This window comes from Maricaulis sp. (genome assembly GCF_030149515.1).
GTDB lineage: Bacteria > Pseudomonadota > Alphaproteobacteria > Caulobacterales > Maricaulaceae > Maricaulis.
The window spans coordinates 1-53,992 of record NZ_JASBRI010000028.1; the positions used below are offsets into that span (position 1 = coordinate 1).

Genomic DNA, 53,992 nt, shown 5'->3' on the forward strand with positions numbered 1-53,992 from the left:
AGCCCGTCCGTACCTGCCCGGTCTTGACCGCCCGGCGCGAGCCGGGACCAAATCTCCGTGTGCGGGACGCCGGACGGCGTCACACACAGCTACCAGCGACGACGCCCTAGGCGTCCCGCACCCCTCCCATACCGCCAGCGCGAAAGCGCGTGGCGCCGTCCGGGCTGCCCGCTCCGGAAAACCGGGGAGGTCAAAACGGGGTTCCGGCCGCCGGGCATTCACAGCTTGGGGCAATTCGGCTAGGTCTTGCGGCCATGCATCTGACACATCTCATCGTTGACGATTTTTTCTCCGAGCCGCACCGGGTGCGCGAGGCGGCGCTGTCGCTGGACTATCCGCCGCGGGCGGAGGGCGCGGCCTATCCGGGCCGCAATGCCCGCCATCCGCTGGTGCTGGAGGGGATCGAGCGCCTGATCGGCGATCTCGTGCACGAGCGTCTGGTTCCCGCCCGGAATTCCTCCCACAGCATTCCCCGGCTGGCGCTGGACGGGGCGGACCGCAAGGCCAGCGTCCATATCGACCGCAATCACTGGTCGGTGATGATCTATCTGACCCTGGACGAGCATTGCCGGGGCGGCACCCATTTCTTCCGGCACAGGAAGACGGGGCTGGACCGTGCCCCGCTGTTTCCCGGCGAGGCCGAGGCGGCCGGCTATCCCAATGCCGATGCGGCGGTCACCGACATCCTCGAGACCGGTGCGAACGACCGTTCGCAATGGGAAGAGACCATGATGATCCCGATGAAGTTCAACCGCATGGTGCTGTTCCGCGGCTATATCTGGCACGATGCCGGCGTGTCCTTCGGCACCGGGCCGGCAAACGGGCGGCTCATCCTGCCGCTCTTCTTCGAGAATGCCGCCGTTCGCTAGCCGGCCGGCGGCGCGGGTGCGACAAGAGAAAATGAGCCCGCCCCGGGCAAGTCGGGGCGGGCTCTTCCTGATCGCCGGCCTTGGGGGGAGGTTATTCGATCAGGAAGGCATGACCGCAGCTCGCGCCGCGGAGAAACAGGTCGGCTTCCGCCAGGTGCAGGCCCAGATCCCCGGCCAGGTTGTCGACTTCCCGGAGGATCGAACCGGTCAGCGGGCCCAGCGGCAGGGAGGTCCCCGCAAGTCCCGCATTGACACCGGCGCCGGACCGCAGCGTTTCCGGTTGGCCGCTGGCGATGTGCCGTTCGGTCATGGTGACCCGCCGGCGGTCGCCGGTGCCCAGATCGACCGAAAGGGCCTGCCCCAACGCTCCGCCGGTCTCCACCACCAGCCGCGCGGGACTGGTCGTGACGTCGAAATCGGCGCTGACACGTCCGCCGGGACCGCAGCTGACCCGTGTCAGTTCGGCTTCGGCCATGGCCGCTTCCAGCCGGATATTGATACGCGAAAGGCCGACGCCCAGCTGGGTGAGAAGGTCGAGCTGCCGCGTTTCCGCCCGGGCGCCGGGCCGGCTTGCGGCTTCGACGGGGGGCGATTGCGGGCGCTCGCCGATGGCCAGGCTGACCGCGGCGAAGTGTGCGTCCAGGTCGATGGCGACCTGGTGCTCGGAATTGGCGGCATAGGCCGTCGCTTCGATGATGTCGAGCGCGGAAACGTGCGCACCCAGCATGCCGTCCATAAGCGGTGCCGGGGCAATGGCCGAGGCTTCCAGAATGTCGCCGACGCGCACCGGCTTGCCGCGGCGCAGGGCCCGTTCGGCGATGCGGCCAAGAATGCCGGGTGCATCCCTGCCCGCCGCTGCGTGAACGGCCCGCAGGATGGATCGGGGCGGCACGTTTGCATCGAGAATCTCCTCATATGTGCCGGTGTGGATTCCGGTTTCTCCAGCCACCGCGTTAAGAAAGGCCAGGCTGTCGATGCGAATATCGGCAAGCGACCGGTAGTCCATGGCCGTAATGCGGCCGTCATGGCCGATGAGAGCGCCGAGTATCTCGCCGCTCGCGCCGCCTTCCAGGCGCGCCAGACGTGAACCGACCGCGAAGCTGGCGGTGTCGCGCCGGGCGGCCGCGGCCTCGGCCAGCAGGCCGGCGATGCGGAGTTGGCCCCAGTCGTCGGTGATCTGGGCATGCAGGTCGACGCGGACGGCATTGAAGGGCCGCGCGCCTGCCTCGAAACGCTGGTAGGGCGGCAGACCGGGATCCGGTATGTAGTGCCCGGGTGTCAGAATGGGCGCATAATGTTCTCGAACCAGGCCCTGATCCTCGATGATCTGCAGGGCGTAGGCGCTGGAATAATCCTGGTCGCGTACCGAGACGAGGGCAATCAGGTCGGCCAGGGCCTGCATGCGGCGGTCCTCCAGATACTGCAGGCCGTGGGTCAGGATGGCGGAGACCAGAACGGCAATGATGCCGATACTCATGGCGTATAGCGGCAGCACCGAGCCGCGCTCGTTTCGCAGGAAATCGCGCATCTCACCCCCCGCCATTGCGGATGATCTGGCGGTAGGTGTAGGGGCTTTCCGGCAGCGGAAGCAGACCCGCGAAGATGTAGGCCGGATGACCCTCTACCGAGTAGGTGATCACGACTTCGGTGAAGTATCCGTCGTCATTGATGTCCAACCGGGCCGCCGACGGGTCCAGGAGCGGGTAGGCCTCTATCTTGGCATTGAAGTGATCCCGCGCGAGGCGGGTCCGTTCGGCGTTGCCCAGCCCCGCGATCGTCGCCCTGCCGGTTTCCGCGGAGGCGGAGATCGTCCCGGCCGTCAATCGAAGCGTGTATGTGCGCAAAAGTCGCTGGAAGGCCTGATGAAATTCTGGCGCGATTTTCTCCGCCGGGCGGACTTCAATCCAGCGCTTCGGCCAGCGCGCCGGGCGTGCCGGCGATGTCGCGGACCCGGACAGGGCGGTTCAGAACATCGCCGAGTGCGGGCGGGAGTTCGACGCGGTGATCGAGCGCCGGTTCGACGATATCGGCGAACTTGCCGGGATGCGCGGTCGCCGCAGCGATCCAGCGACGTCCGGTCCGCATCCCGGTATCCAGTCGCGCATGGGCCTCCAGGGCCGTCGCGGTATGCGGGCAGGCCATATAGCCTGTGCGGTCGAACGTCCGGCGCAGGCGGGCGCGGATCGTCGCGTCGTCGACGCATTCGACTGCCGCGATTTCGGCATCGGGAAAGGCTGCCAGGCGTTCGAAATTGCTCGGCGCGCCGACATCCATCGCATTGGCGATCGTGGCAATCGAGGCGCGCGGCTCGTAGCGATGCGAGACGAACCAGCTGGAAAGCGTCGTATTGGCGTTGGTCGCCAGCACGATCGGACCGATGGGCAGGCCGCAGGCCCGGGCCAGAACGGCCGCAAAGGCATTGCCCAGATTGCCGGTGGGCACGACAAGGCCGGGTTTCTCGCCGGTTTCGGCATAGGCGTCGAGCGCAGCGCGGGACCAGTAGACCATTTGCGGCAGGAGCCGGCCGATGCTGATCGAATTGGCCGATGTCAGCGTGTGCCGGGCACTCAGTTGCCGATCGGAAAAGGCCGCCTTGACCATGGCCTGGCATGCATCGAAATCGCCGTCGACACGAAGGGCCTCGACCGGGGGGGCCCAGCAGCACAGCTGGTGTTCCTGGAAGGCGGAAATGCGGCCTTTGGGAAAGAGGATCACCGCGCGGGTGCCGGGAACCCCTTCGGCGGCACACCCGGCCGCGCCGCCCGTATCGCCCGAGGTGGCCACCAGAACCGTGACGGGATTGCCGGCGCTCTGGCCCAGGGCCGAAAAAGAGCGGAACAGGAAGCGGGCGCCGAAATCCTTGAAGGCGCCCGTGGGGCCATGAAACAGTTCGAGTATCTCAAGTCCCGGATCGCCGGGATCGGGACGTATCCGCGGGGCCGGGAAATTGAAGGCGTCGCGGCAAATCGGACCGATCTGGCCGGCCAGGGGCGAGCCGGCGAAGAAGGGCGCCAGAAGTCGTTCACCCAGATCGGCCAGTCCGCCTGTTCCATCGAAAGCGTCCGGGGCGAAGGCGGGCAGCGTGCCCGGCAGGTAGAGCCCGCCATCCGGCGCGGCGCCGGCGCGCAATGCGGTATCGGCCGTCACGCCGGGCGCCTGGCTGCGGGTCGAGATGTACAGCATGGGGTCGCTCATTCCAGGGGCTCCAGGCGCAGGCCGGCAGAGTCCAGGGGCGCATCGTAGACGGTGGCCGGACAGCCGGCCGCCTTGAAGGCGCCCGACATGGCCGATTCCACTGCCGGCAGGTCGCGTTCGCGGGCCCAGGCGAAAACCGAGGGGCCGGAGCCGGAAAAGGAACAGCCCAGGGCACCGGCGTTCAGCGCGGCAGTTTTGACCGCAGCCAGTTCGGGCAGAAGCGTGGCGCGCTGGGGTTCGATGAAGACGTCGTTCAGACCGCTGGCCACGAGGTCGACATCATTGGTCGCACAGCCGGCGACGAAGGCGGCCATGTTGCGGGAATGTTCGACTGCTATGTCCTTGGCGATCACCGGCGCGAGCAATTGGCGCGCGGACTGTGTCTCGATGGTGCGCCGGGGATGGAAAAGCAGGCAGGCGATGTCTGCGGGCAGGGGGAGTCGGCGGATCAGTGGCGGGTCGAGCCGGGCCGCCAGCACAAGACCGCCCATCAGGGCCGCCATTACATTGTCCCACGGCGGCGGGTCGGCGGAGACCCTTTCACCTTCCATGGCCAGAGGCAGCAGATCGGACAGCGAAAACGGGCTTTCCAGCACGGCATTGGCGGCACCGGCCGCGGCGACGGCCGACGCAGCTGACCCGCCCATGCCGGCGCTCATGGGGACGCCCTTGTGTACATCCACGCGCAGTCCGAACCGGGCGCCGGCGGCCTCGAGCACGGCCGACGCCGCGGCGAGGGCGCAATTCTGCCCGACGGTGCCGGGCAAGGTCTCGACCAGGCCGGACACGGTGCCCAGGCGCACACCCCGGGTCTCTTCAACCGTGACGCTGACCGTATCGCGCACGGCATCGAAGGCGAGGCCGAGCACGTCGAAGCCGACGCCCACATTCCCGATGCTGGCGGGTGCGCTGGCGCGGGCCGCCGTTCTTTTTGACTTCATGCCACCGATCCCGTCGATATTCGGCGGATATGGCTAAGCGGATTCTCCGGAACGGGCGATGTTTCAGCGTTTCCCGCCAGATAGGCGCGCTGAATGTCCATGATATCGGCGAAGACGGCCTCTGCGGTGGGCCAGCGGCCCGCGCCCTTGCCGTGCACGGCAATCGTCCGGTGCGGCAGACGCACAAGGAAGCCATTGCCCTCGTTCACCAGTCCCGCCAGGGGGTGAGCCGGGTCCAGCGCCTCGATATCGACACGTGCCTCGACCTGCCCCTCCGGGGACACGGTGCAGCGCGCGACCTGTTTGAAGACGAGGCCCTCCTCGTTGACGGCACGAATCCGATGGTGGTCGAGATCGTTCAGGCTCTCGCACGGGATCCTGTCGGGAGCCAGGGTCACGCCGAAGGCATGGCGGACGATGATGGCCAGCTTGTCGGCCGCATCCAGCCCGTCCACATCGGTGCTCGGGTCGGCCTCCGCGAATCCTAGGCGCTGGGCTTCGGCGATCGCGTCGGCCAGGCGCGCGCCGGCCCGCAATTGACCGAAGATGAAATTGCAGGTGCCGTTCATGACGCCTTCGACGGACAGGACGGTGTCATTGGCGGCCAGCAGGTCGATCAGTTCGAGTATCGGTACTCCGCCCCCGACCGCTGCCGAGTAGCGCAATTGCCGGCCCTGCTGGCGGGCGAGCTCCTGAAGGCGGTCGATATCCAGTGCCACCACGGCCTTGTTGGCAGAGACGAGGTGGCTTCCATCCCTGAGGACGCTTTGGCTCAGCGAGCGGGCAAATCCGGTACCGCCCATGGTTTCCACAACGATGTCGGGCGTGTTTGCCAGCGCATCGGCCGGGTCGTCGGTGAAGCTGAGCACGGTGTCGCCAACCGCCCTGGCGTGCTTGTCCGGGTCGCGGACCAGCACGGGGGCGAGTTCGAACCGGCCCGGATGCGCCAGAAGGTGCGAGCATACTCCGGCTCCCACGGCGCCATGCCCAAGGACGGCCACGCGCAGCCTGCCGGTATTGGGAACGGGCCCCGCGCGGCGTTTCACCGCGCCGATGCGCGTGGCGAATGGGCGGCCCAGGGCGGCCACTTCGATCACCACGCGATTGTCCCGGGCGCGGAAGATAGCCTTCTCCTGGACCAGGCCGCGGCTGACCTTGGCGGCCTCGTCATAGTCGAGCTGGTCAAGCCGTACGGCTTCGGGATTTCTGGCCGGGTCGTCGGTATACACACCGTCGACATCCTTGATCAGGCGTACCCGGTCGGCGCCGAGCCAATGGGCGAATTCCACTGCGGTTAGATCCGTGCCGCCCCGCCCGAGCGTGACGGGACCCTCGACCCCTTCACCGAAGAAACCCGGTGCCACGATCACATCGGCGGACTCGAAATGCGACAGGACACGGTCCGCATCGAGGCCGGTGAGATTGGCATCCAGGGGCTCGCCATCGGCCTTGAGACCCATTTCGTGGGGATCGAGAACGGCGGAGGGGATTCCGGAACGCTGCAGCGCCAGACCCATGAGCGCCGCCGACTTGATTTCCCCGCATCGCACCAGCCGCGCCATCAACCGGTCCGAGCAATTCTGGCCGACCGTATGACCGACACCGAACAGGGCGTCCGTCTCGCCCTGCAGTGCGGACACGACGGCAACGACTTTCTCGCCGCCGCGAGTATGGCGATAGATCTCGTGCGCGGCGCGGGCATAGTCGTCGGGCTTTTGCAGGACAGAACTGCCGAATTTGAGAACGCACAGCTTGAGCGGTTTTCGGGCTTCTAGGTCGAGGGGCATGGGTCCGGTGTCCTTTGGGTCTTTGCTGCGTGGTGAGGAAGTCTTGGTTTCGGGCATGAAAAAACCCGCTCGCCGGGCCGGGGAGCGGGTTCGGTGTGTTGCGGTCGTTTCGATCCGCTAGCGCACGCCGGCCGCCCCCCAGGTCCAGGAGGTGGTCGTAATCATGGTGGTGGTGGTACCGAGGCCGCCGTCAGTCGTGCAGCCAAGACCGGACAGACCGGTCGCGGTCTGGGTCTGAAGGCCTGCAATCATTGTCGCGTCGAGCGGCATGACGGATCCATCCATGAGGCAGCGGCGTGCTGCGTTTGCGAAGTCGTACAAAGAAAGGCGCATCTTCACGCCAACGTCAAACAGTTTTTTGCTCGCGAAGCCATTTCCGGTCCGCGGTGTGCACGATTTTGTCTCAAGGATTTCCCGGCAATTGTACCGGACGAAAGCGATCCTTGCGATTTGCCGTGTTGTGACGGACGATCTTCACCAGGATGGCGCAAAAGCGGGACAGGGGAGATTCTACATGCTCCGCAATATTCTGGCAGTGATCGCAGGCATCGTGGCCGGCGGCATCGGCGTCGGCGTATTCGAATGGCTGGGACATATGGCCTTCCCGCTGCAGCCGGCGCTGATGGCGCAGCTTTCCGACCCGGAAACCTTCCGGGAGGCCGCCGCGCAGGTGCCTGACATCAATCGCCTGGCGGTCGTGGCCGCATGGGCCCTGGGTGCCCTTGTTGCCGGTGCCGTGACCGCCTTCGTCGCGCGCCGGCGCCATACCGGCCTCGCCCTGATCGCCGGCGGCGGGCTCCTGTTCGCGGGATTGAGCAATCTGATCATGATCCCCAGCCCATTGTGGATGTGGGCGCTGGGGCTGGCCGTATTCATGCCCATGGCCTGGCTGGGCGCGCGCCTGGTTCCGCACCGCTAGACAGGAAAAAGCCCCGGCCGTTTCGGCCGGGGCCCGATCTTTGCCGCACGGGAGTGTGACTATTCCGCTGCGGTTTCCAGTGTCTTTTCACGCCGGGCGGCCTTGGGGGCGGCAGCGCGCACATACGTCGCCACGTGATCCTCGAACGTCTTGAAATTATCGAGGAACATGCCGACCAGCTTGGCGGCCTGCGCGTCGTAGGCGGCCTTGTCGGCCCAGGTCGAGCGCGGGTCGAGAATACCGTCGTCCACGCCGGGCATCGAAACAGGCACCATGAAGCCGAAATTCTCGTCCTCACGGAAACGGGCCGACTTCAGCGAGCCGTCCAGCGCCGCATTGAGCAGGGCGCGCGTGGCCTTGATCGGCATGCGCTGGCCGGTGCCGTAGGCGCCGCCGGTCCAGCCGGTGTTGACCAGCCAGCAATCGACATCGTGCTCGGCGATCAGTTCGCGCAGCAGCGCGCCGTATTCGGCCGGATGGCGCGGCATGAAGGGCGCGCCGAAACAGGCCGAGAACGTGGCCGAGGGTTCGGTCACACCCTTCTCCGTCCCCGCCACTTTCGCGGTATAGCCGGACAGGAAGTGATACATCGCCTGGGCCGGCGTCAGCTTGGCGATCGGCGGCATGATGCCGAAGGCGTCGCAGGTCAGCATGACCAGATTTTTCGGGTGTCCGCAGCGGCCGGTTTCCGAGGCGTTCGGGATGGCGTGCATCGGGTAGGCGCCGCGACTGTTCTCGGCCAGCGAGGCATCGTCGAGATCGAGCTGGCGGGTCTGCGGGTCCATGACCACGTTTTCCAGCACCGTGCCCCACATTTTCGTGGTGGCGTAGATTTCCGGCTCGGCCTCGGCCGACAGGCGAATCATCTTGGCGTAGCAGCCGCCCTCGAAATTGAAGAGCCCGTTTTCCGACCAGCCGTGTTCGTCGTCGCCGATCAGTGTACGCGAGGCGTCGGCCGACAGCGTCGTCTTGCCCGTGCCGGACAGGCCGAAGAAGATTGCTGCATCGTCTTTCTCGCCGACATTCACCGAACAGTGCATCGGCATGATCTTCTTGGCCGGCAGGAGGTAGTTTAGAATGGTGAAAACCGACTTCTTGGTCTCGCCCGCATAGGATGTGCCGCCGATGAGGACCAGCTTGCGCGAGAAGTCGACCGCGATCACGGTTTCCGACCGGCAGCCGTGGCGCGCCGGATCGGCCTTGAAACTGGGCAGGTTCACGATCGTGAATTCCGCTTCGAAACCCTCATATTCTTCGGCCGAGGGGATGCGCAGCAGATGCCGGATGAACAGGGAATGCCAGGCCAGCTCGTTGATCACGCGCACAGGCAGGCGATGATCGAGATCGGCACCGCCGAAGAGCTGCTGTACAAAGACTTCCTTGCCGGCCATGTGGGCCTGGAAATCCTGCCAGAGAGCGTCGAAGCTTTCCGGTGTGATGGACGCGTTGTTGTCCCACCAGACCTGGCTTTCGGTGTCCGCATCGCGAACCGTGAACTTGTCCTTGGCTGAACGGCCCGTATGGGCACCGGTCTTCACGACGAGCGGACCGCCCTGGGCAATCTCGCCTTCGCCCCGCCGAACGGCTTCCTCGTAAAGACGGGCTTCATTCCAGTTGAGATTCACGCGACCGGCACGAATACCCAAACTCGCCAACCCGCCGTCGCGAGTATCGCTATTGGACATGATTTTCGCTTCCCCCAGTGTGCTCCGGCACAAGGCCATGTTGAGCGACTCACCTGATTTTGCGCTGCGGGCATTGCGTCCGCCGCTTTTATCGCCCGGCCCCAGCAAGTGTCTTGCCAGCCGGGCCGAAAGCTTTTCGTATGTCGGCGGTAGCAGATCGGGTAGGGGCAGAAAAGCCCTTACGGCACGGCCGAAACCGAAAGTGAAGTTGGGGGAAGTTCATGTTATCGCGAACATATTTCGCCGGAATCGCAATTTTTGCTTTTCTTTGCAGCGACATCGCGCACGCCCGGGAAAACGGGCCGCCCCCCGGCCGGAATGCGCACTTCATGCAGCTCGCCCTCGACTGTGTTCAGCGCGAGTATCCGAACAAGATCGCGCACGTGCTTCAAACCGACTCGGATGCCCGGACCCCGCGTCAACTCTATCCGGCCTTCTACGGCTGCTATGACTGGCATTCATCCGTGCACGGCCACTGGTTGCTGGTGCGTCTCCTGCGCACCATGCCCGAAAGCGAGATGACGGCCGCCGCAACCGCGGCGCTCGACACCAATCTGACAGCGGACAATATCGCCGGCGAAATCGCCTATTTCGCCGGCGAGGGACGGGCGTCTTTCGAACGGCCCTACGGCCTGGCCTGGCTGCTGCAGCTCGGGCTGGAATTGCGCGAGTGGGACGATCCCCGTGCCGATCGCTGGGGCGCGGCCCTGGCGCCGCTGGAGACGGTCGTGGCGGATCGATACAAGGCCTGGCTGCCCAATCTGCTCTATCCGATCCGTATCGGCACACACAACCAGTCGGCCTTCGGCTTCGCCCTTGCGCTCGACTGGGCCCGAACGACCGGCGATGAAGAGCTGGAACGCCTGATCGTCGACAAGACGCTGGAATTCCACCATGGCGACCGCGAATGCCCGATCGGATACGAGCCTTCCGGCGAGGACTTTCTGTCACCCTGCCTGATGGAGGCAGACCTGATGCGCCGTGTGCTGGGACCGGAAGACTTTCCGGCCTGGCTGGGCGGGTTCCTCCCCGGCATTCCCACCGACGGGTCGGCGGACTGGCTGGAGCCCGGCCGCGTGGTCGATCCGGCAGACGGCAAGCTGGTTCATCTCGACGGGGTGAATCTCTCGCGGGCCTGGAATCTCGATGCGATCGCCCACGCCCTGCCCGAGGGCGACCCCCGTATTCCCGCCCTCGAGGCAAGCGCCCGTCTGCATGGCGAGGCGGGAATCGCATCGGTCACCGGTGACGACTATGCCGGCGGTCACTGGCTGGCCAGTTTTGCGACCTATTACACAACGAGCCGCGCCCTGGAGGCGCCTTCGGGAGATTAGGCCGTCAACTGGTGGGACAGTCCGTGGTCGGTTTCACAGGTTTTCCGGACTCGGTCGTGCCGGGCAGGGGGATGTGCTCGCTTTCGCCCGGCGGCAGAATGAAACGGCCCGCGGCCGGAAAGCCCGAATCGGCGGCACCCGTCCAGTCGCGCTTGGCGGTGTCGATCAGCGCCTTGTCCGAGGCCACGAAATTCCATTCGATCTCGCGCTCGCCCAGGGGGGCGCCGCCGGCGATCATGACCCGGCTGGGCAGCTGGGCGGCCAGTTCCGGCACGGTGTCCTCTTTCACAACCGCCATATCGCCCGGTTCCAGCGCCTGCCCGTCGACGGTGATGCCACCTTCCACGAGATAGACGGCGACTTCCTCATGGTCGAGATTGAGCGTGACCGAGGCGCCCGCGCGCAATTCGCCGTGCAGGTAGACGATGGGCGAAAACACCTCGACCGGCGAGGTATGCCCCCAGGCGTCGCCCAGGATAACCCGGAAATCGCCGCCGCCGCGCTCGAAACGGGGCAGGGTGTCGGCCGGGTGATGGTAGAAGGCCGGCGCCATGTCCTCGCGTTCGGCGGGCAGGGCGACCCAGGTCTGGATGCCGTAGATGCGGTGTCCGGCTGCGCGTTCCGGGTCCGGCGTGCGTTCGGAGTGCACCACGCCGTGCCCGGCCGTCATCCAGTTGACGTCGCCGGGGCGGATGGTCTGGTCGACACCCAGGCTGTCCTTGTGATGCAGGGCCCCGTCGAAGAGATAGGTCACCGTGGCCAGCCCTATATGGGGGTGGGGGCGTACATCGATACCCTTGCCCGGTGCGAACTCGGCCGGACCCATCTGGTCGAAGAAGATGAAGGGACCCACCATGCGCCGCTTGGCGTAGGGCAGGACGCGCCGCACCTCGAACCCGCCGAGGTCCCGCGTCCGACCGGAAAAGACCGCCTCGATCTTGCTGTCCATGGCATCGCTCCCATCTATTGGCTTCATGCTGCGGATTACACCGGCGTCACTTGTGCCCGGCTTCCAGCACCGCATAGTGATGCTTTGAAATGTGTGGGGAGGTTCCAATGAAAGCAATCGTCGCGCTGGGAATGACCGTTTTTCTGTCTGCGGAAGCAATCGGCCAGGAGCGGTACGAGATACCGGACGAAGCGGCCGATACGGCGCGCCAGCTGGTGGACACCGCACTGGACAGCGATCTGGCCTACGAGATCGTGGAATCCCTGACGACCGAGGTCGGTCCCCGTCTGGCCGGTTCGGAGGCTGAGGCCCGGGCCCGTGTCTGGGGCCGCGAACTGGGCGAGGCACTCGGCTTCGACCGGGTTGTGGTGGAAGATTTCACCATGCCGTTCTGGGATCGCGGCGAGATGACGATCACCATGACGGCACCTTACGAGCAGGCGCTCTACGGCACCGCGCTGGGCGGATCGGGCACAGGCGAGTTCGAGTCGGAGATCGTCTATTTCCGCACCGTCGAAGACCTGATGGAAGCGGCGGACGGTTCCCTGGAAGGCCGGATCGCCTTCATCGACGGCGAGATCATGGTGGCCAGCCAGACCGGTGCGGGCTATGGCCCCGCCAATCAGCGCCGCCGGATCGGCTGGCAGCATGCCGAACGGGCCGGCGCCGAAGCGCTGGTCGTCCGCTCGGTCGGTTCCGACAGCCACCGCTTCCCGCACACCGGCATGATGAGTTCGCTGGACGGCGAATGGGCCGATATCCCCGTCATTGCCGTCTCCAATCCCGACGCCGACCATCTGCGCCGGCTCCACAATGGTGGCGAGACGATCGCCATGCGCATCAATTCGACCGCCGGCTGGCACGGCGACGTGACCAGCGGCAATGTCGTGCTGGACCTGGTGGGCCGGGAAAACCCCGAGGAGATCGTCCTGATCGGCGGCCATCTGGACAGCTGGGATCTGGGAACCGGCGCTGTCGATGACGGAGCCGGTGTTGCGATCACCGTCGCTGCGGCACAGCTGATCGCCCAGCTCCCCGAACGTCCGCGCCGTACGATCCGCGTGGTGATGTTCGGAGCCGAGGAAGTCGGCCTGCTCGGCGCGCGCGCCTATGCGCAGCAGCATGCCGCCGAGATTGCCGACCATGTTCTGGCCACCGAGTCCGATTTCGGGGCCCGCTCGATCTGGCAACTCGTGTCGAATGTATCCGAGGCGGGCACGCCGGCGATTGACGAGATCGGCCGCATTATCGCTCCGCTGGGGATTATCCGTGGCGGATCCGATGTGCCTGGCGGAGGTCCGGACATTATTCCCCTGGCCATGCAGGGGGTGCCGACCGTTCGCCTGAACCAGAACGGGTCGGACTATTTCGACCTGCACCACACGCCGGACGACACGCTCGACAAGATCGATCCGGACGAGCTGGCCCAGAATGTGGCGGCCTATGCCGCGCTGGTCTACCTCGCTGCCGAGCTCGATGTGGATTTCCGGGAGTCCACGGGCGATACGGCCAGCCAATAGGTGCCAGCGGTTCCGGATTTCTGAAACTCGAGGCGGGTCACCTTTGGTGGCCCGCCTCTTCTGATTGTGCGGAATTTGCCCGGTTTTCGGCGGGAGCCGGATACAGTCCGTCCCGGTCTGGCCGGATTCAATGACGACGAACTAACCGTTCTCGCGCCTGCGTGAGGGGGCTCCACGTCCTTGGTCGGGTGATTGAGCCGCCGCGATAGCCACTCCAGAACACCGCCATCCACAGCGCATGTCTCCCGGGCGGGCAGCGCGCTGTCCGGGACCTCCTGACCGAAGACCGGTGCGAAGCGCTCGCGCAGGCGATCCCGGCCCGGCCGGGCCGGCGCCGGACGCTAGCTGCCCACGATGCCGTATTCCCCGCCGCGCTCCAGCGCGCGCGCATAGGCGGGCCGGGCGTGGATGCGATCGAGCCAGGCGCGGATATTGGGGAATTCCCGTCCGATTCCGGCCCGGGCTGCCGCCGCTTCCAACGGAAAGCTCATCTGGATGTCCGCAGCCGTGAAGGCGTCGCCGGCAAACCAGTCGCGCTGGCCCAGTTCACGCTCGATATAACCGTAGACATTGGCGATCTCCGGATCGGTGAAGCCGTCGCGCAGGCGTTTGGCGATCGACCGGGCAACAGGTTTGACGAAGAAGGGCATCTTGGCCTGCTCGATCCGGCCGACCACCAGGCGAACCAGGAGCGGCGGCATCGCGGAGCCTTCTGCAAAATGCAGCCAGTAGACATAACGGCGGTGAGCCTCGCTGCCCGGCTCAGGCTTCATCGACGGATCGTGCGTGTCGACAAGATACTCCACGATGGCGCCGGATTCCGCGACAGTGACATCACCCTCGGTAATCACCGGCGATTTGCCAAGCGGATGTACGGCCTTCAGCGAGGCGGGGGCCCGCATGGTTGCCGGATCGCGCATGTATTTCTCGATCTCGTATTCCAGACCGATTTCCTCGAGCAGCCAGAGGACGCGCTGGGAACGGGAATTATTGAGGTGGTGCAGAGTGATCATGAAGGTTTTCCGGCTGGAGCGTGAATTTTGCCGGAAAGATAGAGCAGATCGCCGTCAGGGCAATGCGTGCCTATTCCATCATGGCATCGACATCATCACCTGCGGGGGCGGCCCATCCCCGCAATTCCAGCCCCAGGCCGAGACCCGCGTGATGCAGGCGATGTTGGAGTTCCTCGGCGAGGGCGCGGTCGCCGCCGGCAAGGTCGACAACCGTGAACAGGCTCAACCGGGCGACGTGGCCGACATGCGTGTGGCCGTGATCGGCCAGGGCAAAGGCCAGCTCCTCCAGATGGGGCTGGCGGACGCAGAAGGTGAGAATGTCCTTGTCGGCGATCCGCCAGGCCTCGCGGTTCGGGCCGAAGACCTTGTCGGCATCCTGATAAAGGGCCGGTGCCGGCATTGCGCTCCCCATCTATTGCGTTCCGAAGAAAGTCGAACACAATATATTGTGTAAGGCGTCGCTCTGGCCGCAAATGTATATCGTATGCGCCAATGCCTGAAATTGTGGAAAACCGGATTCGGTCTCCGGATCAGATATCCATCCAGTAGGCGCGGACGCCCAGCCGGTCGAAAACTGCGTTCCAGTAGTCCTGCAACACACCGCGCTGATCGCTTTCCCAGCTTTGACGGGGTATCAGCCGGATCTCCAGTTCGACGCCGCGCAGGCTGTCGCCATAGGTTTCCCGGATCGCGGCGGCGACCGATTGAACCGGTGGTACACGGTCCTCGAATGAGCCACGGCCGCGGCCATAGACGGTGAAGACGTCCGAATTCTGGAGCATGTCGGAGACCAGCACGATGCGGCGGCCGGGAACCGTCCGGTCGAAAGTCGGGTCGAGGCCGAGCCGGGCCAGCGCTTCGATGATCGGGCTGGAAGGTGCATCCTTGGGCGTCACCAGATCTGCCAGGGCCCTGTCGAGCGGTTCGGCGAAGAGGGCTTCGTAGCGGGCCTGGACGCGCTCGGGATTGCGATAAAGCGGATTGACCTGTTCGCCTGCGCCCGGATTGCACAGCGAGAAGCGGTTGGTGTTGCGCAGTTCACCGCTTTCATTGAGCTCATAGAGCGAAAACCGTTCGCCCACGGCCAGCGCATCGCGCTCGTCCAGGATCAGATCGGCGATGGCCTCTGCCTGGGTTGTGGCATAGAGATCGGTCTTGTCGATGACCACCACCCGGTGCGGCGGGGTTGCGTCGGCAAGACACAAGGTCTGGCTGTCATACTCGGCCGGTTTGAGAACAAAGGCCGCATAGCTGATGGCGCCCAGCACGGCAGCGATGATCAATAGATTGAAAAGCCCGATGGCGTCGCGTCCGGACATGCCCCCTCCGTCGCTGGCGTCCCCCGCCGATGCCCCTTGCGGACACCGGACGGGGCGACCTTAGCGCTGGCTGCCCGGACCGGCCAGATCCTGACAGATCTCATCGAGCAGATTCTTGGCCTCGACCAATTCTTCAAGCTCCGGCTGGGAGAGTTTCTTGGCGTCTTTCCAGCCGGCTTCCAGAGCCTTTTCGAGCTCGCGGGAGGCATCCTCCAGGCGGCGGGTCACTCCGCCATAGCCCGGGATGGCGTCGTCGAAGGTCCGGCCCTTGTAGGCTGCAATGACCGCGAAGGTCGAGCCGAGTACGAAGAGCAGCAGGGCCTCCAGCGTCTGGATGCCGAAAGGATTGGTGCGCGCCTCGCTGACCGGAGTCAGCACGGTTCCGGTTGTCTCGGCGCCGCCGAGAGCCAGCGTGGCGGCATTCAGCTCCAGCAGGTCGCGGAAGTGCGACGCCGTCAGGTTGAGCATCAGCAGGGCTGCGACCGCCAGCCCGACGCCGGCAGCAGCAATGCCCGAGATGATCGGCTTGTTGCGGTTCGACATGTGGCGCAGACCGATGAAGCCAACCAGGAAGAAGGCCGCAATGACATTGGTGAAGGAGACCGTGATCGCCTGCAGCCAGCCGCCCAGCAGACCCAGATCGGATCCTTTGGAAAAGAAGTAGGCGTTGGCCAGGCCTTCGAAGAGCACCAGGGTCGCCAGGACGGAGAAATGCAGGATGTGGGATCTGGGATAGATGGCCGCGCGGTCGATCGGCTTGACCGCCGGCTTGTCGGTGCCCGCCACATCTTCGACCGCACCACCCCAGGTGCGGCGGAATTTCAACAGGTCGGCCTGGCGCGCCTTCGCGATGGCACGGGCTCGCGACAACGCGATCATGGCACCGGGCGCGCGCGTGTCGCGGAATTCGGCGATGTCCGGGCGCAGTTCAACGACGTCGTCGGCGAATTCGCGCCGGTCCAGAACAGTTTGATCCAAGGGCATGGCCTCTCCCCCCGCATTGACTTGCCCGCAAGGGCACTGACAACAGGGTTAACGGGGAATTGTGAACCGAAATGGGGCGGAATGGGGCAATTTGTGGGTGAAACCCGATGTTGGGGTTCGCCTCTCTATTGAACTTCCCGCGCGACCGCCGCAGTTTCTTCCCCGCAAGACACGAGGAGGGGAGAGGGATGACAAGACACATCAAGTCGCGCCGGGATCTGCTCAAGGGCGGCGCGGTTGTTGCCGTGGCGGCCGGAACCGGCGGAACAGCACTTGCGCAACCGGACGAAACGGCGGCGAGGACGGCGGAGACCGGCACGCAACCGGTCACAACCGAAACGCTGCGCTGCGCCGAGGCGTTGTTCGACGTCCGCTATACCGATGCCGAGCGTGAACAGGCCGTCGCTGAAATCGACGACTGGATTGCCCGGATGACGCGCCAGCGGATGCTGGACAAGCCGAACACGCTGGCCCCGGCCAGCGTGTTCGATCCGCGCCTGCCTGGCGTGACCTATCGCGAACAGGGCGGCGGGGTCACCGTGTCCGGCCAGAGTGCCGGCCCGTTGCCGGGCGATGATAGCGTCATCGCATTCGCGCCTGTCTGGAGGCAGTCCGTCTGGATCGCCACCGGTGCCATCACGTCGCGGCGACTGACCGATATCTATCTCGATCGTATCGCTCGCCATGCCAGTCGTCTGGAGTGCTTCGTCACGGTCACGCCCGAAATCGCCCGGGCGGAGGCCGATGCCTGCGACCGCGATCTGGCCGCCGGCCGCTATCGCGGGCCGCTGCACGGCATTCCCTACGGCATGAAGGATATCATCGACGTGGCCGGTGTCGCCGCGACCTGGGGGGCTACGCCCTATCGCGACCGTGTGGCCGAGACCGATGCACGCGTCACCGAAATGCTGCGCGAGGCAGGTGCGGTCCTGCTGGGCAAGACCACGAATGGCGCCATCGCCTATGGCGACCGCTGGTTCGACGGGATTACACGAAATCCCTGGAATCCGGAGGAAGGCTCCTCGGGATCCAGTGCCGGATCGGCCTCGGCCACGGCCGCGGGCCTGGTCGGTTTCGGGATCGGGACCGAGACGCTGGGGTCGATCGTGTCGCCGTCGAACCGTTGCGGCACGACCGGATTGCGGCCGACCTTCGGCCGCGTGCCGCGGACCGGGGCGATGGCGTTGTGCTGGACACTCGACAAGATCGGTCCGATCACCCGGGCGGTCGAGGATACGGCCTTCGTGCTGGATGCGATCAATGGCCACGACCCCGCCGATCCCAGCTCGCTCGATATGGGGTTTGAAGCCAATGCCGGTGCCGATGTGCGCGGCATGCGCGTGGGCTATGACCCTGCCTGGTTCAACAATGGTACGGATGCCGACCGGGCCGCGCTGGATGCAGCGCGGGCGGCTGGTGTGGAACTGGTCGAGATATCGTTGCCGGATCGCCCCTACGACGCCCTGTTTGCAGCCGTGGAGGCCGAGTCGGCTGCGGCTTTCGAACACCTCACCCTCACCGATGCTGATGACACACTGGTCTGGCAGGACAACGCGGCCTGGCCGAATACCTGGCGCCGCGCCCGCTTCATTTCAGCGGTGGACCTGATCAATATCGACCGGTTCCGCCGGCAGGTGATGCAGGAAATGGCCGGCCTGTTTGACGGGCTCGATGCGATCATCGGGCCGAATTTCGCGGGAGCCATGCTGGTGATTACCAATTTCACCGGACATCCGCAGCTGGCGTTCCGCTCCGGTTTCTCCGAACAGCCGTCGCGAACCATCTTCGGGCAGGCCCGCGAGAATGGCGAGGCGCCCCGCTTCCGGGTCCCGCAGACGACCAGCTTGTGGGCGCCGCTCTTTGAGGAGGGCAAGCTCGTTGCTCTCGGACGGGAGATCGAACGCCGCCTGGGCATCGCCGACGAACGGCCGTCCGGTTTCGCATAGGGGCAGAGCGATGAAGTTCTATGACTACACGCCGGCGCCCAGTCCGCGCCGGGCCCGCATCTTCATGGCGGAAAAAGGCCTTGAGGTGGAAACCATACAGGTCGACCTGGCGGCAAAGGCGCAGTTCGATCCGGAGTTCCGGGCCGTCAATCCGCGCTGCACGGTACCGGCTTTGGTGCTCGATGATGGCACCGTGCTTTGCGACAATGCCTCGATCGCCCGCTATATCGAGGAGGAATTCCCGGATCCGCCGCTTTTGGGGACCACTCCCCTGGAAAAGGCCCTGGTGGCCGAATGGTGGGCCCGGGTCGAGGGCGAAGGGTTGATGGGCGTCGCGGAAGCCCTGCGCAACCGCTCGGAATTCTTCAAGGACTCGGCCATCACCGGTCCGGACCGCTATGCTCAGATCCCTGAACTGGCCGAACGCGGACGGGCTCGGGCGGAAGCCTTCATGGTGGTTCTGGACGAGCAGCTGGCGGACACGCCCTACCTGGCCGGTGACCGGTTCAGCGCGGCAGACATCGCCGCCTTCGTGTTTGTCGACTTTGCGGCCTGGATAAAGCTGAAGCCGGCGGACAATCAGTCGTCGCTGGCGCGGTGGCGCGAAGCGGTCGGCGCAAGGCCCAGCAGCCAAGCCTAGGCGCAAAACGAAAATGCCCGGGGGACTACTGGGTCCGCCGGGCATTTGCGTACGGGAGTGTCACTGAATCAGTAAGGTGATCGCTGCGGCGCGCGCTGGAAGTCGCGTACGAGTTCCTGGCTTTGAGCTTCGACCTGTGCCCACTCGTCTTCGGTGCGGCATTCGCGCTGCTGCGGCAGGCGCGAGCCGGTTCGCCGGACGCGACAGATCAGGACTTCCCCGTCCGGACTCATCTGGCGCACCTCGGCCGCATTGCGGGCGGTCGCTTCGGATGGTTCTCCGGTGGTGGCACAGCCTGTCGCCAGAAGTCCGGAAGCGAGAGCTAATATATAGAGTTTCATGCCTGTCTCCCCAATTTCATTCAGCCGGAGCGGGCAGGCCTGATCCGGACTGACTGATGCGTTGTGGGCGACTAGTATGCACGCGGGGCGGCATAATCGAAAGACAATTCAGGCAAGGGTGCCGGCGAGGGTGGCCCGGTGAAAAAAATGCGCACCGTTTCCGGCGCGCATTTCTCAAGGCTTGTCCAGGGTGACCCGGAGCGTTCGGCTGTGCCTAGTTCTCGCCTTCGAACGGGCTTTGCTGCGGCGAACGTTGCATGTCGCGCGCGTACTCCTGGCTCTGCTCGCGAACGCGGGCCCACTCCTCGGCGGTGCGGCAAACACGGCGAGACGGAAGCCGGGTGCCGAGCGGCGTTTCGCGTTGGCAGATAACATCCTCATCGCCAGCGGCGGCGGTTTCGACGGCGTTTGCCGACGTATCGGTCGTCGTGGTCGCGCAGGCTGTAAGAAAAACACCGGCCGCCAATGCTGCGTACAACTTCATTACGGAACTCCCCAGAAAATCTCTTCGCAGAACGTATCAATGCTGTTGCGACGCACAAGACGAAATTGCGCTCCAGCAGTGGTTGCAATGTGGCGGTAACCTCTCGGTAACATATCAGCGACCGGTTTCGGATGCGTGCGAGCCGGTCGTGACGTGTTGGCCGGGATCGTGCGTTTCGAACCAGCGCAGGATTTCCGCTACTTTGCCCAGGAGCCGGCTGGGGCGGGAATTGGAAATACCGTGAAAGGCATCGGGAATGACGATCAGCCGCGTCGGGACCTGCCGCAGATGCAGGGCCGAATAGTATTGTTCGGTTTCGGCTCGTGGCGTGCGCAGATCTGCGCCGCCGACCATCATGAGCGTCGGCGTGGTGACGTTACCGACCAGGGAGAGCGGCGAGCGCCGCCAGTATTCGTCCGGGTCCTCCCACGGTGAACTGGCAAACCAGTACCGGTAGAAGAATTGCGGCAGATCGGAATAAAGCACGAAGCTGGTCCAGTTTATCACCGGTTTGACAACGGCCGCCGCGGCGAAACGGTCTGTGTTGCCGATGATCCATGCTGTCAGCACGCCGCCACCCGACCCGCCGGTCACGAATAGCCGATTGTCGTCGATGAAATCGCGCCCGAGCATATAGTCGATAGCGCCCATAAGGTCGTCGTAGTCATGCCCCGGATAGTCGTGATGGATGAGATTGGCGAATTCATAGCCATAGCTCGTTGATCCGCGCGGATTTGTATAGACGACCACATAGCCCGCCGCCGCCATCAGCTGCAATTCGGCCGAAAAGGCCGGTCCGTAGGCCGAAAAGGGACCGCCGTGGATTTCGAGGATCAACGGCCACTCCCGGTTGGCGTCGAAGTCCGGCGGATAAAGCACCCAGCCCTGGATTTCGCGGCCGTCATGCGGTGAGGCCCAGCGAATCTCCTCCGCTTCCGACAGGGCGATGTCCGCCAGGACATCCTCATTCAAGGCGGTGAGCGGTGAAAACGTGGCGCCGGCGCGGCCGAGGGCGATATCGGCCGGCCGGGTCGACGATCCGATGGTAGCGGCAATGTCGCCGCTGGCCGCCAGTGAATAGCTGCCGCCCGTGTAGGGCCGGCCAAACGTTGCACCGATCAGCCCATCGGCGACGATCTCGATTTCGCCCTCCAGCGAGACCCGGGCGAGGCGGGTCCGGCCATGATCGTCATACTGCACATAGATCCAGTTCCCGTCGGCGCTCCATTGCGGATCGGAGACCGATCGGTCGAGCGTGGCGGTCAGGGAGCGCGCGCCATTCCCGTCGGCATCGGCCAGATAGAGTTCGACATTGTGATAGCCCATGCGCCGGTCGTCATAACCCAGATAGGCAAGATGGCGGCCGTCGGGCGAAGGCCGGGGAGCGGTGTCGGGCCCCTCGCGATCCGTGATGGTGGTAAAGGCGCTGTCGTCCAGCGCAATCCGGTGCAGTTCGGTGTCGGGAGGGAGGTGTTCGGCATCCAGCCGGCGGTCCGCCGAAACCAGCAGGCTCTGCCCGTCGGCCGACCAGGCAAAGTCGCCGGAAACGCCGGGTGCACCGCGGGTCAGTTGGCGCGGCTCACCGCCATCGGCGGCGATGACAAAGAGCTGCTGATGCCCCGTCGGGATCGTGCCGGCACCGTCGAAGCGGAAATTCAACCGGTCCTCGACTTGCGCGCCCGTGGCCCATTCCATGCCCGCGCCGCGTTCCGGCAGGTCCGCAGGATCGACACCGGGTGCCGGGACGAAGGCAGCCCAGGCAAGCTGTGTGCTGTCGGGCGACCAGGCAAGGCCGGATTGCCCGGTCTCCAGCGTCGCGAGCTTTTGGTGTGAACCGCTATCGACGTCGAACACGTAGAGTGTGGTCGTGTCGTCGACGCTTCGCACATAGGCCAGGCTGCGCCCGTCCGGAGACCAGCGCGGTGCGCTGGTCTGTCCCTCGTCTCCGACAAGCGCGCGATGGCCAGAACCATCTGCACCAATCACCCACACAGCCGACAGGGTCTGATCCGTGGCGATGTCGTTGCTGCGGCGAACATAGGCTACGACCGAACCGTCCGGAGCGATCTGCGGATCGGTTGCGGCTTCCAGATCGAACACGTCCGCTGGCTGCAGGGGTGTTGCGGCCTGGCCAAGAACGGCGCCTGTCAGAAATCCCGACGCAAGCGCCGCCACAACCGTCTTGAACATGTTCGTCCTCCATCCCTTTGGCGGCCATCTAAGACGGGCGGGACGGCAACGGCAATCTCTGCGCTGTTCGTGGTAATGTGACAGACATGCAACAGCCCCGGCGAAAACGCTCTCAGGAGGCCGCACAACTGCCTAATGGTAGCGTCACCGCCGATTTTCGGCTTCACCCACGGTAAGATATCCCTCAATGTCCCGACGGAATCCGTCTCGGGCATCGCAGTTGGATTCGTCACAATAAGGCGGCAACGCCCGCCAAAAACGGGAGGAAGTTAAAGCATGTCAGCGTCTCATCGCACAATTTTGCTCGCCGCTGCGTCGGCCGTAGCGCTCACCACCGGACAGGCGGTTGCGCAGCAGACCGAAAGCCGCACCGTAGACGTCATCACCGTGACCGCGCAAAAGCGCGAGCAGGGTATACAGGACGTGCCGGTTGCCGTGACGTCCTACAATGAGGAGTTGCTCCAGAATGCGGGCGTTCGCGATCTGAAGGATCTCGCGGTCATCGCTCCGGGTATCAACGTCACTTCAACCTCGAACGAATTCGTGACCACCGCGCGTATCCGCGGCATTGGAACGGTGGGGGACAATCCCGGTCTGGAGTCTTCGGTCGGCATTGTGATCAACGGCGTGCCGCGCGCCCGTAATGGTGTCGGCTTCAACGACCTGGGCGAACTCGAGCGTATTGAGGTGCTGCGTGGCCCGCAGGGCACTCTGTTCGGCGCCAATACGTCTGCCGGTATCATCAACATTGTCACCAAACGCCCCGAATTCGAGTTCGGTGCGCATGCCGAGGCTGAAATCTCCTCGGGTGAGGCTGACGGTTGGGGGATCTCGGGCGGTATTACCGGGCCCATTGCGGAAGGCGTTGCAGCCCGGGTCTATGGCGCGCGGCGTCAGCGCGATGGCTGGCTCGATGTCGACACGTTCGGTGGTCCGCGCACTGCGACCGAGGACGGAAACCAGGACTTCTACACGCTGTCGGGTCAGGTCCTGTTCGAGTTCAACGAGAACGTGAACCTGCTTGTCGGTGCTGACTATACCGAGCGTGACGAGGATTGCTGTGGCGCGCCGAGCATCGTTTCCGGCCCGTCCGCTCCGATCATCAATGCGCTGGTTCCCGGTGCGCGTCCGATGCCCGGCTCCGAGGATCCGTTCAGCCGTCAGATCCAGGCCAACCGTTCCACGCTCCAGGAAATCGAGGACCACGGTATCCAGGCCGAATTGAACTGGGCTTTCGACGGATTCGACGTCACGGCGATCGTGTCCGACCGGTCCTATTCGCTGGTCTCTGGCCAGGATACGGATTTCACGGGTGCGGATATTGTCTTCCGCGACCCGTCGATGAATTCCTTCGATTTCGACAACACGACATTCGAAGCCCGGATTTCCGGTTCGACCGAGAATTTCGACTGGATGTTCGGCACCTATTACGCCCAGGAAGATCTGATGCGGCGTGACGCCATCCAGTATGGCGCGCATTTCGAGACCTATCTGTCGCTGCTGGGTTCGAGCGGTGCGTCGCCGACCCTGGTGACCGACCTGGCCAACGGTCTCGGCCTGACCTTCATCCCGGGGTTCACGCCGATGGCGCCGGGGGCGGGGATTCCGCTCAACAGCGGCAATCCGAACGGCGACACCTACACGCAGGACGGGGAAAGCCTGTCCTTCTTCACGCACAACACATGGCGTCTGGGCGAGAATACCGACTTGACCTTCGGTCTGCGTCACACCTCGACCGAAAAGACGGCGACGTTCGATTTCGCGGACTCCAACACCCCGGCATGTGACGTCTGGGAAGCCGTGTTCGGCGATGCGCTTGACTGGTCGACGCCGACCAATCAGGCGATCCTCGCCGGCTTCTCTGCCGGTTCCGGGGTTCCCGTGCCCGGCCTGATCCAGTTCGGTACCTTCACCTGCCTGCCGTCGGCACGCGATGTCTACAGCCGGATCGACAACACCCAGTCGTTGGAAGAAAACGAAACCTCGGGCCTGTTGTCGCTGTCGCACCGGTTCAACGATGACCTTCTGGTCTACGGAACCTATTCGCGCGGCTACAAGGCTGGCGGGTACAATCTCGACCGCTTCATCAGTTCGGGTTCGGCCGATGTGAACTTCACGGCTGTTCTGGCCGATCCGTCTTCCTATCCGGCACGGTTCGATCCGGAACTGGTGGACAGCTATGAACTGGGGATCAAGACCGAGTGGGCCAACGACACCGTCCTGGCCAACTTCTACATCTTCCAGTCGATCTTCGAGACCTATCAGTTGAACACGTTCAACGGGATTTCCTTCTTCGTCACCTCGATCGACGGTGCGTCGACCCAGGGCGCGGAAGCCGAGATCCTGTGGCTGCCCGACGCGATCCCGGGGCTGACCCTGCAGGGTGGCGTCACCTATGCCGACGCCACCTATGACGAGTTCGCGCCGACCGGTGTGGCCGATGTGGACCGCCTGTCAGGCCAGAACTTCTCGCTGGCACCGGAATGGTATGCATCGACTTCCGTCAGCTATCGCGGCGATCTCAACGAGAACCTCGACTGGCTGTGGCATATCGATGCGCGCTGGATGTCCGAGCAGAACACCGGTTCCGATCTTGATCCGGAGAAGGTTCAGGACGCTTATGCCATCTTCAATGGCCGCGTTGGCCTGCAGGCGGACGACGAGTCCTGGGGCGTAGAGCTCTGGGGCCGGAACCTGTTTGACGAGGACTATATCCAGGTCGGTTTCGACGGTCCCTTCCAGCCGGGTTCGTTCAATGCCTTCCTCGGCCAGCCGCGCACCTACGGCGTTACTCTCCGCGTGCGCCGCTAGATCTGGACCGCAAGGTCGACGGGAAGGGCCAGGGCACATGCTCTGGCCCTTTCGCGTACACGGTTATGCGGGCTGGGGTTTGCGCTCTGGAGATACCCCTTTTTTAATGCTACTTCCCGGATTCGGGATTCTGCCCTGAATCCGCCGATTTGTGCTGATTGAACCCTGTACGGGACGGTATTTCACGCGATGACGAAATTCACGATGACATCCCGGGTTCGCAATTTTCTGCTGATCTCGGCGGCGGCCGTGGTTGCTGTAGCGGCTCTGCTGTTTTCAGTCGGTCCCTTCTCCGTCGGCGCCCTTGAGGCGCGTTTGCAGGCCGGGGCGGCGGAGGCACTGACATTGCGCGGTCACGATTGGGCGACCGTGCGTCTCGACGGCCAGCGCGCCATCGTCTCCGGCGCTGCCCCCAGTGACACGGCGCGGGCCGATGCCTTGTCCACCGTTGCGGCGTCGACCTGGTCGGGAGGACGGATTGCCGGCGGTGTGACACGGGTTGTTGACCAAACCATCGACGCCCGGCTCGAACGAGGCTTCGTCTTCCGCGCCGACGTTGCCCTGAACGGTCGTGTACTGATCCGCGGCGACGCGACCGACGCCGCCGCGCGCGATGCGATTACCCGCTATGCAGATGCAAATTTCTCCAACGGTGCCGATACAGACCTCACCCTGGTGCCGGGCGGATCGCCGTCCCCGGACTGGGAGGAGGCGGCCAAGCGTCTGCTTGGCCAGCTGGCGCGTCTGGATCGCGGTGCCATCGTGCTGCAGTCGGATACCGGTGCGCTGATCGGCGAGGCTGCCAATCCGCAGATCGCCCAGTCTGTTGCCGCGGCGCTTTCCAACATGCCGCTGCCTTACCGGGCGGCCTGGATCGTGACGCCGGCCGGCGCGCCGGCCGTCAGCCGGGTCCCGGATGTCGATGCCTGCGCGGCCATCGTGCGCGCAGCCCAAGGGGCCGAAACGCTGCGCTTCGACAGGCAGGGCGCCGCGCCCAGTCCTTTGACCGCCGTCGCGCTGCGGCGCGTCGGACGGGCCTTTGCGGCGTGCCCGGATGATGCCGTGCTGACGGTCAATGTCCTGCGTGAAGCGCTGGAGGCCGGGCTGGATCAGGCGCGACTCGACGAGGTCGGCCTTCTGGTAAGCCAAGGTGTGGCTGAAAATCCGCGCATCATCGTGCAGCTGGTCCAGGACCAGGATGCTGCAATCCGTTTTTCCATCTCGACGCTTGAGGGGTAAGGCATGTTCTGGCTGATCTGGCAAATGGGTGTTCTGCTGTTGATCGCGATCGGGTTCGGCGTGTTCATCGGCTACCAGATCTGGAGTGGCGATGCGCGCAGTGCTGAGGCCGACAAGGCGCTCGCCGAGAATGCGCGGCTGCGGCGGGAGAACGAGACCCTGGCCCGGCGCCTGGGTGAGGCATCGACCAGATCCGCCGTCGCTGACACGCGTGGGCCGGAGGCTCCGGCGGCGGCTGAAACCACGCCTGGGCCGGTCGAGCCGGCGAAATCCGGAGCGGCCGGCGAACCGGCCGGAGCCACCGCGGAACCGGCCGGCGAGGACGATCTGACCCGCATCAAGGGGTTGGGCCCCAAGGCCGAAGCTGCCCTCAAGGCAGGCGGGATTACCAGACTGAATCAGATCGCCGAATGGACCGAGACGGATATCGAGGTCTGGGATGAGCGGATCAATGGCCGCGGGCGCATCGTGCGCGACAATTGGGTCGCCCAAGCGAAGGATCTGGCCGGGTGATGCGGCGGCCCGCGCGATGACTCAGGCTGAATTCAACACCTATTGTGCGTCCCTGCCGGCGACGACGCACGTCGTGCAATGGGGTGGGGCGGATGTCTGGAAAGTGGGCGGGAAGGTCTTTGCCGTCGGCGGCTGGGCCGAGCACGGCCATCCCGGCATCACCTTCAAGGTCACGCCGCTCTCCTTCGAAATCCTCAAGGAACAGCCTGGCCTGCGCCCGGCCCCCTATCTGGCCTCCCGCGGCATGAGCTGGATCCAGGACTATGAAAAGCCCGGTCTCCCCGACGATGATCTCAAGGCCTATATCGCGCACTCCCACAAACTGGTGAGCGAGGGATTGTCGAAGAAACTGCAGCGCGAGCTGGGACTGATCGATTAGCGTTCTGCCGTGTAGTCCAGCACTGCCCGCGCATCATAGGCCTGGGGCAAGTCGGGGCGATCTCCGGAACGCACGAGCATTTCCAGCACAACTTCCTTTTCGCCCGCCCTGCCGTCGATGCGAATCCCCACACCGACGCCGGAGCCCCTGAAACGACCCGATCCCCAAGTGTGGCCGACCGATCCGCCCACGCCTACCGGGTTGCGGTCATTGCCCTCGCGGTGACGCGAAACAACCTCGAACCAGTCGCCACCCTCGCGCAGCGTGATCTCTGCCGCACGGCGCAGGGCGTAGTCTTCGGCCTGTTCGAACGTGATATCGCTTCCGCCCGAAAAACGCACACGGTAGCGATCCTGCTCGATCCGCATCTCTGAATACCCGCGACCCGAATCCGCCGCCGGGGCGTAAGTGGTCGGGGCGCTGGCGCAGGCGGCCAATGTCAGGGCGATGAGGGGGAAAAGTGTGCGCATGCCATATCCTCGCAAGACCGTCGGCGACATCGTGCCACAGACTGCCTGACCCCGCGATGAATGTCAGGCCGCGCTGTCCTCCATCCCCATCCGTTCCAGCATGACAAGTGCGCTGTCCGCGATGACAGTGCCCGGCGGGAATACTGCGGCTGCACCCATCTGTCTGAGGACCGGCTCGTCGTCGGGGGGGATAACGCCGCCGACAATGACCAGAATGTCCTCGCGGCCCTTGTCGCGCAGGGCGTCGCGCAGTTCGGGCACCAGGGTAAGATGCCCGGCCGCAAGAGAGGAGGCTGCTGCGGCGTGCACGTTTTCGGCGGCGGCAAGCTCGGCGGCTTCTTCCGGCGTCTGGAAGAGCGGGCCGATCACCACGTCCCAGCCCAGATCGGTATAGGCCGAGGCGACGACTTTCTGGCCCCGGTCATGGCCGTCCTGTCCGAGCTTGGCGATGAGGATTTTCGGCTTGACGCCGTGGCGCTTCTCGAACGCTTTCGCCAGGGCCTTGGCACGTTTGACACGGTCATCGCCGCCTGCGGCCTCGCCATAGATACCGGTCACCGCCCTGATCTCGGCGACATGACGTTTAAAGGCCCGCTCCATGGCGCCGGAAATCTCGCCGACAGTCGCCTTGGCGCGGGCCGCATCGACCGACAGGGCGAGGAGATTGCCTTCGCCGGTCTCCGCACCGCGGGCCAGGGCGTCCAGCGCGGCCTCCACGGCGGCCGGATCGCGCTCGGCGCGCAGGCGTTCCAGCTTCTCGATCTGCTGTTTGCGGACCATGTAATTGTCCACCTTCAGGACCGGCACATCCTCTTCCTCATCGAGACGGAATTTGTTGACCCCCGTGATGGTCTGGCGGCCGCTATCGATGAGTGCCTGGGTGCGCGCGGCGGCTTCCTCTATGCGCAGTTTGGGGATGCCGGCCTCGATGGCCTTGGCCATGCCGCCGAGCTCGTCGACTTCGGCGATGTGATCGAGCGCCTTCGCGGCGAGATCATGGGTCAGGCGCTCGTTGTAGTGACTGCCGCCCCAAGGATCGATGGCATCGCAAAGATGCGCTTCTCCAGCCAGCAATAGCTGGGTATTGCGGGCGATACGGGCCGAGAAATCGGTCGGCAGTGCCAGGGCCTCGTCCAGGGAGTTCGTGTGCAGGGATTGCGTATGTCCGTCGACGGCGGCGATGGCCTCAAGCGCGGTCCGGCCCACATTGTTGAACACGTCCTGGGCGGCCAGCGACCAGCCCGAGGTCTGACAGTGCGTGCGCAGGCAGATCGACTTGTCGGATTTCGGCGAGAAGCGCTCCTTCACCAGCTTGGCCCACAAGAGGCGCGCTGCGCGCAGCTTGGCAACCTCCATGAAGGTATTCATGCCGATCCCGAAGAAGAAGGAGAGGCGCGGTGCGAAGGCGTCGACGTCCAGGCCCGCCTCGGTGCCTGTCCGGATGTATTCCAGCCCGTCCGCGATCGTATAGGCCAGTTCCAGATCCGCCGGCGCACCCGCTTCCTGCATGTGATAGCCGGAGATCGAGATCGAGTTGAAGCGCGGCATGTGCTGCGAGGTGTACTCGAAAATGTCCGATATGATCCGCATCGAGGGCTGGGGCGGATAGATATAGGTGTTGCGGACCATGAACTCCTTGAGGATGTCGTTCTGGATCGTTCCCGACAGCTGTTCCGGCCTCACTCCCTGTTCTTCGGCGGCAACGATGTAGAGCGCCATCACGGGCAGGACGGCACCGTTCATGGTCATAGACACCGACATCTCGTCCAGCGGAATGCCGTCAAACAGGGTGCGGGTGTCGTAGATCGAGTCGATCGCCACGCCGGCCATGCCGACATCGCCGGACACGCGCGGATGATCCGAGTCGTAGCCCCGGTGCGTTGCGAGGTCGAAAGCAACCGAAAGCCCCTTCTGTCCTGCCGCCAGATTGCGGCGATAGAAGGCGTTGGAATCCTCGGCGGTGGAGAACCCGGCATATTGCCGGATTGTCCAGGGGCGCTGGAGATACATCGTGGGGTAGGGACCGCGCACGAAGGGGGTGGCGCCCGGGACCGACCGCGCAAAGTCGATCCCGAGCGTATCGTCCGAACGATACTGGGATTGCACCGCAATGCCTTCGGCGGTTTCCCAGGGCTCGCGCGAACCCGTGCCGGGACTTTGCGCATCTCCCAGATCGATGGCCGTGAAATCGGGGCCGTGATGGGTCATTGGGCGGCCTCCTCGAACCGGGCGGCAAAACGAATGGGCGCAAGGGCGCGCACGGGACGCTGGTATACCGGCCAGGTGTCGGCCGTCTCGACCGTGCGCGGATCCGGGTCGGCATACTGGGTGACACCGAGGATCTGGTCGGTGCCGGCCTCGTAGCGGTTGAGATGGGCGCGCCGCGCCTTTGCGATTTCCGACTGGAACCAGTCCGAGGACAATGCCGAGGCGAGCCCGCCCTTGCCTTCGATCTGCTGAAACAGCGTCCAGGCCTGTCGGGCGAGGGCATCGGACAGGGTTTCGTGAAGGTAGCTGCCGGCGGCCGGATCGGTGACCTTGCCCAGGTGGCTCTCCTCGGCCAGCAGGATATGGAGGTTGCGGGCCACGCGGCGGGCAAAGTGGGTGGGCCGTCCGATCGCGTCGGTCAGGGGGCGCACGGTGATCGCGTCGGCGCCGCCTGCGGCTGCCGCAAACCCGGCACAGGCATTGCGAATGAGATTGGTCCAGGGATCCTTCGCAGACAGCATGCGATGCGATGTGACGACGTGCAGGCTGAGCCGTCGCTTTTCCTCGGTGGCGCCGAAGCTTTCGGCGATGCGCGCGAAGATGCGCCGGGCCGCGCGCAGCTTGGCGATGGTCAGGTGGATGTCGGTGTCGGCCGCGAGGCGTGCCTCGATGGACTGGGCGGCTTCATCGGCGTCCAGGCCGGCCCTGAGTGCGAGGCGCATATAGGTCGCTGCGGACGCTGCCATCATGGCCAATTCCTGCACTTCGCTTCCGCCGGCCTCGAAGGCCAGCGATGCGTCGGCCCGGAAGATTTTCAGGAGGGGGAAGGCGGCGTGGGCCAGTTCGGCGATTTCCACGGCCTTGGGGAAGCATTGCTCGTCCAGCACCTCGCCTTCGCGCGCAGCGCGTTCGACGGGGGCAATGCCGAGCCCGCCGCGCACCTGTTCACCGTCGACCCGGCGGCGTGCCATCAGTGTCAGGAAGACATGGGCGTGATGGCCCTGGCTTCCCAGGCTGTCGAGATGGATGGGCGCCAGGGTGAGATCGACACCCTTCAGCGTCGCATCCATCTGGTCGACATCGTTTGCCTTGAGGCCGAACTGGCCCGTCGGGTCCAGGCGCAATTCCAGCTCCGACACGCCGCCGACCAGATCGGCCAGGGCCGCAGCATTGGCGGTGTCCGGGGCGGGTTCGACGAGGGTCTGGCGCATGCCCCAGGGAAGGTGAAGGTCGCGTGGGGCCGCATCGACCGCATGCGATCCCTCGGGGCGATCGAAAAAGACCGGGCCGCGAGCGATACCGTCGACCGTGGTGCGGCCCAGCGTCTCGTCGAAGTCCGAACCGCGCAGCGCCTTCTCGGCCAGGGCGCGCCAATTCTCTGGAGAGGCCGGGGGAAATCCTGCAGCCAGTTCGCGGATAGTCTCGGTCATGCGTGGATTCCCTCGATTTCCTGGTTCTTGTTCTGGCGCGGAGAAAAAGCGCGCACGGCCCGTGCGTCAAGTGCTCCGTTCGGGCGTGGACAGTGCGCGCGAGTATCCCCGCCCCGGCGCGATCGCCCACACTTGCCGCCAGCCCAAGGAGACACGAATGAGCGAAACCAGCCCCAATCTCGGCCTTCCCCTGGTCATGCCGGCCCAGGCGCAGAAACATGTGACGGTGAATGAAGCTCTGTTGCGGCTCGATGTCCTCGCGCAGGCCTGCGCCGAGAGCCGCAGCGTCTCGGCACAGCCGGCCGATCCGCCCGAAGGAGGCTGCTGGATCCTGCCGGCCGGTGCGTCGGGCGCCGACTGGTCGGGCATGATGGACCAATCCCTGGCCCTGTTCCGCGACGGGTATTGGAGTGAGATACGCCCCGCCGCCGGCTGGCGCGTCCACGTTCGTGACGAGGGGCGTTGCCTCACTTTCGATGCCGGGCGGGCGGCCTGGCTCAGCGCTGCGACCTCGACCGTCCTGGCTGCGGGCGCGGGTGGTGCGGCGACAGAGGCGGTGCTGATCGAGGAAGAACTCGCTGGCCTGGCTGGAGCCTCCGTATCGTCGTCTGTGACGATACCGGCGCGCAGCGTGGTGTTCTGCGTTTCCGTCACAACGACCGAAACGATCACGGGCGCAGTGTCATTCGATTGCGGCCTGAGCGGCGAGGCCTCGAAGTTCGGCGGTTCGCTGGGCATTTCGGCCGGGGCCAGCAATCTTGGTGTTGTCGGGCCGACGGCTTTCTACTCGGACACGCCGATTGTGCTTACGGCCAATGGGGGCGACTTTGCCGGTGGATCCGTCGCTCTTGCGATCCATGCCTGGAGACCACAGGCCCCCGCGGCCTAGAAGGCTTCGGTGGCGATGCGGTCCATGATGCGGTTGAGGACCGGCTGGGTGGTGTCGGTCATGCCGTGTCCGTTGACCGGGACCAGGTCGAACCCGGCATGCGGACAGGCTTCGGCCAGCTGGAAGGCGGCGCTGGCGGGACAGACCATGTCGTAGCGCGATTGCAGGATGTGCATTGGCAGGCCTTCGAGCCGGTACGCGTCACGCAGCAGCTGGTCTGGCTCCAGAAAGCACCCATTCCGGAAATAGTGCACTTCGATCAGGGAGTGCGCGGCGACGAATTCCGGTCCGCGGGCCTTCAGCCCGCCCAGGACGGCATCCGCCGGATTGTCGAGATAGGACAGCCGGTCTTCGTATTCGGTCCACCGGTACAAGGTCGACCGGCGCATCGCTTCCGGTGTGATGCCGGGCTCGTTCAGGCGTCTCAGGTCGGGCAGGCCTGCGGCCACTTCTGCCTGCATCTCGTCGAAACACCATTCCATGACGTCGGCGGGTAGAGACCACAAACGTTCGGGAACCGGGTCGATGAAGTTGGCCCAGGCGTCCGGGAATACGTTCCGAGCGCCGTCGGGACCATGCATCCAGGCCAGGTCGGATGGCCGGGCCAGGAAAATGCCCTCGACAACGAGGCCGCGGACACGTTCAGGATGGGCCTGTGAATAGGCCAGAGCCAGTGTCGAGCCCCAAGACGGGCCGAACACGATCCAGCGGTCGATCTGAAGATGCGAACGCAGGGTCTCGATGTCCTCGATCAGGTGCTCTGTCGTGTTTGCTTCCAGCGAAAGGTGCGGCGTCGATCGTCCGCAACCGCGCTGGTCGAACAGGATCAGGTTGAAGCGCTCCGGATCGAACATGCGGCGGTATTTCGGTGCGGCACCCGAGCCGGGCCCGCCATGCAGGAAGAGCAGGGGCAGGCCGCCGGCATTGCCGCACTCCTCGTAGGACAGGATGTGGCCGTCGCCGACGGGCAAGGTGCCTGTGCGACGCGGTTCGACTTCAGGGAAAAGATGGGTCATGGGACGAATCTAGTTTGCGTCCCGGAGCGCGCCAAGACGGGTTAGCGGCCTGTGGTCTCGACCAGGGGGCGCGCGCGCCGGCTGGCACGCTCCAGGCTCGACAGGCTCGCCGCCGGATCGTCGGCGTGGGGCCCGCTCTGCCTACCGCCAAGATGGACGACCGCCGTCCACCGGCAGATGTCATTCTCGTGGCGTGCCGTCATCTCGTGGACCAGGATGTCCGGACCGTCCGCGATCGGGCTGTAAACCGGTCGAACGCCGGGTCCCAGCCCGGTTTCAACCCGGACCTTGGCGGCTTCGAGATCGAGTGGGCAGGCTCGCCGTGCTGCGAGTTCTTCGGTCACATTGATCAGGGTGTAGACAAGTTCGGGGCGGTCAGCCGGGGCGGGGAGAAGACCCGCGGAGCGCAGCTCGGGTGCGAAGGCGGTTAGCGCCACCGCACCGGTCAGTGTACCGGCCAGCGCGGCCAAAGCCCGAAACACGTCGAGACGCATCATATCCCCCGAAAACCCCTGCCTGTATGGTCGACGGAAACTAGTTGTGTCGGGAAGTTGCGTCCAGCCGCGAAATCGGTGTGGATAATGGTGCCGCTAGAGTGATTTGAACACTCGACCTCTCCCTTACCAAGGGAACGCTCTACCCCTGAGCTATAGCGGCGCACCGTGTGCCTGTCGGCGACCAGAGAGCCGGGCGTATAACGCAAGGGGGCCTCCGCGCCAAGAGAGTCTTGACGCGATGTGCAGCGTTCGGCAGGACCAATTGCATGAGCGACACAGATAGCACGTCCGATCCCGCGCCGCGCAAACGCGCGCAAAAGCCCGAACCCGGATCCCGCGAAGACCGGCTGGCCGACGCCCTGCGCGCCAATCTTCGCCGCCGCAAGAGTGCGTCGAAGAAACCGGCGCCCGCCGCCGGCGCGGATGACAGTGCGGCTGCACAAACGGGCTCAGAAAAACCCGCAAAGCCGTCATAATGCCGCCCGCTTCACACGGCTCGATGCGCTGCATCGCAGCCACGTCATCCGAGTTCGGGGAGTAAGCATGGACCGTATCGTCATCCAGGGCGGCGCGCGCCTTGAAGGCCGCATCGCGATCAGCGGTGCAAAGAATTCGGCGCTCAAACTCATGGCGGCGGCGCTGCTGACGGACGAGCCTCTGACCCTGACCAACATGCCGCGCCTCGCCGATTCGCGTTTCATGGGGCATTTGCTGGCCCGTCTCGGCGTGCGCGTGGAGGAGGGCCCCGGCGCGCAGATGCAATTGCATGCGGCCGAGATCGGCGACACGTTCGCGCCCTACGATCTGGTGCGGAAGATGCGGGCGACTTTCAACGTCCTCGGCCCGCTGGTCGCGCGGGAAGGCCAGGCCCGTGTCTCTCTGCCGGGCGGGTGTGCCATAGGCGCGCGGCCGGTCGATCTGCATCTCAGGGCGCTTGAAGCGCTGGGGGCCGAGATCGAGCTGTCCGAGGGCTATGTCGACGCGCGCGCGCCGAAGGGTGGTCTGGTCGGTGCAGAGATCGACCTGCCGTTTGCCTCCGTCGGCGCGACCGAACACACGATGCTGACGGCCTCCCTGGCGCGCGGCGAGACTGTTATCGAGAATGCCGCACGCGAACCTGAAATCGCCGACCTGGGGGCCTGCCTTACCGCCATGGGGGCGGTCGTGGAAGGTGCCGGTACGAGCACGATCCGCATTCAGGGGCGCGAGCGTCTCAAGGGTATCACCCACCGTGTCGTGGGCGACCGGATCGAGACGACGACCTATGCTCTGGCTGTTGCGGCCGCGGGCGGGGACGCTGTTCTGGACGGTGCGGTTTGGGCCCATAACAAGGCGCTCTGGGCGGCAATGCATGAGGCGGGCGTGACCGCCGAACCGGCTGATGAGGGCGTGCGCGTGGCGCGCAATGGCGACCGGCTGGACAGTGTCGATATCGAGACCCAGCCCTTCCCGGGTTTTCCCACAGATGCCCAGGCGCAGTTCATGGCCCTGATGACCCTGGCGGCCGGCACATCGGTCATTCGCGAGACGATTTTCGAGAACCGTTTCATGCACGCACCGGAACTGGCCCGTCTGGGGGCGGATATCACCGTGCATGGCAATGAAGCCATAGTGCGCGGGGTCGCGCGGTTGAAGGGCGCGCCCGTCATGGCCACCGACCTGCGCGCCTCGGTCTCACTGGTTATCGCCGGACTTGCCGCGGAAGGGGAAACCGTGGTCAACCGGGTCTACCACCTCGATCGCGGCTTCGAGCGCCTGGAGGCGAAACTGTCGGGTTGCGGCGCGAGGATCGAACGTCAGTCCGAATAGCGGGAGCTGAAACAGCTTGAGCCGAACCGATACGCCCCTGCGCCTGGTCGCTCTGGATGCCGACGATCTCGAACCGGTCTCGGCCGCGCTCCAGGATGCCGTCGCCCTGTTGGGCGATTTCGAGTTTTCGCAGCGCCAGCAGGCGTTCACCATCGCTTTCAACCGTTTCCGTTGGGAGTCGGGCCGCCGTAACCGGCGTATACGCTGCGGCCTGCAGATCGGACGGGTCACGGCGGCGCGCACCCTGAATATCCGTCAGGGCGCGGCCAATGCTGTGGTCAATCTGCTCGCCATTCGCTTCGAACCGGGCGAGGAGCCCGCCGGCACGGTGGTGCTGGTATTTTCGGGTGGCGGCGAGCTGCGCCTTGATGTGGAATGCCTGGACGTCGTGATGGCTGACCTGACCGCGCCCTGGCGCGCGGCCGGACGGCCGGCCCACGACAATGACGTTGACGAAGGGGCCAAGAGCGAATGAGCGACGCGCCGGACCGGATCGTGCGGATCGATCTCGATGCCGCCAGCATGGGCCCCGGCGATGTCAATGCCGATCACGAGCGGCGGGTCGCAATCGCCGACCTTCTCGAGGCGAACCGCTTCCGTCCGGCGGCCGAGGCCGACGGCCCCTTCGCCCTGCGCCTGGCAATCGAGGATGACCGGCTGGTCTTCGATGTGCGCCAGGAAGATGACACGCCTGTGCATGCCTTCGTCTTCGCGCTGGGGCCGCTGCGGCGCATCATCAAGGACTATTTCCTGATTTGCGAAAGCTATTACGAGGCGGTGCGGGATGCGCCGCTGGCCCAGATCGAGGCGATCGATATGGGCCGGCGCGGGGTCCACAATGAAGGTTCGACCCTTTTGCGCGAGCGCCTGTCCGGCAAGATCGAGGTCGATTTCGACACCTCGCGGCGCCTGTTCACGCTGATCTGCGCCCTGCACCGTCGGGCCGCATCGTGAGCGTGCCGTCCGTCCTCTTCGTGTGCGGGCGCAATGCGATCCGCTCGCCCATGGGGGCGGCGCTTTGGCAGAAGCGTTACGGGAAATCGGCGTCGGCGCGCTCCTGCGGGGTCATTCCGGCCGCCTTCGTCGATCCGTTCATGGTGTGCGTGATGCTGGAAGAAGGCATTGACCTGGAAGGCTTTTCCCCGATCGCCCTCAATGGCGTGGGAGATCCCGCCGCGCAGCTCGTGGTCTCCCTGTCCACCGCGGCGGACCGTACGGCACGGGATTATGCGGCCCGCACAGGCGCCGAGTTCCAGGCCTGGCCGATCCCCGACCCGTCGGAAACGGGTGGCAATCGCGATATGAGACTGGCGGCCTATCGCGAGACCCGCGACGCCATCGCGGCGCGGATCGCGCAGTGGGATGCCAGCGTAAAAAGCGTCTGACGTCTCGACTTTGACCCATGAGAGGGACTATATAGCGCGCTCCGGGGCGCCGGCCGCACGGCGAGTCGGTGTTTCCCGTGCTTATGAAGGCCCGAGGCGGGCAAGGAATTGAGGAGCCGCATGGCGAAAGAAGAGTTGTTGGAATTCCCCGGCGAGGTGACGGAACTGCTTCCGAACGCGACCTTCCGGGTGAAGCTGGAAAACGATCACGAGATCATTGCCCATACTGCGGGCAAGATGCGCAAGAACCGGATCCGGGTTCTCGCCGGCGACAAGGTGCTCGTCGAGATGACGCCCTACGATCTGACCAAGGGCCGGATCACCTATCGTTTCAAGTAAGCCGCATTCCGGCGTGGTGACGCGATGACGGCTGCCAGCCCGGCCTCCATACACCCGCGCCTGATCCTGGCCAGCGCCTCGCCCCGCCGTCTCGACCTGTTGCGCGGAGCCGGCCTGACGCCCGACGCGGTCGAACCCACCCATATCGACGAGCACGAGATACCCGGCGAACTGCCCGGACCGTTGGCCCTGCGCCTGGCGCAGGAGAAGTGTGCGGCGCATCCGGGGGGGAATGCCTTTGTGCTGGCGGCGGACACAGTGGTGGGCCTGGGCCGGCGCATTCTGCCCAAGACGCTCGGGGCGGCCGAGGCCCGGCACTGTCTGGCCCTTCTGTCCGGCCGCAATCACCGGGTTTTCACCGGAATTGCCGTGCGCTCGCCCGATGGTGAAATGGCCTCCCGCGTGGTCGAAACGCGGGTGAAGTTCAAACGCCTCTCGGAAGGCGAAGTCGATGCCTACATCGCGTCCGGTGAATGGCACGGCAAGGCTGGCGGATATGGTATCCAGGGCCGGGCGGGTGTGTTCGTGGTCAATCTGATCGGCTCCTTTACGGGCGTGGTGGGGCTGCCGCTCAACGAGACGGCCAATCTCCTGGCCGGTCTGGGATATCCCGTCACGGCACGTATCGGAGAGAAGGACTAGGCGATGAACCGGCAGATCCTGGTCGAGGACAATATCGGCGAGACCCGTGCGGCGGTGGTCGAGAATGGCCGGATCGTGGAACTGCACCTGGATCGCTGGAGCGAGGCCGGAAAACGCGCCGTCGAGGGCGAGGTCTATCGCGGCCGGGTGCGCCGGGTGGAGCCGGCGCTGAATGCCGCCTTTGTCGATCTCGGCGTGGGCGAGGAGGGTTTTCTGCCCTTCGGCAAGGCCGGCCGGCCGAAAGGCCTGCACGAGGGGGCGGCGATCGGGGTGCGCGTCGCGCGCGAAGCCTATGCCGACAAGGGCCCCAATCTCGCACTTGTCGAAGTCGAGCCGGGCGATGCGCCGGAATGTCTCGAACAGGCCTCCATCCTGGCCCAGCGCCTGGTGAAGGCCTATGGCGAGGCCGATGCCGTCTGGGCCGACGAGACCGATTTCGATCTGGAGGCTGAATTTGACGCAGTGCTCGATCCCCAAACCCCGGTCCCGGGCGGGGGGGCGCTCTATATAGAGACGACCCGTGCAATGACGACCGTCGACGTCGATGCCGACGGACGCAAAGGGCAGGGAAATGCCGCCCAGCTGGCGGTTGCGCTCAATGTTTCTGCCGCCAAGGAGGCCGCCCGTCAGGCGCGTCTTCGCGGCCTAGGCGGGATCATTGCCATCGATTTTGTCCATATGCGCGGCCAACCCGATCGCAAAGCCGTGGAACAGGCCCTGCGGGGCGCGTTCAAACGCGACCGGGCCAAGGTGGATATCGCGCCGCTGTCGCAATTCTGTGTCGGCGAACTGGCCCGCCAGCGCCGCGGCCGCGCCATCGCGGAGATACTCACCGACCGGACCGGCGCCCTTTCGGTGGAAAGCTGTGCCCTGATAGCCTTGCGCCGGCTGATGGCCGAAGCCATCTCGGACCGCAGCCGCAAACAGCGGCTGGAGGTTTCGCCCGAAGTGCATGCCTGGCTCGACGCCGATCGCATCGCGTGGCGAGCCGCGCTGACCGAGCGCATCGGCCCGCGCTTCGATCTTGCCGAAAACACCGGTCTGGCGCGCGATGCCGCCCGCGTGAGCCGCGCCTGACCGGAACATGCAAGGAGGACATCCATGAAATGTCCCATCTGCCGCCAGCCGGCCCATCCCGATTTCAAACCCTTCTGCTCCAAGCGCTGCGCCGACGTGGATCTGGGCAAGTGGATGACCGACAGCTACGCCATTCCGGGTGAACCTGCGGACGTGGCCGAAGAGAATCCGCCGGGCGACGAGGACCGGTAGGGGCAGGATCGCTCTACTGCTTCCCGCGATCTCGTGCCCGGGGCCCGGCTAAACCAGGCCGGCTTATTTCCCGATCACGGGGCCTTCCGTGGCTTGACGGACCAGGCCAGCGAAATACTCGCAGGCGGTAAGGCTTGCGATCAGCCGATAGGGCCGGTGCCGATGCTATTGGTGTGGCTGCGAAACACGATGTCTACCCAGTCGATGCTCCGTAGTTCTTGACGGCGCCGTTGGCCCAGCGTTCGATCTTCTCGGCGCGCTCTGCATCGCTCATCATGAAGCGCGCATAGCGGCTCGAATACATGTTCTCCAGGTATTCTCGCGGCAGCCTGATGGAATTCACGACCTGATTGTAGGTTTCGCTATACTTTTTGGAAACTGACGCATTCTCGGTGCGCAGCTTGACAGGTAGTTGCAGAAAGGCCTCCAGGGCTGGCACGGTGGGGCGTGCCGGATGATCGATACGGAGTACGAGGGCTTCGACATTGTTCTTGTTATAGATCGACCAACCTGACTCATGATCGAAGTGTTGGCGTAGGAGATCGATGCCCAAGTGGTGGCGAATTTCCCTGTCGAAGAAGCGATTCGGCACATGGTGCGGGTATTCGTGCATAAAGGTCGCGATCAACTCGGGCGTTGGCGTGGACGTCAGATATTTCAGTGGTTGCGTCTGGAAGAAGGCGGAAATGTTTCGTGCAACCGGGTCGCGCACGGCGGTGATCAGGCGGATCCGCCCCGGATTTGTGGCAAGGTAAGCTGCCGCAGCCTCGGAGCGGAGAAGGTGCTCCATGGTGTCTGTCATGCCCCGCTCGCGGTATTGGCGTTGAACGCCGGCGATTACGCGCTTGTCCAGCGTGTGTATGTCGAGACAGTCAAGGCCGTGTAGAAACAGGGAATACGCAATACTCGACGATCCCACCTTGCCCATCGTCCACAATAGGATGGGAGATCGCCCCTGAATCAAGTCGGACACAGCCATAAACGCACCTTGTCTGGGCGGACTGTGTGTGCGCCTTCCTGCTTCAAGCAGAAACCAGAAGGCGCTCGACCCTCCGCATTTTTATCTGAAACTAGTGCGAGATAGCATACGCGGCCTTTCCAGGCCAAGGCGGCACGCGCGCGACTTGCAGATGCATGAACAAGGCTTGCGCTTTTATCGTGTCGGCATTGCGGGAAGAAAAATGGTGCCCGGGGGCGGATTCGAACCACCGACACGCGGATTTTCAATCCGCTGCTCTACCAACTGAGCTACCCGGGCCGATCAACGGCGCGCGGGCCGTCGTCGAGGACGCGGTTTATAGGGGCAGGCGGGGGACGTGTCCATGGGGGTTTTCAGCGGAATCTGCGCGGGGCGTGCGCACTACCGCTTGCCCCCGAATTCGTGGCAACCTGATGCGGGCACAGAGACACGAGGCCGCGCGATGACCGCCCCTTACAGACCCCATACCGAACTCGCCACGCATTCCGTCACCAATCAGCCGCCCCCGTTCGAAGATATCGATCTTTTCAAGAGCGACCGGGCGCTGCAGTCGGCGCTGGTCGCGGCGGGCGGGGACATGCATGCCGGCCGGCTGTCGGCGATGGGCGCGCGCTGCGGGTCGGGACAGACGGCGGACTGGAGCCGGCGGGCCCATGAGACACCGCCCAGGCTCAGGGCCTTCGACCGGTACGGCCACCGGCTCGACGAAGTGGAATTCCATCCGGCCTATCACGAACTGATGCGGCTGGGGCTCGATGCCGGCCTGTCATCCTGCGCCTGGAGCGAGGGGAAGGCGGGACATGTTCTGCATTCGGCCATGCTGTTCCTCATGACCCAGGCCGATGCCGGCGTGGTCTGTCCGATGTCGATGACCTATGCCGCCGTGGCCGCCTTGCGGGCCGAACCGGCCGTGGCCGGGGAATGGGAGCCGCGCATTGCGGTGGGCCGCTACGATCCGCGCTTCATCCCGGCCGATGAAAAGGCCGGCGTGACCGTGGGCATGGCGATGACGGAAAAGCAGGGTGGATCGGATGTGCGTGCCAATACGACGCGGGCCGTGCCGCTGGGCGAAGATGGTGCCTATGAGCTGACCGGGCACAAATGGTTCTGCTCGGCGCCGATGAGCGATGCCTTCCTGACCCTGGCGCAGGCCGAAGGCGGGCTGACCTGTTTTCTGGTGCCGCGCTGGCGCCCCGACCGCACGCGCAATCAGATGCATATCATGCGGCTGAAGGACAAGATGGGCGACAAGTCCAATGCCTCCTCCGAGATCGAATATCATGGCGCGTGGGCGCGGCGGGTCGGTGAGGAAGGGCGGGGTATCCGCACCATTATCGGCATGGTCCAGCACACACGGCTTGACTGCATTCTTGGATCGGCCGGCGGCATGAGGGCGGCCCTGGCCCAGGCGATGTGGCACACATCCCATCGCACGGCCTTCCAGAGGACGCTGATCGACCAGCCGGCGATGCGGTCCGTCCTGGCGGACCTGGCGCTGGAAAGCGAGGCGGCGACAGCGCTGGGGCTGCGCCTGGCGCGGGCCTTCGATCATGCCGTCACGAGCGAAGGCGAGGCGGCGTTCTCGCGCCTGGCTACGCCGATTGCGAAATACTGGGTGTGCAAGCGCCAGCCCGGCCTCGTCCATGAGGCGCTGGAATGCCATGGCGGGGCGGGGTTTGTGGAAGAGGGGCCGATGCCGCGCCTGTTCCGCCAGTCGCCGCTCAACGCGATCTGGGAAGGCTCGGGGAATGTCATCGCCCTGGATGTGCTGCGCGCGCTTTCGCGCGAGCCGGAGACATTGGAGGCCGTGCGGGCCGAACTGATGAGGGCGCACGGGGTCAACCGGTTTTACGATGCGCATCTTGCCCGGCTGGAGGACTGGTTCAAGCCCAGCACGCTGAACGAGGCGACGGCCCGGGCCTTTGCCGAGGATATGGCGCTGGCGCTCGAAGCGGCGGCCTTGCACCACGCGTCGCCGGATTATGTCTTTGACGGGTTCTGCGCGGTGCGGATGGATCCCGATCATCGCTCGCTGGCCTATGGCGCGCTGACCGCCGCGATCGATGTGGCTGCGATCATCGAACGGGCGAGCCCGGTCCAGTAGCGGAAGCGGGGAGGGCCGCGGCCCTCCCGCGGTTGCGCTAGACCAATTCCTTCAGCTTTTCCGCATTGAAATCGCTGAGTTCGTCGAACCGCCCGTCGCGCACCTTGGCGGCCCATTCCGGGTCGTTGATCAGGGCCCGGCCGACGGCAACCAGGTCGAACTCGTCGGCTTCCAGGCGTTCAATCAGGCCGTCGAGCGAGGATTTTTCCGAACCTTCGCCCATGAAGGAGCCCAGGAAGTCGGAATTGAGGCCCACCGAGCCGACAGTGATGGCGGGTTTGCCAGAGAGCTTTTTCGTCCAGCCGGCCAGGTTGAGGTCCGATCCTTCGAATTCGGGAATCCAGAAGCGGCGGGTGGATGCATGGAAGATATCGACGCCGGCATCCGAGAGCGGGGCCAGGAAACGCTCCAGCTCGTCCGGCGTCCCGGCGAGCCGGGCGCTGTAATCCTGTTGTTTCCATTGCGAAAAACGCAGGATGAGCGGCAGGCCGGCAGGAATTTCGGCTCGCACCGCCTTGACGATTTCCTGGACGATCGTGGTGCGGGCTTCAAGGCCGCCGCCGAACCGGTCGTCGCGCCGGTTCATGCCGTCCCAGAAGAACTGGTCCAGGAGATAGCCGTGGGCGCCGTGCAGTTCGATGGCGTCGAAACCGATCGCGGCCGCCGCTTTCGCCGACCTGGCGAAGGCGGCGATCGTGTCGGCGATGTCTTCCGCGCTCATCGGTTCGCCGACCTGTTTGCCGTTGGGCAGAATGCCGGAGGGGCTGTCGGAGGGGGCCTCCGGGTTCGGGCCGGTGCCGGGGCGCCGGGCCAGGCCGACATGCCAGAGCTGGGGCGCGATCTTGCCGCCGGCGGCGTGGACGGCCCCGACGACCTTGCGCCAGCCATCGAGCGATTCCGGGTTATGAAAATTGGGTATGGCCGGGTCGAAGCTGGCTCCGGGGCGGTCGACCGTCGTGCCCTCGGTGATGATCAGGCCCACCGCATTGGCCGCGCGGCGGCGATAATACTCCACTACGGGTTCGCCCGGAATGCCGCCGGGGCTCTTCGAGCGCGTCATGGGGGCCATGACGATGCGGTTGTTCAATTCCAGAGAGCCCAGGGAGAAGGGTGCAAACAGGGCTTTCATATCGGTCATTCTTTTCTCCTCGACCAAACCGTCGGCGCGATCAGTTAAGGATTTTGCCGCGCTTTTCCAGTGCCGCTTCTGAATTTCGAATATTCGGAATCGTCGCGCGCGGTTCGAAATGGCGGCATGGCGCGCTTGCCAGACGACAAGAACAGTGTTCACTTTTGTGTGCAGAAGACCGGGTTCGGGAGTGATGATGAGCGAGCGCGAATTTGACGTGGTGATCGTCGGCGCGGGCCTGTCCGGAATTGGTGCGGGCTATCACCTGCAAAAGCGTTGTCCCGCCCGGAGTTACACCATCCTGGAAGCGCGCGCGGCCATGGGCGGCACCTGGGACTTGTTCCGCTATCCCGGAATCCGCTCGGACAGCGACATGTACACGTTCGGCTATAATTTCCGGCCGTGGACAGGCGGAAAGGTGTTCGCCGACGGGCCTGCGATCCGGAACTATGTCGAGACCACGGCCCGGGACAACGGTATCGACAAGCATATCCGCTACGGGCATAGCGTCGTCGACGCCAATTGGGACAGTGCTGCCGCGCGCTGGCGCGTCATTGTCGAACATGAGGGCGAGCGGGTGGAATTCACCTGCCGCTTCCTGCTCCTTTGCTCGGGATATTATCGCTACGACCACGGCTATCTGCCCGACTTTGCGGGCATGGACGATTTCGAGGGTGCAATCCTGCACCCCCAGCTCTGGCCCGAGGATGCCGCCTATGCCGGCAAGAAGGTCGTTATCATCGGTTCGGGCGCAACGGCGGTAACCCTGGTGCCGGCGATGGCAGAGACCGCGGCGCATGTGACGATGCTGCAGCGCTCGCCCACCTATATCGCGGCACGGCCCTCGCGCGATGCGATCGCGGATACCCTGCGCAAACTTCTGCCGGAGAAGATGGCCTACGCCCTGGCGCGGGCGAAGAACGTCGCGCTTGCGATCTATTTCTTCCAGCTCTCGCGGCGCTGGCCGGCATTCGTGAAACGCCAGGTGATCAAGCTGGTCAGGGATGAACTGGGGGACGAGTTCGACGTCGAGAAACACTTCACGCCGAGCTATAATCCCTGGGACCAGCGCTTCTGCCTGGCCCCTGACGGGGATTTTTTCCGGGCGCTGAAATCCGGCAAGGCGTCCATCACCACCGACCATATCGACCGTTTCACCGCGACCGGTATCCGGCTGACGTCCGGCGAGGAGATCGACGCGGACATCATCATTCCGGCAACCGGGCTGGAGATGCAGCTGGCGGGGGGCGCGCAGCTTCGCCTCGACGGCACTCCCGTCGCTGCACACGACCTCTTCACCTATCGGGGTATGATGCTGGGCAACATGCCTAATCTGGCCCTGGCCTTCGGCTATACGAATGCGTCCTGGACGCTGAAGGTCGATCTCACCTTCGAACGCGTCTGTCGCATGCTGAATCACATGGGCAGAACCGGTACGGATATCGCCGTGCCCATCCCGCCGGACGATCTGGAACCGGCGCCGCTGCTGGATTTTTCCTCCGGCTATGTCCGGCGGGCCCTCGCTTACCTGCCGCAGCAGGGCGCCAAGGCACCGTGGCGCACCTATCAGAATTATGTCCAGGACATGCTGTCGATCCGTTATGGACGCCTGGAGGACGGGCATATGCGCTTCGCCCGGGCCGGCGAGTATGCTCCGCGCCTTACGCATACAGCGCTTGACCGGGACGCGGCGGAATGAGCGATCGTTTTGAGTTCGAAGGCCGCACGGCGATCGTCACCGGTGCAGCCAGCGGGATCGGCGCGGCACTGGCCGAGGGCCTGGCCGGACGCGGCTGCAACCTCATTCTGACCGATATCGAAGCGAACGGGCTGGCACTGGTGGCCGAACGCGTGCGCCGGCCGGGCATGACAGCGGAAACCCATGCTTTCGATGTGGGTGATGCACAGGCGGTCAAGGCTTTCGCCCGGACGGTCGCGGCAAAGCATGACGAAGTCCATCTCCTGTTCAACAATGCCGGCGTGGCCGTTGGCGGCACGTTCGAACGAACCAGCGAGGCCGATTTCGACTGGCTGATGGGGATCAATTTCCAGGGCGTGGTGCGTATGACGCGTGCCTTCCTGCCCGTGATGAAACGCTCGGGCGAGGCGCAGATCGTCAATATTTCCAGCATTTTCGGCATCATCGCCCCGGCAGGGCAGACGGCCTATTCCAGTGCCAAATTCGCCGTGCGCGGCTTTTCCAGCGCCCTGCGGCACGAGCTTCACGGCACGCCCATCGGCGTGACGACCGTGCATCCCGGCGGCATTGCCACCAACATAGCGGACCGTGCCCGCATGCCCGCCGACGCCAGCGAGGCGGAGATAGCGGACGGGAAAGACCGGGCCCGGCGGTCGCTGGTCATGCCGCCGCCTGAGGCGGCGGAGATCATCCTGCGAGGCGTGGAAAGGCGCAGGGCGCGCATCCTGGTCGGGCGCGACGCCCACACGCTGGCCATTCTCGAACGGCTTTTTCCGGTGACCTATTGGGGCGCGGTCCAGCGCTTTCTGGCACCCAAGACCGACTGACGGGGGCGTTGTGATGTTGTCCATACTTGTCTGGATTGTGGCGATCGTGACTGTGGTGGCGGCCGTCACGGTTCTGGCCGCCTGGCGCTTTTCGGCCGTGGTGGCCGGCAAGGCGGCTGCGGCGATCCCGCCGGCAGGGCGGTTCACCGAGGTGCCTGGCGGGCGCCTGCACTGGACAGAGAAGGGTGAGGGGCCGGCGGTGGTGATGATCCACGGGCTGGCGGGCAATCTTCACAATTTCACCTATGGCATGCTCGACAGGCTCGCAGCTGCGGGCTATCGCGCCATCGCCATCGACCGGCCGGGTTGCGGCTGGTCCGAGCGCGACGGTGACGAGCAGGCGCGCATTCCGAACCAGGCGGCGATGATCGCGGCGCTGCTGGAAAAGGAGGGGATCGAGAAGCCGCTCCTGGTGGGCCATTCGCTGGGCGGGGCCGTGTCGCTGGCTCTGGCGCTCAACCATCCCGAACGTGTTGGCGGACTGGCCCTGGTTTCGGCGCTGGTCAAACCGCCCAAGGCCGCGTCGGACGCGTTTGCCGGCATCGATATCGCCAACCCGGCCATCCGGCGGGTCATTGCCCACACGCTGGCCATCCCGATGTCGATCCGCAATGGCGAGAAAACCCTGGCGATTATCTTCGGTCCGGATGCCGCGCCGGAGGATTTTCGCACCCGCGGCGGCGGGCTTCTCTCCCTGCGGCCGCGTGCCTTTTATGCGGCGGCCACCGATCTTAATGCGGTGGAAAAGGACATGGCGTCGATCTCGGCGCGCCTCGCCGAGATCAGTGTGCCCGTGGGTCTCTTGTACGGCATGAAGGATCGCATCCTGTCCGCGCCCGAGCAGATCGAGGCTCTGCGTGCCGCCCTGCCGGACGCGGATGTCGAAACGGTGGAGGCTCGCGGGCACATGCCGATTGTCGTCGAGCCGGAACGGGTCTGCGCCTTTGTCGAACGCATGGCGGCGAGGGTCGGCTAGCGAAGGCCGAGAGAGCGGATCTGCCGGGCGGCAGTCTCGATACCGGCCGCATCCAGCCGCCCCACCGCGACCTTGGCATCGCGCCGGCCGTGGCGATGGCGTTTGCGGGCCCGGTTGTAGGCCGGGTCGTAGTGTGCCGTAATCAGCGCCTGTGCGAGGCCGTGCCAGTCGCCCTGTGCCGCCAGGTCATGCCAGGCCGCGATATCGGCTTTCGCATGGAACGGTTTTAGCCCGTCCAGTGCAGCGTCCAGCTTTTCCGTGTCGCCCATGAGGTCGGGATAGGCCGTGACCAGATAGCGGGCGCGTTCGGACACCGGCACGTTCACCACGATACGCGGTGCGGCCTGCATGGCCTGCCAGAGGCGCGGCGGCACGCGCCGTTGGCCAACCTGTTTCGATTCCGCCTCGACGAAGACAGGCCTTTTCGGATCAAGATCGCGCAGAGCGGTGTGCAGGGCTGTGTCGAACGCCTTCTGGCTGGGCTGGGGCGTATGCGCAAAATCTCCGAAGATCGAACCGCGATGACGGGCCAGCCCTTCCAGATCGATCACCTGCTCGCCCTGCGCCGCGAGGGCCTTGAGAATGGCGGTCTTGGCCGTGCCCGTCTGCCCGTCGATCAACACGACGGGCAGGGGCGCGTCGTCCTCCAGCGCGGCGACTACCTGCTGCCGCCAGGTGCGGTATCCGCCCGCGACAAGGCTCACCTTCCAGCCCACCGAGGTCAGAACCAGCCCCATGGATTCCGAGCGCATACCGCCGCGCCAGCAATAGATCAGCGGCTTGAACACCTTGGGCCGGTCCGCCAGCGCCGTCTCGAGGTGGCGGGCAATATTGCGCGAAACCAGAGCGGCCCCCATGCGCCGCGCCTCGAAAACGGAGACCTGCGTGTAATGGGTGCCGATGCGGGCGCGTTCCTCATCGTCGAGAACCGGCAGGTTGATGGCGCCGGGCAGATGGTCTTCCGCAAATTCCGACGGCGAACGCACATCGATGACGGCATCGAAACGTTCCAATCCGGCCGCGGATAGGTCATCTGTGTAGACAAGGTGTGGCATGGGGGCCGGTCTCCTGATCCGCCGGCAGCTTAGCGAAAACGGAGTGTGAGAGGACGATGGATGACACACGGGACATACGCCTGACATCGCTGGCCCATGGCGGGGGATGCGGCTGCAAGCTGGACCCGGGCGTGCTAACCGAAATTCTGGGAGCACCCTCGGGTTATCCCATGCCGGCAGAGCTTCTGGTCGATGCCGCCACGCGTGACGATGCCGCGGTCTGGCAGGTGAATGCCGAAACGGCGCTGGTGGCGACGACCGACTTCTTTACCCCCATCGTCGACGACCCCCGCGATTTTGGCCGTATCGCCGCAACCAATGCGCTGTCGGACATCTATGCCATGGGGGCGGGCCCGATCTTCTGCCTCGCCATTGTCGGCATGCCGGTCAACAAACTGCCGCACGAGACGGTGCGGGCCATACTCGAGGGTGGCCGGTCCGTGGCCGAGATCGCCGGTGCGCCGATCGCAGGCGGACATTCCATTGATGCGGCCGAACCGATCTATGGCCTGGTCGCATTGGGCGTGATGCATCCTGAGCGGTTGCTCACCAATGCAGGCGCCAGGGCCGGGGACGTGCTGATCCTGGGCAAGCCGCTGGGCATCGGTATCTACTCCGCAGCCCTGAAGAAGGGAGAGCTGCCGGCGGAGGCCTATTCGGAGATGATTGCCTCGACGACCAGGCTGAATACGCCCGGCGCCGCACTGGCCGGAATGGCGGGCGTTCACGCAGTGACGGATGTGACCGGATTCGGCCTGTTGGGGCACGCCTCCGAGATGGCGCAGGGCAGCGGGGTTCGCGCAGTGATTGAGCGCGACAAGGTACCGGTTTTCGAGACGGCACGGCGATTGGCCGGTGCAGGCTTCAAGACCGGGGCCTCGGGACGCAACTGGAATGCTGTCGAACACCGGGTGACGGCGCCCGGCCTGGATGAAACAGAAAGGGCGCTGCTGTGCGACCCGCAGACCTCGGGCGGGCTCCTGGTCTCATGTGCGCCAGACGCGGCCGAGGCCGTATTGGCGGTGTTTCGCGAGCATGGCCATGATGCGGCTGCGACGATCGGGCATGTCGAGACGGGGCGTGGCGTTTCGGTGGCGTAGGTCTTGGGCGGCGCCGGCACGCCGCCCCTCACGCGCTTGGCGGCCGCTCGAACTTTATCAAGGAGACGGGGGTTCATCGCCGGGAAACCGCGCTTCGACTTCGAAGATCTCGTCGGCGAGGCTGAAGGCCTCCATGAAATCGGCGATCGAGGTGAAGGTGGCGATGTGAACCGGGCCCTCATGATCGTCGAAACGGATGCGCCGGTCGAACCATCGGGCCGTCAGGCGCTGCCACCAGCCGATACGCAACTCGGTAGGCGAGAAATAGGCGGCCAGATTGACCTTGATCTGCATCCGGTCCGTGCGCAGCCACGCAGCAGATGCGACAACATCGAGCAGGAACTCGGTGCAGTTCTGGAAACGCAGGTCTGTCGGGTTTGACAGAAGCGAATAGGCTGGCTGGTGCAGCGCGTCGTAGGTGTCCGAGGCAATGACGTCGAGAACGCGCACCTGCATTTGCGGGGTCGGCACGATAACACCGGCCTGCCCAACGGCATCGCCACGGGTGAAATCGAGCGGCCAGTCCTGAACCAGGCGGGACCGCCCGGTATCCTCTTCGTCATGATAGAGATTGTAGACGGCGTAACCGTATACCGTTTCGCCGTCGACGGTCTCGATCGGGCCGTAGACCCAGAAGGCCCCATGAGTATAGCGGATTCCGTCGGGCAGGTCCGCGCGCGGCCGGCCGGAGCGGAAGACCAGGGCAACATAGGCTCCGCGCTGTGCCAGTTCGCGCTCGATCTGTTTGGAGAAATCCGCCGCCTCGGCCAGTGTGAACCGGTCGACCGGCCGGCGGTCGCTCTCCGCTCCCGCCGGTTGGGCCAGACACGCAACGAGGATCAAACACGCAATGAGGCGGAGCATCAGTCCTCGTCCGGTTGTGCCGCCCTGTCGACAATGACCGCTTCGTCCAGATTGAGCGGGGCGTGGCGCCTGCTCGGGCCGGCATCCCCATCGTGACGTGTATGGTAGGCGCGTGCCATTTGCTGGGCCTGATGGGCGTGATGCCGCTGGCGCGCCAATCGGGCCGGTTCCGCTGCCGGCGCCGTGGTGTCGCGGCGTTCTTCGGCTTCGGTCCCGTCGGCCTGTGCCGTCCGGAAGGTCTGGGCGTCGGCCGTGCCGGTAAAAAACGCCAGCGTTAGGGAGGAGAGAAGAAGAATGCGCATGCTCGCCCTGTGGTTAACGGGTCGTTAGCAGCAGGCTAGCACGCGATGGTGCGAAACCGGGAGGGAAAAATCGCCTCGTGGGGGAAGTGTCAGCCGGCGGGTTTGAAATCCATGAAGCTTTCCGGCGCGACCCACGTGCCGGGATAGTGTGTGTTGGCCCATTCGCACATTGCCACCAGTAGCGGGTGCAATCCGGCGCCCTTGCGTGTCAGCACATAGTCGAAACGGCGCGGGCGGGTCTGATAGAGCCGCCGTTCGACAAGCCCCGCCTGCTCCATCTTGCCCAAGCGGTCGGCCAGAATATTCGTCGTGATCCGCTCCGGAGAACTCAGAAACTCGGAATAGCGGCGCTTGCCGTTCACGAGGTCGCGCAGGATCACCAGGGTCCACTTGTCGCCGACAATCTCCAGCGTCGTGGCGATAGGACAACCCGATCTGTGTTCACCCATGGTCATACGAACTCCATGTAACTTGTGACTTGCAATTTACAAGTCATAGGTTAACGTCCTCTCTACCGATGCGAGGAGGATACCATGGCCGGGATTTCGGGACGCTGTCTGTGCGGCGAGGTGAGTTATACAAGTGAGGCTGCGCCGCAGATGGCTGCGCACTGTTATTGCGTGGATTGCCGCAAATCGAGCGGGACCGGACACTGTACCCATGTCGTGCTGGACGAGGCGAGCTTTTCACTCAAAGGAGAACCCCGGTTCTACGACCGGCCGACCGACAGTGGAAACAATGTCAGCCGCGGCTTCTGTCCAACCTGCGGCAGCGCAGTCTATTCGACCAATTCGTCCATGCCGGGCATGGTTTTCGTGCGCGCGTCCAGCCTGGACGATCCCGATACCATTCAGCCCGCCATGTCGGTGTATGCCAGCCGGGCGCCGTCCTGGGATCCGGTGAATCCGGACCTGCCGTCCTTTCCGGAAATGCCGCAGGGCCGCCCCTAACAAGCCATGGCCGGTCCGGAGCTTAGAGCGCGAACGTTCCGACGATGGGGATGTGATCGGAAGCCTTCGGCTTGCCGCGGGTGGCGCGCTGGATATCCACGCCTTCCAGACGGTCGGCGGCCTGGGGTGAGCAAAGCAGATGGTCGATGCGGATGCCGTGACCCTTCTGCCAGCGCCCGGCCTGATAGTCGTAGAACGTGTACTGGTGGCCGCGCCCGTCCACCTGTTCGAAGGCCTCGGTATAGCCCAGCCACTTCAGCGCCCTGAATGCAGCGCGCGTTTGTGGCAGGGCGAGGGCGTCTTTCTCCCACTCGGCCATGTCCCAGCAATCGCTGTCGCGGGGAATGCAATTGTAGTCACCGGCGAGAATTGTGGGTTCCTCATAGGCCAGCAGGCGGCCGGCGTGGGCATACAGCCGCTCCATCCAGGCCAGCTTGTAATCGTATTTCGGCCCCGGTGCGGGATTGCCGTTGGGCAGGTAGATCGACGCAACGCGCACCGGGCCGGTCTCCGCGGAGATCACGGCCTCGAGATATCGCGCCTGCTCGTCCTCGTCGTCGCCCGGCAGTCGCGCCTGCACATCCTCTATGGGATGGCGCGAGAGGATGGCGACGCCGTTATAGGTCTTCTGCCCGTGCGCTTCGATATTGTAGCCAAGCCGCTCGATCTCCTCGCGCGGGAAGGCCTCATCCACGGTCTTGATCTCCTGCAGGCAGGCCACGTCCGGCTTGGCGTCTTCCAGCCATTCGATCACATTGGGCAGGCGGGCCTTGATCGAATTGACGTTCCAGGAGGCTACGGTCAGGGTCATGACGGATATCGGTCTCGCTGCGGCAGGGTGGCAGCTTAAGCCGTTTCGCGGGCGAGAAAAGCGGGGAGGGCGGTCGGTCATGCAAAGGAAAGGCGCGGGCCGGTGATGTCAGATACTGCGAAACCCGCGCTGATCTGGCTCATCCTGGCGTCGGTCGCTGTAGCGGGATTCGGCGTGGTAACGGCCGGCCTTTGGATCCCCGCGATCATGATGTTCGATGCGCCCGGGTCGACAGAGCAGCCGGCATTGGTCGCCTTCGCCGTCTATTCGGCTTCCGGTCCCGTCGCCTCGGCGATCGCGCTGCTGGCCGGATGGTGGCGCGCGGCCTTGGGGCGGCGCTTCTCTGCACTGAAATGGATGGTGGCCATCCCGATCGTGTGGCTGGTCGGCCTGTTGGGCTGGTTCGCGGCGATATCGGCCTTGTGCGGCGGGCAGTTCGACTGCCGGGTCTAGAACCCCTCGAACACCGCGAACTCGTTCACCGGAACGCGCTGCGCGCGCAGCGTGTTCACGGGTGCGTCGGGGTCGGCCTGGCCCAGCGCCATGCCGCACCAGATCCGCTGCTCCTCCGGCAGGCCGAGCGTGGCGGCCACGGTCTTGTGGCGTGTCATCCAGGCTTCCTGGGCGCAGGTCGCCAGCCCCTTTTCCTCGGCGGCAAGCATGAACGCCATGATGAACATGCCCAGATGGCCCCATTGATTGGGATTCATGCGGGCGTCCAGGCTGAAGAAGAGCCCGACGGGCGCCCCGAAGAAATCGAAATTGCGCAGCACCTGGTTGAGGCGGCCGGCCTTGTCCTCGCGCGGGATGCCGAGGATCTCGTACATCTGCTCGCCCAGTTCGAAGCGGCGCGTGCGATAGGGGTCCCACAGCCTGGGCGGATAGGCGCCGAATTCGCTCTCATCCTCGAAGGGCGCCGCCTCCAGCCGTTCGCGCACGGCGTCGATCACGCGCCGGCGCGCCTCGCCGGCAACGACATGCACATGCCAGGGCTGGAGATTGCCGCCGGACGCGGCCCGGCGTGCGGTATCCAGAAGATCGCGGACCGTGTCTTCACCGACAGGTGTGTCGAGAAAGGCGCGTGTTGAAATGCGGCGCTGCAGCGCCTCGCTCACCGTAACGGTCATGACTGTCCCCGATTCCCTTGCGGCCAGCATGGAAGCCGGAGACGGCCCGATCAACTCTGTTACGCCGGTGCCGGCCGGGACCGGTAATGCAGGGCCAGGGTGCCATTCTCGAAGGCGTGGTGGCGCTCCAAGGTCAGACCGCACGGCGAATCCATCGTCTCGAAAAGCCGGCGCCCCCTGCCGAGCAGGACGGGAAAGACGAGGAAACGGAATGCGTCGACCATGCCCGCCGCGGTCAGGCCGCGCACGACCTGACCGCTGCCGATCACCATCAGATCGCCGGTCGCGGCGGTTTGCCGCGCTTTCAGCGCCGTGAGCGGATCGCGTCCCAGATGCTCGGAATTGTCCCAGGCGGACGTGTCCGGATTGGACGACACGACCAGCTTGGTCCGCCCGTTCATGTCGTCGACGAGAGGCTCGCCGGCTGCCGCCGGAGTGGGCCAGTAGCCGGCCAGCGAGTCGAACGTTCGCCGCCCCATGACGAAGGCCTCGACCGTCCTGTACTGGTCGGCGATGTCAGCCTCCATGGTCGGCAGGAACCCCGACTGGACGAAGTCCATCTCGTGGCCGGGCGGGCCTTCGAAAAAGCCATCCAGGGACAGGAAGGTGTAGACGATCAGGGACGCCATGATGGTCAGACTTCGAACAGCGGATCGAAACCGCCATAGATGACGCGCTGGCCGTCGAAGGGCATGGGTGTGTTGGACGGGTCGAACTGGGGATCGGACATCATCGCCTCGAAGGCCCTGTCGCTCTCGGCCTTGGACGGCCAGACGATCCAGGAGAAGACGACGGTCTCGTCGTCCTTTTTCTTCACGGCCATGGGCAGGGAGGTGACCTTGCCGTCGGGCACGTCGTGGCCCCAGGCCTCGACCACGCTCAGCGCGCCGTGGGATTTGAAGAAGTCGGCGGCCTTGCGGGCGAAGGCGGCATAGACGTCGCGGTCCTTGGTCGGCACCGGGGCGATGAAACCGTTGATATAGCTCATGTGGGAAATCCTTGTGTTGGAAGGGTGGGAGGCTGAAGGCCGGAGTCAGGCGTCGGCCGTGTCGGGCGT

At 64.9% G+C, this 53,992-nt stretch carries 58 protein-coding genes and 2 tRNA genes (1 of these 60 cut by a window edge); 27 read left to right on the forward strand and 33 right to left on the reverse strand.

The features are described from left to right. Positions 1-254 precede the first annotated feature (254 nt). Positions 255-869 carry a DUF6445 family protein gene (locus Q1U94_RS12700; RefSeq protein ID WP_300545281.1) on the forward strand — a complete coding sequence of 205 codons (615 nt, stop codon included), beginning with the start codon at positions 255-257 and terminating at the stop codon, positions 867-869. Positions 870-960: 91 nt separating this feature from the next. On the opposite strand, the gene Q1U94_RS12705 is transcribed toward Q1U94_RS12700, so the two are convergent. The 6 genes from Q1U94_RS12705 to Q1U94_RS12730 form a co-directional block, all read right to left on the reverse strand. After that, entirely contained in the window at positions 961-2,397 is a 1,437-nt protein-coding gene (locus Q1U94_RS12705) for a hypothetical protein (RefSeq protein ID WP_300545283.1), read from the reverse strand. A 1-nt stretch (position 2,398) separates the two neighbouring features. After that, on the reverse strand, positions 2,399-2,713 hold the full coding sequence (locus tag Q1U94_RS12710; protein WP_300545285.1) for a hypothetical protein: 315 nt from the start codon (positions 2,711-2,713) through the stop codon (positions 2,399-2,401). A gap of 55 nt (positions 2,714-2,768) precedes the next feature. After that, positions 2,769-4,064 carry a threonine synthase gene (gene thrC, locus Q1U94_RS12715; protein ID WP_300545287.1) on the reverse strand — a complete coding sequence of 432 codons (1,296 nt, stop codon included), beginning with the start codon at positions 4,062-4,064 and terminating at the stop codon, positions 2,769-2,771. Then, positions 4,061-5,005 (reverse strand): homoserine kinase, encoded by a 945-nt coding sequence (locus Q1U94_RS12720; protein ID WP_300545289.1) that lies wholly within the window; start codon positions 5,003-5,005, stop codon positions 4,061-4,063. The genes thrC and Q1U94_RS12720 overlap by 4 nt, the downstream gene beginning before the upstream one ends. Continuing rightward, positions 5,002-6,792 (reverse strand): homoserine dehydrogenase, encoded by a 1,791-nt coding sequence (locus tag Q1U94_RS12725; protein ID WP_300545291.1) that lies wholly within the window; start codon positions 6,790-6,792, stop codon positions 5,002-5,004. Before Q1U94_RS12725 ends, Q1U94_RS12720 begins: the two co-directional genes overlap by 4 nt. A gap of 117 nt (positions 6,793-6,909) precedes the next feature. Continuing rightward, positions 6,910-7,077 carry a hypothetical protein gene (locus Q1U94_RS12730; protein ID WP_300545293.1) on the reverse strand — a complete coding sequence of 56 codons (168 nt, stop codon included), beginning with the start codon at positions 7,075-7,077 and terminating at the stop codon, positions 6,910-6,912. Between the two features lie 229 nt (positions 7,078-7,306). Here Q1U94_RS12730 and Q1U94_RS12735 point away from each other — a divergent pair, with 229 nt between their 5' ends. Beyond that, a complete protein-coding gene (locus Q1U94_RS12735) occupies positions 7,307-7,711 on the forward strand; it encodes a hypothetical protein (RefSeq protein WP_300545296.1) in 405 nt (134 codons plus the stop codon). Positions 7,712-7,770: 59 nt separating this feature from the next. Here Q1U94_RS12735 and Q1U94_RS12740 read toward each other — a convergent pair whose 3' ends face one another. Then, entirely contained in the window at positions 7,771-9,396 is a 1,626-nt protein-coding gene (locus Q1U94_RS12740) for a phosphoenolpyruvate carboxykinase (protein ID WP_300545298.1), read from the reverse strand. Positions 9,397-9,725: 329 nt separating this feature from the next. Here Q1U94_RS12740 and Q1U94_RS12745 point away from each other — a divergent pair, with 329 nt between their 5' ends. Beyond that, positions 9,726-10,730 (forward strand): DUF2891 domain-containing protein, encoded by a 1,005-nt coding sequence (locus Q1U94_RS12745; RefSeq protein ID WP_300545300.1) that lies wholly within the window; start codon positions 9,726-9,728, stop codon positions 10,728-10,730. Between the two features lie 4 nt (positions 10,731-10,734). Here the strand turns inward: Q1U94_RS12745 and Q1U94_RS12750 are convergent, their stop codons facing one another. Next, on the reverse strand, positions 10,735-11,679 hold the full coding sequence (locus tag Q1U94_RS12750) for a pirin family protein (protein WP_300545302.1): 945 nt from the start codon (positions 11,677-11,679) through the stop codon (positions 10,735-10,737). Positions 11,680-11,786: 107 nt separating this feature from the next. Here Q1U94_RS12750 and Q1U94_RS12755 point away from each other — a divergent pair, with 107 nt between their 5' ends. Next, a complete protein-coding gene (locus tag Q1U94_RS12755) occupies positions 11,787-13,199 on the forward strand; it encodes a M20/M25/M40 family metallo-hydrolase (protein WP_300545304.1) in 1,413 nt (470 codons plus the stop codon). Between the two features lie 341 nt (positions 13,200-13,540). Here the strand turns inward: Q1U94_RS12755 and Q1U94_RS12760 are convergent, their stop codons facing one another. The 4 genes from Q1U94_RS12760 to Q1U94_RS12775 all read right to left on the reverse strand — a co-directional run bounded on the left by Q1U94_RS12760 (position 13,541) and on the right by Q1U94_RS12775 (position 16,515). Continuing rightward, positions 13,541-14,212: a glutathione S-transferase gene (locus tag Q1U94_RS12760; protein ID WP_300545306.1), complete on the reverse strand. Its 672-nt coding sequence runs from the start codon at positions 14,210-14,212 to the stop codon at positions 13,541-13,543. A 70-nt stretch (positions 14,213-14,282) separates the two neighbouring features. Then, positions 14,283-14,612 carry a hypothetical protein gene (locus Q1U94_RS12765; protein ID WP_300545308.1) on the reverse strand — a complete coding sequence of 110 codons (330 nt, stop codon included), beginning with the start codon at positions 14,610-14,612 and terminating at the stop codon, positions 14,283-14,285. Between the two features lie 130 nt (positions 14,613-14,742). Further along, complete coding sequence (locus Q1U94_RS12770) at positions 14,743-15,531, reverse strand: hypothetical protein (protein WP_300545310.1); 789 nt, start codon at positions 15,529-15,531, stop codon at positions 14,743-14,745. 60 nt (positions 15,532-15,591) lie between these two features. Then, complete coding sequence (locus tag Q1U94_RS12775) at positions 15,592-16,515, reverse strand: hypothetical protein (RefSeq protein WP_300545314.1); 924 nt, start codon at positions 16,513-16,515, stop codon at positions 15,592-15,594. Positions 16,516-16,703: 188 nt separating this feature from the next. Here Q1U94_RS12775 and Q1U94_RS12780 point away from each other — a divergent pair, with 188 nt between their 5' ends. Both Q1U94_RS12780 and Q1U94_RS12785 read left to right on the forward strand, forming a co-directional pair. Then, positions 16,704-18,461 carry an amidase gene (locus Q1U94_RS12780; protein ID WP_300545316.1) on the forward strand — a complete coding sequence of 586 codons (1,758 nt, stop codon included), beginning with the start codon at positions 16,704-16,706 and terminating at the stop codon, positions 18,459-18,461. A 10-nt stretch (positions 18,462-18,471) separates the two neighbouring features. Further along, positions 18,472-19,101 carry a glutathione S-transferase family protein gene (locus Q1U94_RS12785; RefSeq protein ID WP_300545319.1) on the forward strand — a complete coding sequence of 210 codons (630 nt, stop codon included), beginning with the start codon at positions 18,472-18,474 and terminating at the stop codon, positions 19,099-19,101. 68 nt (positions 19,102-19,169) lie between these two features. Here Q1U94_RS12785 and Q1U94_RS12790 read toward each other — a convergent pair whose 3' ends face one another. The 3 genes from Q1U94_RS12790 to Q1U94_RS12800 form a co-directional block, all read right to left on the reverse strand. Then, a complete protein-coding gene (locus Q1U94_RS12790) occupies positions 19,170-19,442 on the reverse strand; it encodes a hypothetical protein (protein WP_300545322.1) in 273 nt (90 codons plus the stop codon). A gap of 214 nt (positions 19,443-19,656) precedes the next feature. After that, positions 19,657-19,926 carry a hypothetical protein gene (locus Q1U94_RS12795; RefSeq protein WP_300545325.1) on the reverse strand — a complete coding sequence of 90 codons (270 nt, stop codon included), beginning with the start codon at positions 19,924-19,926 and terminating at the stop codon, positions 19,657-19,659. A 114-nt stretch (positions 19,927-20,040) separates the two neighbouring features. Then, positions 20,041-22,116 carry a S9 family peptidase gene (locus Q1U94_RS12800; protein WP_300545327.1) on the reverse strand — a complete coding sequence of 692 codons (2,076 nt, stop codon included), beginning with the start codon at positions 22,114-22,116 and terminating at the stop codon, positions 20,041-20,043. Between the two features lie 276 nt (positions 22,117-22,392). Between Q1U94_RS12800 and Q1U94_RS12805 the strand changes: the two genes are divergently transcribed. The 4 genes from Q1U94_RS12805 to Q1U94_RS12820 all read left to right on the forward strand — a co-directional run bounded on the left by Q1U94_RS12805 (position 22,393) and on the right by Q1U94_RS12820 (position 27,058). After that, positions 22,393-24,927, forward strand: a complete 2,535-nt coding sequence (locus Q1U94_RS12805) for a TonB-dependent receptor (RefSeq protein ID WP_300545329.1) — start codon at positions 22,393-22,395, stop codon at positions 24,925-24,927. 204 nt (positions 24,928-25,131) lie between these two features. Then, a complete protein-coding gene (locus tag Q1U94_RS12810) occupies positions 25,132-26,166 on the forward strand; it encodes a hypothetical protein (RefSeq protein WP_300545331.1) in 1,035 nt (344 codons plus the stop codon). Between the two features lie 3 nt (positions 26,167-26,169). Beyond that, positions 26,170-26,679: a hypothetical protein gene (locus Q1U94_RS12815; RefSeq protein ID WP_300545333.1), complete on the forward strand. Its 510-nt coding sequence runs from the start codon at positions 26,170-26,172 to the stop codon at positions 26,677-26,679. A gap of 16 nt (positions 26,680-26,695) precedes the next feature. Further along, positions 26,696-27,058: an MmcQ/YjbR family DNA-binding protein gene (locus Q1U94_RS12820; RefSeq protein WP_300545335.1), complete on the forward strand. Its 363-nt coding sequence runs from the start codon at positions 26,696-26,698 to the stop codon at positions 27,056-27,058. Here Q1U94_RS12820 and Q1U94_RS12825 read toward each other — a convergent pair. The 3 genes from Q1U94_RS12825 to Q1U94_RS12835 all read right to left on the reverse strand — a co-directional run bounded on the left by Q1U94_RS12825 (position 27,055) and on the right by Q1U94_RS12835 (position 31,166). Then, positions 27,055-27,528 (reverse strand): hypothetical protein, encoded by a 474-nt coding sequence (locus tag Q1U94_RS12825; RefSeq protein ID WP_300545337.1) that lies wholly within the window; start codon positions 27,526-27,528, stop codon positions 27,055-27,057. The genes Q1U94_RS12820 and Q1U94_RS12825 overlap by 4 nt on opposite strands. A gap of 63 nt (positions 27,529-27,591) precedes the next feature. Next, the gene (gene scpA / locus Q1U94_RS12830; protein WP_300545340.1) at positions 27,592-29,736 is read right to left on the reverse strand and encodes a methylmalonyl-CoA mutase; all 2,145 of its coding nucleotides are present in this window, start codon (positions 29,734-29,736) and stop codon (positions 27,592-27,594) included. Next, positions 29,733-31,166, reverse strand: coding sequence for a methylmalonyl-CoA mutase family protein (locus Q1U94_RS12835; RefSeq protein WP_300545343.1), 1,434 nt, complete (start codon positions 31,164-31,166; stop codon positions 29,733-29,735). The genes scpA and Q1U94_RS12835 overlap by 4 nt, the downstream gene beginning before the upstream one ends. Positions 31,167-31,323: 157 nt before the next feature. Between Q1U94_RS12835 and Q1U94_RS12840 the strand changes: the two genes are divergently transcribed. Then, entirely contained in the window at positions 31,324-32,055 is a 732-nt protein-coding gene (locus Q1U94_RS12840) for a DUF2793 domain-containing protein (protein ID WP_300545345.1), read from the forward strand. Here Q1U94_RS12840 and pip read toward each other — a convergent pair. The 3 genes from pip to Q1U94_RS12855 all read right to left on the reverse strand — a co-directional run bounded on the left by pip (position 32,052) and on the right by Q1U94_RS12855 (position 33,728). Then, positions 32,052-33,071, reverse strand: coding sequence for a prolyl aminopeptidase (gene pip / locus Q1U94_RS12845; RefSeq protein ID WP_300545347.1), 1,020 nt, complete (start codon positions 33,069-33,071; stop codon positions 32,052-32,054). The genes Q1U94_RS12840 and pip overlap by 4 nt on opposite strands. Before the next feature lie 41 nt (positions 33,072-33,112). Continuing rightward, positions 33,113-33,568 (reverse strand): hypothetical protein, encoded by a 456-nt coding sequence (locus Q1U94_RS12850; protein ID WP_300545349.1) that lies wholly within the window; start codon positions 33,566-33,568, stop codon positions 33,113-33,115. 85 nt (positions 33,569-33,653) lie between these two features. Beyond that, positions 33,654-33,728 (reverse strand) — tRNA-Thr (locus Q1U94_RS12855). Between the two features lie 106 nt (positions 33,729-33,834). Between Q1U94_RS12855 and Q1U94_RS12860 the strand changes: the two genes are divergently transcribed. The 9 genes from Q1U94_RS12860 to yacG all read left to right on the forward strand — a co-directional run bounded on the left by Q1U94_RS12860 (position 33,835) and on the right by yacG (position 39,012). Beyond that, positions 33,835-34,044 (forward strand): hypothetical protein, encoded by a 210-nt coding sequence (locus Q1U94_RS12860; RefSeq protein WP_300545351.1) that lies wholly within the window; start codon positions 33,835-33,837, stop codon positions 34,042-34,044. Positions 34,045-34,111: 67 nt separating this feature from the next. Then, positions 34,112-35,377 (forward strand): UDP-N-acetylglucosamine 1-carboxyvinyltransferase, encoded by a 1,266-nt coding sequence (gene murA / locus Q1U94_RS12865; protein WP_300545354.1) that lies wholly within the window; start codon positions 34,112-34,114, stop codon positions 35,375-35,377. Between the two features lie 16 nt (positions 35,378-35,393). Further along, on the forward strand, positions 35,394-35,852 hold the full coding sequence (locus tag Q1U94_RS12870) for a DUF2948 family protein (protein WP_300545357.1): 459 nt from the start codon (positions 35,394-35,396) through the stop codon (positions 35,850-35,852). After that, entirely contained in the window at positions 35,849-36,331 is a 483-nt protein-coding gene (locus tag Q1U94_RS12875; RefSeq protein WP_300545359.1) for a UPF0262 family protein, read from the forward strand. Before Q1U94_RS12870 ends, Q1U94_RS12875 begins: the two co-directional genes overlap by 4 nt. Beyond that, positions 36,328-36,762 (forward strand): low molecular weight phosphatase family protein, encoded by a 435-nt coding sequence (locus tag Q1U94_RS12880; RefSeq protein WP_300545361.1) that lies wholly within the window; start codon positions 36,328-36,330, stop codon positions 36,760-36,762. Before Q1U94_RS12875 ends, Q1U94_RS12880 begins: the two co-directional genes overlap by 4 nt. 120 nt (positions 36,763-36,882) lie before the next feature. Next, positions 36,883-37,101: a translation initiation factor IF-1 gene (infA, locus tag Q1U94_RS12885; protein WP_019961978.1), complete on the forward strand. Its 219-nt coding sequence runs from the start codon at positions 36,883-36,885 to the stop codon at positions 37,099-37,101. 24 nt (positions 37,102-37,125) lie between these two features. Beyond that, positions 37,126-37,743, forward strand: a complete 618-nt coding sequence (locus tag Q1U94_RS12890) for a Maf family nucleotide pyrophosphatase (RefSeq protein WP_300545364.1) — start codon at positions 37,126-37,128, stop codon at positions 37,741-37,743. 3 nt (positions 37,744-37,746) lie between these two features. Continuing rightward, positions 37,747-38,820 carry a ribonuclease E/G gene (locus Q1U94_RS12895; protein ID WP_300545367.1) on the forward strand — a complete coding sequence of 358 codons (1,074 nt, stop codon included), beginning with the start codon at positions 37,747-37,749 and terminating at the stop codon, positions 38,818-38,820. A gap of 24 nt (positions 38,821-38,844) precedes the next feature. Further along, positions 38,845-39,012, forward strand: coding sequence for a DNA gyrase inhibitor YacG (yacG, locus tag Q1U94_RS12900; RefSeq protein WP_300545369.1), 168 nt, complete (start codon positions 38,845-38,847; stop codon positions 39,010-39,012). Positions 39,013-39,205: 193 nt separating this feature from the next. Here yacG and Q1U94_RS12905 read toward each other — a convergent pair whose 3' ends face one another. Together Q1U94_RS12905 and Q1U94_RS12910 are read right to left on the reverse strand one after the other, a co-directional pair. Then, positions 39,206-39,991, reverse strand: coding sequence for a putative capsular polysaccharide synthesis family protein (locus tag Q1U94_RS12905; protein ID WP_300545373.1), 786 nt, complete (start codon positions 39,989-39,991; stop codon positions 39,206-39,208). 203 nt (positions 39,992-40,194) lie between these two features. After that, positions 40,195-40,270, reverse strand: a tRNA-Phe gene (locus Q1U94_RS12910). 163 nt (positions 40,271-40,433) lie between these two features. Between Q1U94_RS12910 and Q1U94_RS12915 the strand changes: the two genes are divergently transcribed. Next, entirely contained in the window at positions 40,434-42,095 is a 1,662-nt protein-coding gene (locus Q1U94_RS12915; RefSeq protein ID WP_300545375.1) for an acyl-CoA dehydrogenase family protein, read from the forward strand. A 37-nt stretch (positions 42,096-42,132) separates the two neighbouring features. Here the strand turns inward: Q1U94_RS12915 and Q1U94_RS12920 are convergent, their stop codons facing one another. Then, complete coding sequence (locus tag Q1U94_RS12920; protein WP_300545378.1) at positions 42,133-43,233, reverse strand: NADH:flavin oxidoreductase; 1,101 nt, start codon at positions 43,231-43,233, stop codon at positions 42,133-42,135. Between the two features lie 187 nt (positions 43,234-43,420). On the opposite strand from Q1U94_RS12920, the gene Q1U94_RS12925 reads away from it, so the two are divergent. Genes Q1U94_RS12925 through Q1U94_RS12935 form a run of 3 tightly spaced genes read left to right on the forward strand, consistent with a single transcriptional unit; the run spans position 43,421 to position 46,726 of the window. Beyond that, positions 43,421-44,923: an NAD(P)/FAD-dependent oxidoreductase gene (locus Q1U94_RS12925; protein ID WP_300545380.1), complete on the forward strand. Its 1,503-nt coding sequence runs from the start codon at positions 43,421-43,423 to the stop codon at positions 44,921-44,923. Beyond that, positions 44,920-45,750 carry an SDR family oxidoreductase gene (locus tag Q1U94_RS12930; protein ID WP_300545381.1) on the forward strand — a complete coding sequence of 277 codons (831 nt, stop codon included), beginning with the start codon at positions 44,920-44,922 and terminating at the stop codon, positions 45,748-45,750. Before Q1U94_RS12925 ends, Q1U94_RS12930 begins: the two co-directional genes overlap by 4 nt. 13 nt (positions 45,751-45,763) lie before the next feature. Continuing rightward, complete coding sequence (locus tag Q1U94_RS12935; protein WP_300545382.1) at positions 45,764-46,726, forward strand: alpha/beta hydrolase; 963 nt, start codon at positions 45,764-45,766, stop codon at positions 46,724-46,726. Here Q1U94_RS12935 and mnmH read toward each other — a convergent pair. Then, positions 46,723-47,781, reverse strand: a complete 1,059-nt coding sequence (gene mnmH / locus Q1U94_RS12940) for a tRNA 2-selenouridine(34) synthase MnmH (RefSeq protein ID WP_300545384.1) — start codon at positions 47,779-47,781, stop codon at positions 46,723-46,725. The two genes, Q1U94_RS12935 and mnmH, sit on opposite strands and share 4 nt — an antisense overlap. A gap of 56 nt (positions 47,782-47,837) precedes the next feature. Between mnmH and selD the strand changes: the two genes are divergently transcribed. Continuing rightward, positions 47,838-48,881, forward strand: a complete 1,044-nt coding sequence (gene selD / locus Q1U94_RS12945) for a selenide, water dikinase SelD (protein ID WP_300545386.1) — start codon at positions 47,838-47,840, stop codon at positions 48,879-48,881. Positions 48,882-48,938: 57 nt separating this feature from the next. On the opposite strand, the gene Q1U94_RS12950 is transcribed toward selD, so the two are convergent. The 3 genes from Q1U94_RS12950 to Q1U94_RS12960 all read right to left on the reverse strand — a co-directional run bounded on the left by Q1U94_RS12950 (position 48,939) and on the right by Q1U94_RS12960 (position 50,502). Next, positions 48,939-49,745: a DUF2145 domain-containing protein gene (locus tag Q1U94_RS12950; protein WP_300545388.1), complete on the reverse strand. Its 807-nt coding sequence runs from the start codon at positions 49,743-49,745 to the stop codon at positions 48,939-48,941. Then, on the reverse strand, positions 49,745-50,047 hold the full coding sequence (locus Q1U94_RS12955; RefSeq protein WP_300545390.1) for a hypothetical protein: 303 nt from the start codon (positions 50,045-50,047) through the stop codon (positions 49,745-49,747). Before Q1U94_RS12955 ends, Q1U94_RS12950 begins: the two co-directional genes overlap by 1 nt. 89 nt (positions 50,048-50,136) lie before the next feature. Further along, positions 50,137-50,502 carry a helix-turn-helix domain-containing protein gene (locus Q1U94_RS12960; protein WP_300545392.1) on the reverse strand — a complete coding sequence of 122 codons (366 nt, stop codon included), beginning with the start codon at positions 50,500-50,502 and terminating at the stop codon, positions 50,137-50,139. Positions 50,503-50,580: 78 nt separating this feature from the next. On the opposite strand from Q1U94_RS12960, the gene Q1U94_RS12965 reads away from it, so the two are divergent. Then, a complete protein-coding gene (locus Q1U94_RS12965) occupies positions 50,581-50,997 on the forward strand; it encodes a GFA family protein (RefSeq protein ID WP_300545395.1) in 417 nt (138 codons plus the stop codon). A 22-nt stretch (positions 50,998-51,019) separates the two neighbouring features. Here Q1U94_RS12965 and Q1U94_RS12970 read toward each other — a convergent pair whose 3' ends face one another. Continuing rightward, positions 51,020-51,808, reverse strand: coding sequence for an exodeoxyribonuclease III (locus Q1U94_RS12970; RefSeq protein ID WP_300545396.1), 789 nt, complete (start codon positions 51,806-51,808; stop codon positions 51,020-51,022). A gap of 105 nt (positions 51,809-51,913) precedes the next feature. Between Q1U94_RS12970 and Q1U94_RS12975 the strand changes: the two genes are divergently transcribed. Beyond that, complete coding sequence (locus tag Q1U94_RS12975; protein WP_300545400.1) at positions 51,914-52,261, forward strand: hypothetical protein; 348 nt, start codon at positions 51,914-51,916, stop codon at positions 52,259-52,261. Here Q1U94_RS12975 and Q1U94_RS12980 read toward each other — a convergent pair. The 4 genes in view from Q1U94_RS12980 to Q1U94_RS12995 are tightly spaced (at most 59 nt apart) and all read right to left on the reverse strand, a layout consistent with a single transcriptional unit that may run on beyond the window. Next, positions 52,258-52,935, reverse strand: coding sequence for a nitroreductase (locus Q1U94_RS12980; protein ID WP_300545403.1), 678 nt, complete (start codon positions 52,933-52,935; stop codon positions 52,258-52,260). The two genes, Q1U94_RS12975 and Q1U94_RS12980, sit on opposite strands and share 4 nt — an antisense overlap. Positions 52,936-52,994: 59 nt before the next feature. After that, on the reverse strand, positions 52,995-53,564 hold the full coding sequence (locus tag Q1U94_RS12985) for a dihydrofolate reductase family protein (protein WP_300545406.1): 570 nt from the start codon (positions 53,562-53,564) through the stop codon (positions 52,995-52,997). A 5-nt stretch (positions 53,565-53,569) separates the two neighbouring features. Continuing rightward, positions 53,570-53,923, reverse strand: a complete 354-nt coding sequence (locus tag Q1U94_RS12990; RefSeq protein ID WP_300545408.1) for a DUF1428 domain-containing protein — start codon at positions 53,921-53,923, stop codon at positions 53,570-53,572. A gap of 45 nt (positions 53,924-53,968) precedes the next feature. Next, on the reverse strand, positions 53,969-53,992 hold the 3' end of the coding sequence (locus Q1U94_RS12995; RefSeq protein ID WP_300545411.1) for a VOC family protein. The gene runs 408 nt beyond the window's last position; 24 of the gene's 432 nt are visible here — the last part of the coding sequence; the start codon falls outside the window, past its right edge; the stop codon is at positions 53,969-53,971.

Excerpts from the sequence above, each read along its gene's own strand:
- Q1U94_RS12785 (WP_300545319.1), top strand. The coding sequence starts at position 18,472 with ATGAAGTTCTATGACTACACGCCGGCGCCCAGTCCGCGCCGGGCCCGC.
- Q1U94_RS12980 (WP_300545403.1), bottom strand. The coding sequence starts at position 52,935 with ATGACCGTTACGGTGAGCGAGGCGCTGCAGCGCCGCATTTCAACACGC.
- Q1U94_RS12815 (WP_300545333.1), top strand. The coding sequence starts at position 26,170 with ATGTTCTGGCTGATCTGGCAAATGGGTGTTCTGCTGTTGATCGCGATC.
- Q1U94_RS12965 (WP_300545395.1), top strand. The coding sequence starts at position 50,581 with ATGGCCGGGATTTCGGGACGCTGTCTGTGCGGCGAGGTGAGTTATACA.
- Q1U94_RS12750 (WP_300545302.1), bottom strand. The coding sequence starts at position 11,679 with ATGGACAGCAAGATCGAGGCGGTCTTTTCCGGTCGGACGCGGGACCTC.
- Q1U94_RS12835 (WP_300545343.1), bottom strand. The coding sequence starts at position 31,166 with ATGACCGAGACTATCCGCGAACTGGCTGCAGGATTTCCCCCGGCCTCT.
- Q1U94_RS12985 (WP_300545406.1), bottom strand. The coding sequence starts at position 53,564 with ATGGCGTCCCTGATCGTCTACACCTTCCTGTCCCTGGATGGCTTTTTC.
- pip (WP_300545347.1), bottom strand. The coding sequence starts at position 33,071 with ATGACCCATCTTTTCCCTGAAGTCGAACCGCGTCGCACAGGCACCTTG.
- Q1U94_RS12840 (WP_300545345.1), top strand. The coding sequence starts at position 31,324 with ATGAGCGAAACCAGCCCCAATCTCGGCCTTCCCCTGGTCATGCCGGCC.
- infA (WP_019961978.1), top strand. The coding sequence starts at position 36,883 with ATGGCGAAAGAAGAGTTGTTGGAATTCCCCGGCGAGGTGACGGAACTG.
- Q1U94_RS12740 (WP_300545298.1), bottom strand. The coding sequence starts at position 9,396 with ATGTCCAATAGCGATACTCGCGACGGCGGGTTGGCGAGTTTGGGTATT.
- Q1U94_RS12760 (WP_300545306.1), bottom strand. The coding sequence starts at position 14,212 with ATGATCACTCTGCACCACCTCAATAATTCCCGTTCCCAGCGCGTCCTC.
- Q1U94_RS12925 (WP_300545380.1), top strand. The coding sequence starts at position 43,421 with ATGAGCGAGCGCGAATTTGACGTGGTGATCGTCGGCGCGGGCCTGTCC.
- Q1U94_RS12720 (WP_300545289.1), bottom strand. The coding sequence starts at position 5,005 with ATGAAGTCAAAAAGAACGGCGGCCCGCGCCAGCGCACCCGCCAGCATC.
- Q1U94_RS12960 (WP_300545392.1), bottom strand. The coding sequence starts at position 50,502 with ATGACCATGGGTGAACACAGATCGGGTTGTCCTATCGCCACGACGCTG.
- Q1U94_RS12795 (WP_300545325.1), bottom strand. The coding sequence starts at position 19,926 with ATGAAGTTGTACGCAGCATTGGCGGCCGGTGTTTTTCTTACAGCCTGC.
- thrC (WP_300545287.1), bottom strand. The coding sequence starts at position 4,064 with ATGAGCGACCCCATGCTGTACATCTCGACCCGCAGCCAGGCGCCCGGC.
- selD (WP_300545386.1), top strand. The coding sequence starts at position 47,838 with ATGGATGACACACGGGACATACGCCTGACATCGCTGGCCCATGGCGGG.
- Q1U94_RS12705 (WP_300545283.1), bottom strand. The coding sequence starts at position 2,397 with ATGCGCGATTTCCTGCGAAACGAGCGCGGCTCGGTGCTGCCGCTATAC.
- Q1U94_RS12935 (WP_300545382.1), top strand. The coding sequence starts at position 45,764 with ATGTTGTCCATACTTGTCTGGATTGTGGCGATCGTGACTGTGGTGGCG.
- scpA (WP_300545340.1), bottom strand. The coding sequence starts at position 29,736 with ATGACCCATCACGGCCCCGATTTCACGGCCATCGATCTGGGAGATGCG.
- Q1U94_RS12810 (WP_300545331.1), top strand. The coding sequence starts at position 25,132 with ATGACATCCCGGGTTCGCAATTTTCTGCTGATCTCGGCGGCGGCCGTG.
- Q1U94_RS12700 (WP_300545281.1), top strand. The coding sequence starts at position 255 with ATGCATCTGACACATCTCATCGTTGACGATTTTTTCTCCGAGCCGCAC.
- Q1U94_RS12825 (WP_300545337.1), bottom strand. The coding sequence starts at position 27,528 with ATGCGCACACTTTTCCCCCTCATCGCCCTGACATTGGCCGCCTGCGCC.
- Q1U94_RS12875 (WP_300545359.1), top strand. The coding sequence starts at position 35,849 with ATGAGCGACGCGCCGGACCGGATCGTGCGGATCGATCTCGATGCCGCC.
- mnmH (WP_300545384.1), bottom strand. The coding sequence starts at position 47,781 with ATGCCACACCTTGTCTACACAGATGACCTATCCGCGGCCGGATTGGAA.
- yacG (WP_300545369.1), top strand. The coding sequence starts at position 38,845 with ATGAAATGTCCCATCTGCCGCCAGCCGGCCCATCCCGATTTCAAACCC.
- Q1U94_RS12850 (WP_300545349.1), bottom strand. The coding sequence starts at position 33,568 with ATGATGCGTCTCGACGTGTTTCGGGCTTTGGCCGCGCTGGCCGGTACA.
- Q1U94_RS12780 (WP_300545316.1), top strand. The coding sequence starts at position 16,704 with ATGACAAGACACATCAAGTCGCGCCGGGATCTGCTCAAGGGCGGCGCG.
- Q1U94_RS12955 (WP_300545390.1), bottom strand. The coding sequence starts at position 50,047 with ATGCGCATTCTTCTTCTCTCCTCCCTAACGCTGGCGTTTTTTACCGGC.
- Q1U94_RS12905 (WP_300545373.1), bottom strand. The coding sequence starts at position 39,991 with ATGGCTGTGTCCGACTTGATTCAGGGGCGATCTCCCATCCTATTGTGG.
- Q1U94_RS12920 (WP_300545378.1), bottom strand. The coding sequence starts at position 43,233 with ATGACCGATATGAAAGCCCTGTTTGCACCCTTCTCCCTGGGCTCTCTG.
- Q1U94_RS12765 (WP_300545308.1), bottom strand. The coding sequence starts at position 14,612 with ATGCCGGCACCGGCCCTTTATCAGGATGCCGACAAGGTCTTCGGCCCG.
- Q1U94_RS12975 (WP_300545400.1), top strand. The coding sequence starts at position 51,914 with ATGTCAGATACTGCGAAACCCGCGCTGATCTGGCTCATCCTGGCGTCG.
- Q1U94_RS12730 (WP_300545293.1), bottom strand. The coding sequence starts at position 7,077 with ATGGATGGATCCGTCATGCCGCTCGACGCGACAATGATTGCAGGCCTT.
- Q1U94_RS12915 (WP_300545375.1), top strand. The coding sequence starts at position 40,434 with ATGACCGCCCCTTACAGACCCCATACCGAACTCGCCACGCATTCCGTC.
- Q1U94_RS12735 (WP_300545296.1), top strand. The coding sequence starts at position 7,307 with ATGCTCCGCAATATTCTGGCAGTGATCGCAGGCATCGTGGCCGGCGGC.
- Q1U94_RS12725 (WP_300545291.1), bottom strand. The coding sequence starts at position 6,792 with ATGCCCCTCGACCTAGAAGCCCGAAAACCGCTCAAGCTGTGCGTTCTC.
- Q1U94_RS12930 (WP_300545381.1), top strand. The coding sequence starts at position 44,920 with ATGAGCGATCGTTTTGAGTTCGAAGGCCGCACGGCGATCGTCACCGGT.
- Q1U94_RS12745 (WP_300545300.1), top strand. The coding sequence starts at position 9,726 with ATGCAGCTCGCCCTCGACTGTGTTCAGCGCGAGTATCCGAACAAGATC.
- Q1U94_RS12775 (WP_300545314.1), bottom strand. The coding sequence starts at position 16,515 with ATGCCCTTGGATCAAACTGTTCTGGACCGGCGCGAATTCGCCGACGAC.
- murA (WP_300545354.1), top strand. The coding sequence starts at position 34,112 with ATGGACCGTATCGTCATCCAGGGCGGCGCGCGCCTTGAAGGCCGCATC.
- Q1U94_RS12800 (WP_300545327.1), bottom strand. The coding sequence starts at position 22,116 with ATGTTCAAGACGGTTGTGGCGGCGCTTGCGTCGGGATTTCTGACAGGC.
- Q1U94_RS12890 (WP_300545364.1), top strand. The coding sequence starts at position 37,126 with ATGACGGCTGCCAGCCCGGCCTCCATACACCCGCGCCTGATCCTGGCC.
- Q1U94_RS12895 (WP_300545367.1), top strand. The coding sequence starts at position 37,747 with ATGAACCGGCAGATCCTGGTCGAGGACAATATCGGCGAGACCCGTGCG.
- Q1U94_RS12970 (WP_300545396.1), bottom strand. The coding sequence starts at position 51,808 with ATGACCCTGACCGTAGCCTCCTGGAACGTCAATTCGATCAAGGCCCGC.
- Q1U94_RS12950 (WP_300545388.1), bottom strand. The coding sequence starts at position 49,745 with ATGCTCCGCCTCATTGCGTGTTTGATCCTCGTTGCGTGTCTGGCCCAA.
- Q1U94_RS12820 (WP_300545335.1), top strand. The coding sequence starts at position 26,696 with ATGACTCAGGCTGAATTCAACACCTATTGTGCGTCCCTGCCGGCGACG.
- Q1U94_RS12755 (WP_300545304.1), top strand. The coding sequence starts at position 11,787 with ATGAAAGCAATCGTCGCGCTGGGAATGACCGTTTTTCTGTCTGCGGAA.
- Q1U94_RS12790 (WP_300545322.1), bottom strand. The coding sequence starts at position 19,442 with ATGAAACTCTATATATTAGCTCTCGCTTCCGGACTTCTGGCGACAGGC.
- Q1U94_RS12805 (WP_300545329.1), top strand. The coding sequence starts at position 22,393 with ATGTCAGCGTCTCATCGCACAATTTTGCTCGCCGCTGCGTCGGCCGTA.
- Q1U94_RS12770 (WP_300545310.1), bottom strand. The coding sequence starts at position 15,531 with ATGTCCGGACGCGACGCCATCGGGCTTTTCAATCTATTGATCATCGCT.
- Q1U94_RS12990 (WP_300545408.1), bottom strand. The coding sequence starts at position 53,923 with ATGAGCTATATCAACGGTTTCATCGCCCCGGTGCCGACCAAGGACCGC.
- Q1U94_RS12860 (WP_300545351.1), top strand. The coding sequence starts at position 33,835 with ATGAGCGACACAGATAGCACGTCCGATCCCGCGCCGCGCAAACGCGCG.